The sequence below is a fragment of the Arthrospira sp. PCC 8006 genome, assembly GCF_046480465.1.
Classification (GTDB): Bacteria; Cyanobacteriota; Cyanobacteriia; order Cyanobacteriales; family Microcoleaceae; genus Limnospira; species Limnospira platensis.
The window spans coordinates 1-56,942 of record NZ_PKGG01000006.1 but is presented as its reverse complement, the minus strand read 5'-3'; the positions used below and the strand labels follow the sequence as shown (position 1 = coordinate 56,942).

At 43.4% G+C, this 56,942-nt stretch carries 59 protein-coding genes and 1 pseudogene; 34 read left to right on the top strand and 26 right to left on the bottom strand.

Going from position 1 to position 56,942, the window contains the following annotated elements:
• Positions 1-19: 19 nt before the first annotated feature.
• From B9T16_RS02120 to hypD, 7 genes are all read left to right on the top strand, one after another.
• Positions 20-1,003 (top strand): alpha-ketoacid dehydrogenase subunit beta, encoded by a 984-nt coding sequence (locus B9T16_RS02120; RefSeq protein WP_006616827.1) that lies wholly within the window; start codon positions 20-22, stop codon positions 1,001-1,003.
• A gap of 130 nt (positions 1,004-1,133) precedes the next feature.
• The gene (gene secD / locus B9T16_RS02115; protein WP_006616826.1) at positions 1,134-2,525 is read left to right on the top strand and encodes a protein translocase subunit SecD; all 1,392 of its coding nucleotides are present in this window, start codon (positions 1,134-1,136) and stop codon (positions 2,523-2,525) included.
• Between the two features lie 58 nt (positions 2,526-2,583).
• Positions 2,584-3,576 carry a protein translocase subunit SecF gene (gene secF, locus B9T16_RS02110; RefSeq protein ID WP_410244009.1) on the top strand — a complete coding sequence of 331 codons (993 nt, stop codon included), beginning with the start codon at positions 2,584-2,586 and terminating at the stop codon, positions 3,574-3,576.
• 14 nt (positions 3,577-3,590) lie between these two features.
• Positions 3,591-3,989, top strand: coding sequence for a hypothetical protein (locus tag B9T16_RS02105; protein WP_317268897.1), 399 nt, complete (start codon positions 3,591-3,593; stop codon positions 3,987-3,989).
• Between the two features lie 314 nt (positions 3,990-4,303).
• On the top strand, positions 4,304-4,534 hold the full coding sequence (locus B9T16_RS02100; RefSeq protein ID WP_111893180.1) for a hypothetical protein: 231 nt from the start codon (positions 4,304-4,306) through the stop codon (positions 4,532-4,534).
• Between the two features lie 318 nt (positions 4,535-4,852).
• On the top strand, positions 4,853-5,920 hold the full coding sequence (locus tag B9T16_RS02095; protein ID WP_410244008.1) for an amino acid ABC transporter substrate-binding protein: 1,068 nt from the start codon (positions 4,853-4,855) through the stop codon (positions 5,918-5,920).
• Positions 5,921-6,047: 127 nt separating this feature from the next.
• Positions 6,048-7,151 (top strand): hydrogenase formation protein HypD, encoded by a 1,104-nt coding sequence (gene hypD / locus B9T16_RS02090; protein ID WP_317268899.1) that lies wholly within the window; start codon positions 6,048-6,050, stop codon positions 7,149-7,151.
• Positions 7,152-7,293: 142 nt separating this feature from the next.
• Here the strand turns inward: hypD and B9T16_RS02085 are convergent, their stop codons facing one another.
• Both B9T16_RS02085 and B9T16_RS02080 read right to left on the bottom strand, forming a co-directional pair.
• Complete coding sequence (locus B9T16_RS02085; protein ID WP_410244007.1) at positions 7,294-7,734, bottom strand: hypothetical protein; 441 nt, start codon at positions 7,732-7,734, stop codon at positions 7,294-7,296.
• Position 7,735: 1 nt separating this feature from the next.
• The gene (locus B9T16_RS02080) at positions 7,736-8,218 is read right to left on the bottom strand and encodes a hypothetical protein (protein WP_410244006.1); all 483 of its coding nucleotides are present in this window, start codon (positions 8,216-8,218) and stop codon (positions 7,736-7,738) included.
• Positions 8,219-8,280: 62 nt separating this feature from the next.
• On the opposite strand from B9T16_RS02080, the gene hypE reads away from it, so the two are divergent.
• Positions 8,281-9,327, top strand: coding sequence for a hydrogenase expression/formation protein HypE (gene hypE, locus B9T16_RS02075; RefSeq protein ID WP_410244005.1), 1,047 nt, complete (start codon positions 8,281-8,283; stop codon positions 9,325-9,327).
• Here the strand turns inward: hypE and B9T16_RS02070 are convergent.
• Together B9T16_RS02070 and B9T16_RS02065 are read right to left on the bottom strand one after the other, a co-directional pair.
• A complete protein-coding gene (locus B9T16_RS02070; protein ID WP_006620242.1) occupies positions 9,310-9,771 on the bottom strand; it encodes a nitrate reductase associated protein in 462 nt (153 codons plus the stop codon). The genes hypE and B9T16_RS02070 overlap by 18 nt on opposite strands.
• A 22-nt stretch (positions 9,772-9,793) precedes the next feature.
• Positions 9,794-11,356: a TM0106 family RecB-like putative nuclease gene (locus B9T16_RS02065; RefSeq protein ID WP_410244004.1), complete on the bottom strand. Its 1,563-nt coding sequence runs from the start codon at positions 11,354-11,356 to the stop codon at positions 9,794-9,796.
• Positions 11,357-11,483: 127 nt separating this feature from the next.
• Between B9T16_RS02065 and B9T16_RS02060 the strand changes: the two genes are divergently transcribed.
• Genes B9T16_RS02060 through B9T16_RS02045 form a run of 4 tightly spaced genes read left to right on the top strand, consistent with a single transcriptional unit; the run spans position 11,484 to position 14,702 of the window.
• The gene (locus tag B9T16_RS02060) at positions 11,484-12,659 is read left to right on the top strand and encodes an aminotransferase class V-fold PLP-dependent enzyme (RefSeq protein WP_006620240.1); all 1,176 of its coding nucleotides are present in this window, start codon (positions 11,484-11,486) and stop codon (positions 12,657-12,659) included.
• Between the two features lie 21 nt (positions 12,660-12,680).
• The gene (yhdJ, locus tag B9T16_RS02055; RefSeq protein WP_006620239.1) at positions 12,681-13,568 is read left to right on the top strand and encodes an adenine-specific DNA-methyltransferase; all 888 of its coding nucleotides are present in this window, start codon (positions 12,681-12,683) and stop codon (positions 13,566-13,568) included.
• Positions 13,549-14,151: a hypothetical protein gene (locus B9T16_RS02050; protein ID WP_235181516.1), complete on the top strand. Its 603-nt coding sequence runs from the start codon at positions 13,549-13,551 to the stop codon at positions 14,149-14,151. The genes yhdJ and B9T16_RS02050 overlap by 20 nt, the downstream gene beginning before the upstream one ends.
• On the top strand, positions 14,145-14,702 hold the full coding sequence (locus B9T16_RS02045; protein ID WP_235181517.1) for a type II restriction endonuclease: 558 nt from the start codon (positions 14,145-14,147) through the stop codon (positions 14,700-14,702). Before B9T16_RS02050 ends, B9T16_RS02045 begins: the two co-directional genes overlap by 7 nt.
• Positions 14,703-14,760: 58 nt before the next feature.
• Here the strand turns inward: B9T16_RS02045 and B9T16_RS02040 are convergent, their stop codons facing one another.
• Positions 14,761-15,477, bottom strand: coding sequence for a phosphoribosyltransferase (locus B9T16_RS02040; protein ID WP_006620238.1), 717 nt, complete (start codon positions 15,475-15,477; stop codon positions 14,761-14,763).
• A 57-nt stretch (positions 15,478-15,534) separates the two neighbouring features.
• On the opposite strand from B9T16_RS02040, the gene B9T16_RS02035 reads away from it, so the two are divergent.
• Entirely contained in the window at positions 15,535-16,251 is a 717-nt protein-coding gene (locus tag B9T16_RS02035) for a uracil-DNA glycosylase family protein (RefSeq protein WP_006620237.1), read from the top strand.
• A gap of 406 nt (positions 16,252-16,657) precedes the next feature.
• Here the strand turns inward: B9T16_RS02035 and B9T16_RS02030 are convergent, their stop codons facing one another.
• The 6 genes from B9T16_RS02030 to B9T16_RS02005 all read right to left on the bottom strand — a co-directional run bounded on the left by B9T16_RS02030 (position 16,658) and on the right by B9T16_RS02005 (position 23,958).
• A complete protein-coding gene (locus B9T16_RS02030) occupies positions 16,658-18,229 on the bottom strand; it encodes a flotillin family protein (protein WP_006620236.1) in 1,572 nt (523 codons plus the stop codon).
• Between the two features lie 36 nt (positions 18,230-18,265).
• Positions 18,266-19,645, bottom strand: a complete 1,380-nt coding sequence (locus B9T16_RS02025) for a flotillin family protein (protein WP_006620235.1) — start codon at positions 19,643-19,645, stop codon at positions 18,266-18,268.
• Positions 19,646-19,734: 89 nt separating this feature from the next.
• Positions 19,735-20,343, bottom strand: a complete 609-nt coding sequence (locus B9T16_RS02020) for a hypothetical protein (RefSeq protein WP_006620234.1) — start codon at positions 20,341-20,343, stop codon at positions 19,735-19,737.
• Positions 20,344-20,523: 180 nt separating this feature from the next.
• Positions 20,524-21,381 carry a shikimate dehydrogenase gene (locus B9T16_RS02015; RefSeq protein WP_006620233.1) on the bottom strand — a complete coding sequence of 286 codons (858 nt, stop codon included), beginning with the start codon at positions 21,379-21,381 and terminating at the stop codon, positions 20,524-20,526.
• Positions 21,382-21,449: 68 nt separating this feature from the next.
• A complete protein-coding gene (locus tag B9T16_RS02010; protein WP_006620232.1) occupies positions 21,450-22,796 on the bottom strand; it encodes a P-loop NTPase fold protein in 1,347 nt (448 codons plus the stop codon).
• 88 nt (positions 22,797-22,884) lie between these two features.
• On the bottom strand, positions 22,885-23,958 hold the full coding sequence (locus B9T16_RS02005; RefSeq protein WP_410222881.1) for a J domain-containing protein: 1,074 nt from the start codon (positions 23,956-23,958) through the stop codon (positions 22,885-22,887).
• 197 nt (positions 23,959-24,155) lie between these two features.
• On the opposite strand from B9T16_RS02005, the gene B9T16_RS02000 reads away from it, so the two are divergent.
• From B9T16_RS02000 to B9T16_RS01965, 8 genes are all read left to right on the top strand, one after another.
• Positions 24,156-24,338 carry a hypothetical protein gene (locus tag B9T16_RS02000; RefSeq protein WP_317270568.1) on the top strand — a complete coding sequence of 61 codons (183 nt, stop codon included), beginning with the start codon at positions 24,156-24,158 and terminating at the stop codon, positions 24,336-24,338.
• The gene (locus B9T16_RS01995; RefSeq protein WP_014277412.1) at positions 24,331-24,798 is read left to right on the top strand and encodes a GNAT family N-acetyltransferase; all 468 of its coding nucleotides are present in this window, start codon (positions 24,331-24,333) and stop codon (positions 24,796-24,798) included. The genes B9T16_RS02000 and B9T16_RS01995 overlap by 8 nt, the downstream gene beginning before the upstream one ends.
• Positions 24,799-24,880: 82 nt before the next feature.
• Positions 24,881-25,789 (top strand): sulfotransferase family protein, encoded by a 909-nt coding sequence (locus B9T16_RS01990; protein WP_410244003.1) that lies wholly within the window; start codon positions 24,881-24,883, stop codon positions 25,787-25,789.
• 193 nt (positions 25,790-25,982) lie between these two features.
• On the top strand, positions 25,983-26,726 hold the full coding sequence (locus tag B9T16_RS01985; RefSeq protein ID WP_410244014.1) for a HEAT repeat domain-containing protein: 744 nt from the start codon (positions 25,983-25,985) through the stop codon (positions 26,724-26,726).
• A 10-nt stretch (positions 26,727-26,736) separates the two neighbouring features.
• Positions 26,737-27,345 (top strand): molybdenum cofactor guanylyltransferase, encoded by a 609-nt coding sequence (locus tag B9T16_RS01980; protein WP_006620227.1) that lies wholly within the window; start codon positions 26,737-26,739, stop codon positions 27,343-27,345.
• A 64-nt stretch (positions 27,346-27,409) separates the two neighbouring features.
• Positions 27,410-27,610, top strand: a complete 201-nt coding sequence (locus B9T16_RS01975; RefSeq protein ID WP_006620226.1) for a hypothetical protein — start codon at positions 27,410-27,412, stop codon at positions 27,608-27,610.
• Positions 27,611-27,625: 15 nt separating this feature from the next.
• Complete coding sequence (locus tag B9T16_RS01970) at positions 27,626-28,360, top strand: class I SAM-dependent methyltransferase (protein ID WP_006620225.1); 735 nt, start codon at positions 27,626-27,628, stop codon at positions 28,358-28,360.
• A gap of 91 nt (positions 28,361-28,451) precedes the next feature.
• Positions 28,452-28,583 (top strand): hypothetical protein, encoded by a 132-nt coding sequence (locus B9T16_RS01965; RefSeq protein WP_286131418.1) that lies wholly within the window; start codon positions 28,452-28,454, stop codon positions 28,581-28,583.
• A 51-nt stretch (positions 28,584-28,634) separates the two neighbouring features.
• Here the strand turns inward: B9T16_RS01965 and B9T16_RS01960 are convergent, their stop codons facing one another.
• The gene (locus tag B9T16_RS01960; RefSeq protein ID WP_286131419.1) at positions 28,635-28,766 is read right to left on the bottom strand and encodes a hypothetical protein; all 132 of its coding nucleotides are present in this window, start codon (positions 28,764-28,766) and stop codon (positions 28,635-28,637) included.
• 146 nt (positions 28,767-28,912) lie between these two features.
• Here B9T16_RS01960 and B9T16_RS01955 point away from each other — a divergent pair, with 146 nt between their 5' ends.
• The 6 genes from B9T16_RS01955 to B9T16_RS01930 all read left to right on the top strand — a co-directional run bounded on the left by B9T16_RS01955 (position 28,913) and on the right by B9T16_RS01930 (position 36,661).
• Positions 28,913-30,454: a hypothetical protein gene (locus B9T16_RS01955; RefSeq protein ID WP_410244002.1), complete on the top strand. Its 1,542-nt coding sequence runs from the start codon at positions 28,913-28,915 to the stop codon at positions 30,452-30,454.
• Positions 30,455-30,548: 94 nt separating this feature from the next.
• Positions 30,549-32,762: an Hsp70 family protein gene (locus B9T16_RS01950; RefSeq protein ID WP_410244001.1), complete on the top strand. Its 2,214-nt coding sequence runs from the start codon at positions 30,549-30,551 to the stop codon at positions 32,760-32,762.
• On the top strand, positions 32,759-33,295 hold the full coding sequence (locus B9T16_RS01945; protein ID WP_006620222.1) for a LysM peptidoglycan-binding domain-containing protein: 537 nt from the start codon (positions 32,759-32,761) through the stop codon (positions 33,293-33,295). The genes B9T16_RS01950 and B9T16_RS01945 overlap by 4 nt, the downstream gene beginning before the upstream one ends.
• A complete protein-coding gene (locus B9T16_RS01940) occupies positions 33,292-35,805 on the top strand; it encodes a tetratricopeptide repeat protein (protein WP_410244000.1) in 2,514 nt (837 codons plus the stop codon). Before B9T16_RS01945 ends, B9T16_RS01940 begins: the two co-directional genes overlap by 4 nt.
• Positions 35,806-35,808: 3 nt before the next feature.
• Positions 35,809-36,180, top strand: a complete 372-nt coding sequence (locus B9T16_RS01935; RefSeq protein WP_006620220.1) for a molecular chaperone DnaJ — start codon at positions 35,809-35,811, stop codon at positions 36,178-36,180.
• 1 nt (position 36,181) lies between these two features.
• Entirely contained in the window at positions 36,182-36,661 is a 480-nt protein-coding gene (locus B9T16_RS01930; protein WP_014277418.1) for a nucleotide exchange factor GrpE, read from the top strand.
• A gap of 23 nt (positions 36,662-36,684) precedes the next feature.
• Here B9T16_RS01930 and B9T16_RS01925 read toward each other — a convergent pair whose 3' ends face one another.
• The 3 genes from B9T16_RS01925 to B9T16_RS01915 form a co-directional block, all read right to left on the bottom strand.
• Positions 36,685-38,742 (bottom strand): prolyl oligopeptidase family serine peptidase, encoded by a 2,058-nt coding sequence (locus B9T16_RS01925; RefSeq protein ID WP_410243999.1) that lies wholly within the window; start codon positions 38,740-38,742, stop codon positions 36,685-36,687.
• A gap of 131 nt (positions 38,743-38,873) precedes the next feature.
• The gene (locus B9T16_RS01920) at positions 38,874-39,461 is read right to left on the bottom strand and encodes a type IV pilin-like G/H family protein (protein WP_410243998.1); all 588 of its coding nucleotides are present in this window, start codon (positions 39,459-39,461) and stop codon (positions 38,874-38,876) included.
• Between the two features lie 175 nt (positions 39,462-39,636).
• Positions 39,637-41,097 (bottom strand): RecQ family ATP-dependent DNA helicase, encoded by a 1,461-nt coding sequence (locus tag B9T16_RS01915; protein ID WP_410244013.1) that lies wholly within the window; start codon positions 41,095-41,097, stop codon positions 39,637-39,639.
• Positions 41,098-41,289: 192 nt separating this feature from the next.
• Between B9T16_RS01915 and B9T16_RS01910 the strand changes: the two genes are divergently transcribed.
• Both B9T16_RS01910 and B9T16_RS01905 read left to right on the top strand, forming a co-directional pair.
• Complete coding sequence (locus tag B9T16_RS01910; protein WP_006620215.1) at positions 41,290-42,132, top strand: alpha/beta fold hydrolase; 843 nt, start codon at positions 41,290-41,292, stop codon at positions 42,130-42,132.
• Between the two features lie 17 nt (positions 42,133-42,149).
• Positions 42,150-42,893, top strand: a complete 744-nt coding sequence (locus tag B9T16_RS01905; RefSeq protein ID WP_410243997.1) for a glycerophosphodiester phosphodiesterase — start codon at positions 42,150-42,152, stop codon at positions 42,891-42,893.
• Between the two features lie 275 nt (positions 42,894-43,168).
• Here B9T16_RS01905 and B9T16_RS01900 read toward each other — a convergent pair whose 3' ends face one another.
• The 4 genes from B9T16_RS01900 to B9T16_RS01885 form a co-directional block, all read right to left on the bottom strand.
• Positions 43,169-43,624, bottom strand: coding sequence for a type II toxin-antitoxin system VapC family toxin (locus tag B9T16_RS01900; protein ID WP_410243996.1), 456 nt, complete (start codon positions 43,622-43,624; stop codon positions 43,169-43,171).
• A gap of 8 nt (positions 43,625-43,632) precedes the next feature.
• The gene (locus B9T16_RS01895; protein ID WP_410243995.1) at positions 43,633-43,953 is read right to left on the bottom strand and encodes a hypothetical protein; all 321 of its coding nucleotides are present in this window, start codon (positions 43,951-43,953) and stop codon (positions 43,633-43,635) included.
• A 112-nt stretch (positions 43,954-44,065) separates the two neighbouring features.
• Complete coding sequence (locus tag B9T16_RS01890) at positions 44,066-45,202, bottom strand: ABC transporter ATP-binding protein (protein WP_006620211.1); 1,137 nt, start codon at positions 45,200-45,202, stop codon at positions 44,066-44,068.
• 22 nt (positions 45,203-45,224) lie between these two features.
• Positions 45,225-45,797, bottom strand: a complete 573-nt coding sequence (locus tag B9T16_RS01885; RefSeq protein WP_410243994.1) for an HD domain-containing protein — start codon at positions 45,795-45,797, stop codon at positions 45,225-45,227.
• Between the two features lie 48 nt (positions 45,798-45,845).
• Here B9T16_RS01885 and B9T16_RS01880 point away from each other — a divergent pair, with 48 nt between their 5' ends.
• The 4 genes from B9T16_RS01880 (at position 45,846) to B9T16_RS01865 (ending at position 50,028) form a co-directional block, all read left to right on the top strand.
• Positions 45,846-47,264 carry an FAD-dependent thymidylate synthase gene (locus B9T16_RS01880; RefSeq protein WP_410243993.1) on the top strand — a complete coding sequence of 473 codons (1,419 nt, stop codon included), beginning with the start codon at positions 45,846-45,848 and terminating at the stop codon, positions 47,262-47,264.
• 72 nt (positions 47,265-47,336) lie between these two features.
• Positions 47,337-47,771 (top strand): dUTP diphosphatase, encoded by a 435-nt coding sequence (gene dut, locus B9T16_RS01875; RefSeq protein WP_317270584.1) that lies wholly within the window; start codon positions 47,337-47,339, stop codon positions 47,769-47,771.
• Entirely contained in the window at positions 47,740-48,327 is a 588-nt protein-coding gene (locus B9T16_RS01870; protein WP_317270585.1) for a deoxycytidylate deaminase, read from the top strand. Before dut ends, B9T16_RS01870 begins: the two co-directional genes overlap by 32 nt.
• A 75-nt stretch (positions 48,328-48,402) precedes the next feature.
• Complete coding sequence (locus tag B9T16_RS01865; protein WP_410243992.1) at positions 48,403-50,028, top strand: vWA domain-containing protein; 1,626 nt, start codon at positions 48,403-48,405, stop codon at positions 50,026-50,028.
• A gap of 82 nt (positions 50,029-50,110) precedes the next feature.
• Here B9T16_RS01865 and B9T16_RS01860 read toward each other — a convergent pair whose 3' ends face one another.
• The 6 genes from B9T16_RS01860 to B9T16_RS01835 form a co-directional block, all read right to left on the bottom strand.
• Complete coding sequence (locus B9T16_RS01860; RefSeq protein WP_231852046.1) at positions 50,111-50,674, bottom strand: hypothetical protein; 564 nt, start codon at positions 50,672-50,674, stop codon at positions 50,111-50,113.
• Between the two features lie 100 nt (positions 50,675-50,774).
• Positions 50,775-50,999: a hypothetical protein gene (locus B9T16_RS01855; protein WP_014277423.1), complete on the bottom strand. Its 225-nt coding sequence runs from the start codon at positions 50,997-50,999 to the stop codon at positions 50,775-50,777.
• Between the two features lie 2 nt (positions 51,000-51,001).
• Complete coding sequence (locus B9T16_RS01850) at positions 51,002-52,057, bottom strand: AAA family ATPase (RefSeq protein WP_006620204.1); 1,056 nt, start codon at positions 52,055-52,057, stop codon at positions 51,002-51,004.
• 131 nt (positions 52,058-52,188) lie between these two features.
• Entirely contained in the window at positions 52,189-52,476 is a 288-nt protein-coding gene (locus tag B9T16_RS01845; RefSeq protein WP_006620203.1) for a DUF4090 family protein, read from the bottom strand.
• Positions 52,477-52,556: 80 nt separating this feature from the next.
• Positions 52,557-54,359 (bottom strand): sodium:solute symporter family protein, encoded by a 1,803-nt coding sequence (locus B9T16_RS01840; protein WP_006620202.1) that lies wholly within the window; start codon positions 54,357-54,359, stop codon positions 52,557-52,559.
• A 224-nt stretch (positions 54,360-54,583) separates the two neighbouring features.
• A complete protein-coding gene (locus B9T16_RS01835) occupies positions 54,584-55,435 on the bottom strand; it encodes a PEP-CTERM sorting domain-containing protein (protein ID WP_410243991.1) in 852 nt (283 codons plus the stop codon).
• 336 nt (positions 55,436-55,771) lie between these two features.
• Between B9T16_RS01835 and B9T16_RS01830 the strand changes: the two are divergent.
• Positions 55,772-56,734, top strand: a pseudogene (locus tag B9T16_RS01830) (recombinase); the annotation flags it as partial.
• 99 nt (positions 56,735-56,833) lie between these two features.
• Here the strand turns inward: B9T16_RS01830 and B9T16_RS01825 are convergent.
• The coding region (locus B9T16_RS01825) for an HNH endonuclease (protein ID WP_410244012.1) at positions 56,834-56,942 on the bottom strand (109 nt) is incomplete at its 5' end.

The window sequence follows — 56,942 nt, the reverse complement described above, 5'->3', positions numbered from 1 at the left end:
CTATACTCGGATAATCTCGATGGCACAGACTCTACTTTTTAATGCACTGCGTCAAGCCACTGACGAAGAAATGGCTCGCGATCCTGCTGTATTGGTTCTAGGGGAAGATGTAGGTCACTATGGTGGTTCCTACAAAGTGACCAAAGACTTGCATAAGAAATATGGGGATCTGCGAGTTCTCGATACCCCCATTGCAGAAAATAGTTTTACAGGGATGGCCGTTGGTGCGGCTATGACCGGACTGCGACCCATCATCGAAGGGATGAACATGGGATTCCTGCTGCTGGCTTTCAACCAAATTGCTAATAATGGTGGAATGCTGCGCTACACTTCCGGGGGTAACTTTAAAATGCCTTTGGTAATTCGTGGACCCGGCGGGGTGGGTCGTCAATTGGGAGCGGAACACTCTCAACGCCTAGAGTCCTATTTCCAAGCGGTTCCCGGTCTCAAAATTGTCGCCTGTTCTACTCCCTATAATGCTAAGGGTCTACTCAAATCGGCAATTCGGGATGATAACCCGGTTTTGTTCTTTGAGCACGTGCTGCTGTATAACCTCAAGGAAGATCTACCGGAAGAGGAATATTTGGTTCCTCTTGACCAGGCGGACATTGTGCGATCGGGTAAGGATGTGACGATTCTTACCTACTCTCGGATGCGACATCATGTGATGCAGGCAGTCCCGGCTATGGTGAAACAGGGTTTTGACCCGGAAGTGATTGATTTAATTTCCCTCAAGCCTTTAGACCTGAATACCATTGGCGAGTCGATTCGGAAAACTCACCGCGTGATTATTGTGGAAGAGTGCATGAAAACCGGGGGAATTGGGGCGGAACTGACTGCCTCGATTAATGATAATTTCTTTGATGAACTTGATGCTCCTGTGTTGCGACTTTCCTCCCAGGATATCCCTACGCCCTATAATGGGATGTTGGAAAGGTTGACTATTGTACAGCCGGAACAGATTCTCGAAGCGGTTCAGAATATGTTATCCCATCAGGTGTAGCTCCATGGGTTCCGCGTCTGGACTTCTGGGTTGGGTTGGGTGCAGTTCCATAGCTTTCCTGGTAGTTCGACGTGGGATCAGGTTTTAATGGTAAAATGAGTCGTTAATCTTTCCCGATTTTGAATTCAGTATGCGAAAACAGCGATCGCTCCTTTTCCTGATCTTGCTCCTGGTTATCACTTCCCTGATTATCTTGGTCCGGGTTCCTATTCGCCTGGGACTAGACTTGCGGGGTGGTTCTCAACTCACGATTCAGTTGCAAACCTCCGATGAGGTGCCACGCATTGATGAGCGGGTTTTGGAGGGAGTTCAGAGTGTCATCGAAAACCGTGTCAACGGTTTGGGTGTTTCTGAGGCTGTGGTGCAAACTGTAGGAGATGATCAGATTCTGGTACAACTCCCTGGTGTCAGTGACCCAGAACAAGCTGAACGGGTTCTGGGTGGGACTGCTCAGTTGGATTTCCGGGAACAAAGACCGGGGACGGAGGGAGAGCTGTTTGCAGAAATACAGGTGAATCGTGCATTAGATGCTGAGTTAAGTCAGGCGATCGCCACCGGAGACGATGCTAGACTCGAAGAACTCCTCCAACAACTCAATGAAAGTAATCAGGCGATCGCCTCGTTATATCAAGAACCTATAATTCGCGGTCAGCAGCTACAGGATGCCTTCCCACAACCTACTCAGGGCGGCAATGGTTGGGAAATTGTCCTGCGCTTTAATAATGAAGGTGGCCGAAATTTTGCCGAACTGACCAAAAATTTGGCAGGGACAGGACGCACTATTGGCATCTTTTTAGATGACAGTCTGTTAAGTTCTCCCACCGTTTCCGTGGAATTTGCCGATACCGGAATTACCGGGGGAAGTGCCGTAATTACAGGCAATTTTACCGCCGCCGAAGCTAACGATCTCGCCGTACAACTGCGAGGGGGAGCCCTTCCGGTTCCGGTGGAAATTGTCGAAAACCGCACCGTTGGCGCAACTCTGGGACGTGATAGCATTCAGCGCAGCATTTATGCCGGCAGTGGTGGCCTGATTTTGGTCCTAATTTTTATGGTGGCTTATTATCGCCTACCAGGGGCGATCGCTGATGTCGCTTTGGTGGTTTACGCCTTATTTACCCTAGCCATTTTTGCCCTCTTGGGAGTTACCCTCACCCTACCCGGAATTGCTGGGTTTATCCTTAGTATCGGTATGGCTGTTGATGCTAACGTCCTGATTTTTGAACGCACCCGCGAAGAACTCCGGGCTGGAAAAACTCTCTATCGTTCCGTAGAATCTGGTTTTTATCGGGCTTTTGGCAGTATCCTGGATGGAAATGTTACCACTGGTATTGCTTGTGTGGCTCTGTTCTGGCTGGGAACTGGACTCGTCAAGGGATTTGCTCTGACTCTGGGCTTGGGGGTGGCAGTGAGTATGTTTACCGCTGTTACCTTTAGCCGCACTCTCATGTTTACGGTGATTAGTTTACCTGAGTTCCGCAAGCCTGAATTATTTTGTCCAAATATTCCCAAGACTAATTAGGTTTGATGGTTTTTCTTAACTCTTGTGTTGCTCCTAAATTGTGGCTTGATCTGGAACTATGACTTTTAGTGTGACAAAACGGCGATCGCTTTGGTGGATAATTTCGGCGGCGGTTATCCTCACCGGAATAGTGGGGATGTTACTTTCCTGGACTAATCCTGATATTGGCGCACCAATACGCCCAGGACTCGACTTTGTGGGAGGAACTCGCCTCCAGTTGGAACTTGATTGCACTGTTGCTGGTAATTGTGATGGCCCCATTGAGATTAATCAGGTGCGGGAAGTTTTGCAGGCTCAGGACTTGGGTAGCAGTTCCATTCAACTTTTGGATAAAGACCCCATTCAACGCGATCGCCAAATTGTTTCCGTTCGTACTAAAAACCTCAATGTTGATGAACGAACTCAGCTAGAAGCAGCCTTACGAGAGGCGATCGGAGTTTTTGACCCCCTCGCTACCCAAATCGACACAGTAGGGCCAACTCTCGGCCGTCAAATCTTTATTTCTGGACTCAAAGCCTTACTGGTCGCCTTTGCTGGAATTACCCTCTATCTAACTTTCCGGTTCCAGTTTGACTATGCAGTATTTGCATTTGTCGCCCTATTCCATGATGTTTTTCTGACTATGGGGGTATTCTCCATTTTCGGTCTCGTTTTTGGCTTAGAAGCCGATACCCTCTTTTTAGTAGCCCTCTTGACAATTATCGGGTTTTCTGTTAATGACACCGTGGTAATTTACGATCGCATCCGGGAAATCTTGAAACAAATGCCTGATGCTTCTACCGGGGAAGTGGTGGATAATGCCGTTAATCAGACCTTGGCGCGATCTATCAATACCACAGTTACCACCATACTACCCCTGTTTTGTATTTTCCTGTTTGGCGGGGAAACTCTCAAATATTTCGCCCTCACCCTGATTATAGGCTTTATTGCAGGTTCCTACTCTAGTATTTTTATTGCTAGTACCCTCCTGGGTTGGTGGCGCGATCGCCAAGCCTCTAAATCAACCATTGTCCCTAATGATGAACCTCAGCCAGTGTCCAGGGAAAAATAAATAATTACAGTCCCATGTCCTATCCTGAACCCTCATTAGATGATCCAGTCCTGAAAAATCAAATGAAACGACTCCACGAGTTGATAGTTTGGAGTCGCTGGCTGGTGATTATCCTATTATGGTTAGTTATTGGCTCACTGAGTTTGTGGGGAATGCGATCGGACATTTCCCTACTCATGGAACATTTTACCTGGGCTACAGTCCGCCATGGCCTATTTCATAATCGCCTATCTGCGATCGGTTTAGGTATATGCTTAGGAATGACTACCAGCACCTTACTTTGGCAAAGTCGCAACATTCTCATCGGTTTCCCCCCCAGTTATCGCCAACGCCTAGAAAGACAAGTCCTCAAAATTCGCCAACAGGGTTCAACTCATCCTCTGTGGCGGTGGGTAATTAATAATTATTCATAATTAGCCCCGATAACTCAGTAGATCAACTACCACCACAAGACTATCTGAGAATTATTTGCCATCAGTTTGTATAAATTATTACAATTAACCATTTTTGTCAAGTTATGCTTCAGTTAGTTAAGAGATTTGTAAATCATGTGAAATCTTGTGTAATTTGATGGTTGATAGGGTGAGTTTGAGTTATGGTTAACAGTATAAAGAAAAAATAAAGGCGGCCACCACAAATTTAAAATTAGTGTGAACAGGCTGCATATCTAAGACGCTCACCCACTCCCGGTTTTGGGGAGAAAATGAACAAACCATAAGGAGGTCTTATGACTCCAACAATGCTCCGTCAACTTTGGTCTTTAGTTGAAAATACCCAACCTTCACAGTTAGTAAGTCTGGATGATGATAGCCTGGTTCAGTGCTTGATGGGTCGCCTAAAGAGTCAGTCAAGCATCAATGGTCATGATTGGGATATGTTGGATGAGTATATCAACTCTCGTATATCTCTAATTCGTGACCTAGCCGAGGCTCGTCTGTCTGGAGAATCAATGGCTTAATATTCGATTATGGACGGAGTATGGTGTGCGATCGCCCTGTAATATATGACCCCCCAACTTTCCCCAAAGTAAGCGATCGCATAGCCAATTAATGTCAAACTCCCTTGAAATTGTCCATGAACGACATCGCCAGGTTAAGGTAAGCTTATGAAAATTGTCAACCCTTCTCAGGCTGTCCTATGTAAGGTAGTCCTGTAGTCGGATGGCAAATTAATTGGGCTCTCCCTATTCTCTGAAGTCTCCCTCATAGGTGCAAACCGTGGGTAGTGGGTAGCTTCCTGGTGATATGTAAACCGATTCAAAGACAATTCAAGAACTATGCGTAAATGGAGTTTTGTATTACTGGCGAGTTGCTTGTCAGCCTTATCACTGACAGCTTGTGAACCCGGAGGATCTCCAGGTTCTGACGGACCAGCAGCCGGAGGAACTGGCCAAAGTCGTCTAAATGTTGTCAAAAACCGAGGATTCCTCATTTGTGGGGTAGATGGTGGTATTCCTGGCTTCAGTTTTGTTGATGAGAGTGGCGAATACTCTGGCTTAGATGTAGATGTCTGTAAAGCCGTAGCAGCAGCCTTATTCGATGACCCTAATGCAGTTCAGTATCGGAACTTAGATTCTACAGAACGTTTTGAAGCCATGAGGTCAGGGGAAGTAGATATGCTGTCACGCAATACTACCTGGACTCTCAGCCGCGATACATCTGTAGGGATGGAATTTGCCCCTACCACATTCTATGATGGTCAGGGCATGATGGTTCGCGCAGATAGTGGCATTACCAGCTTAGAAGATTTTCGCGATCGCGCTGTCTGTGTGGAAGCCGGAACTACTACCGAACTTAACCTTACCGATAATATGCGCGAACGGGGTGTTACCTTTGAGACGGTGACATTCCAACAGGCTGACCCCGCCTATGCGGCTTATGCTGAGGGTCGTTGTGAAGGTATGACCTCTGATAAATCTCAACTCCTCGCTCGTCGCAGCACTCTTCCCAACCCCAATGATCACATTATCCTGGATGTTACTATGTCTAAGGAACCCCTCGGACCTGTGACTCTTAATAATGACTCGGCTTGGTTTGATACGGTCAAATGGGTGACATTTGCTTTGTTTGAAGCCGAAGAACTGGGAATTACTCAAGCTAATGTCGAACAAATTGCCCAAACTAGCGAAAATCCGACCATTCGTCGTTTTCTTGGCGTGGAAGGGGATTTAGGTACAGGAATGGGTTTAACTAATGATTTTGCTGCTAGGGTGATTAGGCACGTCGGAAACTATGCGGAAGTTTACGATCGCAATTTAGGTACAGGTTCTCAGTTTAACCTCCCTCGCAATGAAAATGAGCTTTGGACTAATGGGGGTTTGCTCTTTTCTCCACCATTCCGTTAGTGACAACAATTAGGTGAAGGTTGGGATCTTAGTTGAGGAGTTTTTTTTGACTACCAAAACTGATCCACCTTCCATCTATCATGGTCAAGCTGAGTACCATTACAGCAGCTTATGGGGACATATAAAGATGAAATTTGTGGATGAGTATCGGGATTTGGAATTGTCCCAAAAATACGCTCAGGCGATCGCATCTATTACTAGCCAACCCTGGACAATTATGGAAATTTGTGGGGGACAAACCCACTCGATTGTTAAATATGGCATTGACAAGTTATTACCTGAACAAATCACTTTAATTCATGGCCCTGGATGTCCCGTCTGTGTGACTCCCATTCACATCATTGATCGCGCTGTTGAAATAGCCACCCTTCCTAATACTATTCTCTGTTCCTTTGGGGATATGTTACGAGTCCCAGGAACCCAAAACGACTTGCTTTCAGTTAAGGCTATGGGGGGAGATATTCGCATCGTTTATTCCCCTTTAGATAGTTTAAAAATTGCTCAGAATAACCCTGACAAACAGGTGGTATTTTTGGCGGTCGGCTTTGAAACTACAGCACCCGCTACGGCTATGGCGGTTTATCAAGCCAAAGAACTCTCAATTGATAATTTTTCGATGCTGGTTTCTCATGTGCTGGTTCCTCCGGCGATCGCTGCTATTTTATCGAGTCCTAGCTGCCGAGTACAGGGGTTTTTAGCCGCTGGTCATGTTTGCACAGTTATGGGATATACTGAGTATGAGCCGATTGTCAACAAATATAATATCCCCATCGTTGTGACTGGTTTTGAACCTGTCGATATTCTTCAGGGGATTTATCTATGTATTAAACAGTTGGAAGAGGGACAAGCTACCTTAGAAAATCAATACACTCGTTCTGTACAAAGAGATGGAAATATAACGGCGAAATCCATTATATCACAAGTGTTTGAAGTAGTCAATCGTCAATGGCGCGGCATAGGCGAAATTCCCGAAAGTGGTTTAGGGTTGCGATCGCCCTACGCCCAATTTGACGCGGAAAATCGGTTTAATTTGTCACCGCCACAACCAGATAATTATAGCGAATGTATCAGCGGTGAAATTATGCAGGGAATCAAAAAACCCCACCAGTGTCCCGCCTTTGGAACCCGCTGTAAACCAGAATATCCCCTCGGTGCGCCCATGGTTTCTTCAGAAGGCGCTTGTGCGGCATATTATCGTTATCGCCTCCAGGGAGAAACCGAGTTGGTATAGTTTGGTAGGGTGCGTCAGACACCAAAAACCAGGAGAAAAACCGATAATTGATGACTGACGCACCAGACCAATTATATAGTAGGGTGCGTCAGACACCGAAAACCCCCATAAAAGCCGGAAAATTGATGACTGACGCACCAGTTTAATTTATGGGTAAAATGTCTATCAGGTGTTCCCCTGGAAATAAATCAATTCCTAAAGCTGATTTGATTAAATATAGTAGCAGGAATATAATAGCAGTAATCATCAGGTTTAAGCCTATCAGTAGTAAGGAAGCTGCTATGATATTAGCCATTTTATTGGCTTGGGGAAATAAAGGCGATCGCTTTTTTTGTCGGCGTTCTTTACCCACGAAAACCACCACATAAAACCGATCTATAATCAAATCAATAGTAAATCTCAGATCGACAATTTTCGGGGAAGGTTTAGGTATAGCTGCATCTAAAGTTTGGCGAATTTCCTCAAGTTGTTGTGGGTTAAAACTTGCCAAGACTTCGGGGCTCATTTTTTGTAAATAGTCATCAGCATTTGGGGGTTGAAGACGAGATAAATTTCTCGGATATTGTTGAGATTTCCTGTTCATATCAACTCATCCAACCTAAGCGAAAAATTACCGAACCCACTATCATAGCCACCAGGGGGATACCTAGTAGTATAAAACTAAGGCGATCGCTATTTAAACCCACCGGAGATAGGATAGTGCGACCCCATGCTAGAGCTATAATTAACACCATAGAAAAAGCCCATAATCCCATTAAAATCATCGCCCAAAGCGGTGCATTTTGGAATGGTAAATCAGGCAGCCATACCGTTGGCCAAGTCTTGAGAATAGTACCGATAAACATAATCAACACTAGCCAAGCATTCGCCAAAACAATAGCTTCTTCCCCCACCTTAGCCAAATATAGGAGAACCGCGCCAGTGATTAACCACACCAACCAGGGAACCTCAAACGCCGCCAGGAACCACCCAGCCACAGTATAGCCCAAAAATAAAGTGATAGTATAGACCCAAAATCGGGGATAGCTGTAAAATTGATCAGCCACAGTCTCTTTAACAGTTATCAAAGATATTGTATATTATACAAGAACATCTGATAAACGGCAAATTTTAGGCAATTAAGCAGCCAATGGAAAGCAACCCAGACTTTAATTTAACCTGTCCTATTCCCATAGAAAACTATCCCCAAGTTTTATTAGCCCACGGTGGCGGCGGACGATTAATGAATCAATTAATTGAGCAAATGTTTCGTCCCGCCTTCGGCACATCATCAGATATTCCCCATGATGCAACGACCCTGACCTTAACGGGCACAAAAATAGCCATGACCACAGATTCCTATGTGGTTAATCCCCTCTTTTTTCCAGGGGGAGATATAGGTTCAATGGCAATTTATGGAACTGTGAATGATTTAGCTATGGCGGGGGCACGTCCTTTATATCTTAGCGTGGGATTTATCCTCGAAGAAGGACTACCCATGACCACTCTATGGCACATCATTCAAGCTATGCAAATGGCAGCTAAATGGGCGAATATTCAGATTGTTACCGGGGACACCAAAGTAGTAGATCGCGGCAAGGGAGATGGGATATTTATTAATACAGCGGGAATCGGCATTATTGAACATGAATTAAGGATTTCTCCTGAGTCTGTGCAGCCAGGTGATATCATCTTAGTTAGTGGTGATTTAGGCCGTCATGGTATTGCTATTATGGCAGTGCGTGAAGGCTTGGAATTTGAAACAACAATTGAAAGTGATTCGGCTCCAGTGGCTGACCTAGTTTTAGAATTATTAAATGCGGGGGTAGAAGTTCACTGTTTGCGAGATTTAACTAGGGGTGGTTTAGCTAGTGCTTTACATGAAATAGCGACAGCCAGTAACTTACAAATGGAAATAGAGGAGAATAAACTACCCATCCGAGAAGATGTCCAAGGAGCCTGTGAAATTCTGGGTTTTGACCCTATTTATGTGGCGAATGAAGGTCGTTTTGTGGCTTTTATACCTGCTAAGGATGTTGACAAAACTTGCTCAATTTTAACTGCCAAAAATTCCCAAGCGTCTGTGATTGGTAAAGTGCAAGACAAAGCTGGGGGATTGGTAACTATGGTAAGTAAAATCGGATCGAGTCGCATTGTTGACTTACTCAGTGGGGAACAACTACCCCGCATCTGTTAAGTTAAACTCTTTGATGGCTGGAATAAAGTTGGCGTTTTCATGGCTAGAACGACTGAGTTTAATCAATGCAAAACGTTGAATAGGTGTGAGTTTTTGCCACTGTTGTACAGAAATTTCTAAATTGGTTTCGGCTGCTTTATTTTGGACGGCTTCAGGAATTTGACTAGCATCTAACCAAGGTGGCTGTGAATCAACTGGCAAATCTTTTAGGGGTATATCTGTGTATTTACTAGCGAGGTCTTGCAGTAAATTACGATAGGTACTAATATCTTCTGGGGTTTCGGTTGGCTGTTGTACTAATTGTTGACGCACCGACAGGGGAAATTGATTCCAGTGGGCTAGTTTTAATTTAATCCCACAGGTATCGAGTTTATAGCGAACTACCATGGGAATACAGCGCAAGGAAGAGACAAAATCATCCTCGAATTTAAACAAGTAACTCATTATTGACCTACCGAAAGTTGACTTACAAAAAATTGACTTCTGCGCCTACAGATTGACTCTGGACAAAATCCGCCAACCATCGTCTAACGTGATAGGTGGCGCGACAATCATCTTCATTATAACGAACGATCGCATCTAATAAAGTGCGATCGCCTGTTTTTAGCCATTCCTCATACCAACAAACACATTGCGCGCCATTAGCCTTAGCATCTCGCCACTCAAAACCCATCCAGCGTGCGATGGATTTTAAGGCGTAGCTTTCCACGGGTAATGTGACGGTTTCTACAATTTGATAATGGACATCAACTAAGCGTTTAATTAAAGGTCGCCACAAATAAGAGGGAGTCTGATAAAGTTTAGCTAAACGGCTAATAGTTTTAGCTTCATAGTCGCAAAAGTGGAAAATTGGCGCAATGGGATATCGCCACATTAAAGCCAAAAAATCTTGCCAAATCCTAGCTTCATCAGCGGCGGTTTCTGCTAACATCGGATAAAAGGTTTCTATCTGCGATCGCCTATCAACCACTAAGACACCATGAAGATAATCCAAGTTCATATCTGGCTGTGCTTCAATATCAAAATATAGTTCAACAGGTGCTTGTAACCAAAAGGGATCGGGTAGATATTTCTTGCTACCATTTTTCGATGATTTAACATTAGCAATATCATCAATATCTACCTTGAGAATAGCTTGATTTTTCCAAACAGATTCAGCTTGTCTAATTACTTGCACAGCCACACCATTATCAAACTCTGGATAAGTTTGGAGGATTTCGGGTTGAGTTTGTGCGAGAGACTCAACACTTGTCAAATTTAAACTATTAAGGCGAGTTTGACGAATGGGGGTAATTCCTGGTAATAAACAGAGATTTTTTTGGGATTGAGCAATATCATGACAGTGAGTATACCATTGACAGAGGCTGCATTTTTGGCGACTGATAAAAATATCGGGTTCCTGAGAGTTTTGGATCAGAGTCAGATAATCCTGGACAATTTCCCGCATTTGAGGAAGTCGCTGTTTTAGGTCTACGGAATAAGCACCGCGATCGCGTAATAGTAGGATGACTTCTTCTGGCATTACCCCTTGAATAGCCGCCAATATTTCCCCATGAAATACGGCTACAATTTGATAATCAAGTTTGGGACGTTTTCCCAGGCGGATATCTTGGGGAATATACAGCCAATCACCAAACTGAGAAACTCCGGGTTTTTTGACTAATAAATCTGGGCGACTGAGATAAGTTACCTGTTCAGGAAGTTGGTCAAAAAAGGAGCGATCGCCATAATCCGCAGCCGGGGAGGAATGGCTATGATATAACAACACCCCACGGTAAATATAATCTACACCCTGCCGCATCAATTCTAGGGTAGCTTGCATTCCGGCTTCCCAGTCTTGTGGGGGATATTTAGGCTGTGAATAAATGCGATCGGCAATGATAGTTTTTCGATAGGTGACGCTATCAGCTATCAATTTACGGAGAAAATCGCTAATGGGTTCTTTTTGACTCTGATCGCCGTAGACATCCAAAAAGGCCCGTCGATCGCAACGTTGGTAAAATAGAAGCTGTTGATCTTCGATCAGCATTAATATTGGTGAGGATGGGCAAGGTAAATTTATGATTATAGGCTATGGTAGCACCAATTCCGATAGAGATGGGTTAGTTGTTGAAAATTCATGGTAAAAGTGGAACTACAGGCGATATCTGATAGAAATGAACAAGCGATTAGAAACCCACCGACAAAATTTTCGAGCTTTGGAGAATAAGGCATATTTTAACTATGGGGGACAGGGACCCTTGCCGCAAGTCTCGATGGATAAGATTATCAAATCCTATCAGTTTGTCCAGGAGTGTGGTCCTTTTTCCCAAAAGGTAAATAGTTGGGTTCAGCAGGAGTTAGGCTTAACACGGGAGGCGATCGCCTCTGAGTTAGGGGTACAATCTGCCACTATTACCCTGACGGAAGATGTGACCGTAGGCTGTAATATTGCCCTATGGGGGATTGATTGGCAACGGGGAGATCATCTGCTAATCTCGGATTGTGAACATCCTGGGGTAGTGGCGACGGTAGGGGAATTGGTGCGGCGGTTTCAGATAGAGGTGTCTGTGTGTCCGCTGTTGGAGACTTTAAATGAGGGTGATCCGGTAGAGGCGATCGCATCTCGAATCAAATCCAACACTCGCCTGGTAGTAATTAGTCATATCTTATGGAATACAGGACAGGTTTTGCCTCTCACCGCGATTATGCAAGCCTGTAAAGCCGCTTCAGGAGGGGTTAGGGTATTGGTGGATGCGGCGCAGTCTGTGGGGGTTCTGCCGTTAAATTTAGGGGAATCTGGAGTAGATTTTTATGGTTTTACTGGTCATAAATGGTTATGTGGTCCAGAGGGTTTAGGGGGTTTATATGTCAGTCCTGATGCGGTATCAGATCTGAGTCCTACTTTTATCGGCTGGCGGGGTATTGAAGTTGATGAAAGGGGAACACCGACTAATTGGAAATCTGACGGAAGACGCTATGAAATAGCAACCTCAGCTTATCCTTTGATGGTTGGTTTACGAGAGGCGATCGCTATTCATCACCAATGGGGAACCGCCACCGAACGTTATCAACAAATCTGTAATCTTAGTCAATACCTATGGGAATGTTTATCAGAACTTCCCCAAATTGATTGTTTACGCACTTCTCCACCAGAATCGGGTTTAGTATCATTTAAAGTTACCCAAAGTCTCCCCCACCCCCAGATAGTCAAAGCCTTGGAATCGGAAAATATTTTAGTGCGAACTATCCTCGACCCTGACTGTATTCGCGCCTGTGTTCATTATTTCACTCAGCGATCAGAAATTGATGAACTGATTACTTGTCTGGCTAAAATATCGGGTGGCGGCTAATTAGAAAGGCGATAGATCCTCATGTTTCAGCGGTATCAAGATGATAGACATACTCTATTTCATGGAGATGCAATTCAGATTTTATCTAGTCAAATTGCTGCTAATTCTGTGAATCTTATTTTTGTAGATCCTCCCTACAATATAGGGAAGAAATTTTCCAATTTTCATGACCAATGGAATTCTGAAGAAGATTATATCAATTGGTCATATCAATGGCTTGATGAATGTGTCAGGGTCTTGAAACCTAACGGAACATTATATGTAATGACCAGCACTCAATCTATGCCATACTTTGATATTTACTTGCGGCAAAAAATGTCAATTCTTAGTCGTATTGTCTGGCATTATGATAGTTCTGGAGTGCAAGCAAAGAAATATTTTGGGTCTATGTATGAACCGATACTTCATTGCGTGAAAGACCGGAAAAATTATATTTTTAATTCAGCGGATATTAAAGTGGAAGCCAAGACTGGCGCACAACGGAAATTAATTGATTATAGAAAACCAGTACCTACTCAATACAACAGCGAAAAAGTACCGGGTAATGTCTGGTATTTTCCCCGTGTAAGGTATCGCATGGCAGAATATGAAAATCATCCGGCACAGAAACCCGAATCATTGTTAGAAAGAATTATTCTAGCAAGTACGAATAAACATGATTTGGTACTTGATCCCTTTGCTGGCACTTTTACCACTGCGGCTGTAGCTAAACGCTTAGGAAGATTTTCTCTGAGCATAGAATCTCAGGAAGAATATCTTAAAATTGGTCTAAGGCGGGTTTTAGGATGGCAAGAATACCAAGGAGAAAAGCTATTACCACCATCAAAAAATCAGACCAAAAAAAATACAAATTGTCCCCAAAATCAATTCATTCAACCGAGTATTTTTGATGCCGATACTACAGCATGACTTCACCTTAAAGATTATCGAAATTCTCAATTATCATTTTCCCAATCAGGGAGATAAAGTTTTGATAAATAGTGAGTTTTTGCCATATCTAAATATTAAAACAAAAGCGGCTAATCGAGGCTCTAAATCACGGGCTGGATTTGCTAATCACTATGCTATATATGTATTAGTTGAAGACTATCTCAATAATAAATTTCACATTATAGGTGGCTATGATGATTATGAAGGGGCTCAGTTTATTAATCTTTTACAGAGACAAAGACAACTTCCCTTTGGTAATAAACTACAAAATCATGCCCTGAATCATCGACTAAATCAGGAATTTAAAAAATACTTCCCCACTTTATCTTATGTACTGGTAATCAGGGATACAAAAACTAATAGATACTGGATAAATGAAAATCTGCTTCAGGTTGATATAAATGGTAATAAAATCAACATTGCTGAGGCAATTATAGATATTATAGATGCTTTTGTGATAGCCAGAAGACAGGCTTTTAGTCAGTTTATTATCTATTGTAAACAGATGATTGATATTCAGAAGCAAGAACCTTTAAAAGCCATTACATTTATTCTTTGTTAAACAAGGATATAGATGCCAGAGTTTTTGAGATGGTCAGTTATGCGATTTTAAAACAGTATTACGGAGAACAAAAAATCTACTGGGGCTGGTCTCCTCATAGTCTAAATACTGAATATTTAATTTTGTATAAAACTGGTAGGACTAATGCGAATGATGGTGGTATAGATTTTGTGATGAAACCCCTAGGTAGATTCTTCCAAGTTACAGAAACTATTGATGCTGGTAAATATTTCTTAGATATTGATAAAGTACAGAGATACCCTATTACCTTTGTTGTGAAAACTGAACAGCCACCGGAGGAAGTTTTAGATCAAGTTAGGAAACAAGCTACAGCCAAATATAATATAAAAGCTATTGTTCAAAGATATTTAGAGTCTATAGAAGAAGTCATCAATATCCCCGAACTTATGCACCGTTTTGATGAAGTTTTAACACAAGGAAAAGCACCAGATGTAATTGAGGAAATAGCTATACAAAGTCGTATTGAGTTCAACCTGGAAACTGAGGAAAATGATCTGATCGATTCTCAAGATGATGGGAGACTAATTTAATCAAGTGGCTGGGTGCAAACTGTGATCTAATGATGATTATTGCCTCCCATATTAAAATCTAAGATAACCATTCTGTTTGCTGCTGGAGACAGGCGATCGCTATGGTAGTTTCCACCTGGTCAAATTCTTGGTAAAAACGGCTAACACTCAGGAAAACTTCTGGTGTGGCTAGGATAATTAGTCGATCGCATAATCTTTGTAAAGAATTCACCAACTCCACAGGTGCGAGGGGAACACAAATCCAAATAGCGCCTGGTTGTTGCGATCGCAAAGCCTTAATCGCCGCCACCATAGTCATACCCGTAGCAATACCATCATCAACTACTATAATTAAATTATCCTTAACCGAATTATAAGGACAATAGGCGGCGAATTCCTGCCATTGATTATAGGCTTTTTCTTGTGCGTCACGCAGAATAGAATGGCTTTCCCAAAACTGGCTAGGACGACGGTTAGACCAAATCACATAACCATCAGCAGTAACAGCCCCTAATGCTAACTCGGGATTATCTGGCTGGGTGATTTTTTTAGCTACAATTACACTCAGGGGACAAGCCAAACGGCGGGCTATCGGTTCAGCCACGGGTAAACCCCCCCTGGGTAAAGCATACACCAACGGACTCATAGCCCCCAGGGAGTCGGCGGTAATCTGATCGATAACTACCTTAGCTAGTTCCTCCCCGGCATGGGTGCGATCGCGAAATAGTGGGTTAGGGAACATAATCGGTTCATCCTTAGCAGTCCCATTAGATATATAATGACTGGTGTGGCTCATAGTTGCAACTATCCCAGTTCAGCATATACCAGGATTTGAACTTTTACTTAGAAATTCATGTCTAACCAAGACCAACAACTCAGCCTGTTCGATATTCTTAGTGTTAATCAAGACCCATTACAATCCCCTAAGTCCGTAGATTTTGACCTAGAAGAAATTCCCCAAAATGCCAAGACTCCCATACCGCCGGGAACCTATCAAACTCTCGCACAAATTGCCGATCATTGTAATAGGTGCTCGCGCTGTGAACTTGGAAAAAACCGCACTCATGCTGTGATTGGTCGAGGGAACCCCACCGCCCCCATTATGATTATCGGAGAAGCACCAGGACAACATGAAGATGAACAAGGTCTTCCGTTTGTCGGTAGATCTGGAAAACTTCTTGATAATATTTTAGACTCCGTAGGACTTAGTACAGATACCGAAGTTTATATTTCTAATGCTATCCGCTGTCGTCCCCCGGAAAATCGCACCCCAACCGCTTCAGAACTCCAAGCCTGTAAGCCTTATCTATTAGAACAAATCCGCCTAATTAATCCTCAAATTATCCTCCTAACTGGGGCGACTGCAGTTAAGTCTATTTTAGGAGATAAACGCCCGATTACTAAAATTCGCGGTCAGTGGTTTCAGTGGGAAGGTCGTCAATGTATGCCGATTTTTCACCCCGCATACCTACTCAGAAATTCCTCGCGAGATGTTGGTAAACCTAAATGGTTAATGTGGCAGGATATGCAAGTAGTACGTCAGAGGTTAAATGAGATCCAATCACATTAATTTGACTATAAACCCCCCCCACACCCCMCCCCCTCAATCGGGAAATTACATAAATTTTGCTAATTTATACGGCTAGATAGATTTTATTTTTAAAATATTGTTAAGAATTAATACAATTTTATGGCAAATACCTCGCAAAAAGTTGACGAGATTATGGGGGTTATGGTATGCTCAAGGAAATCGCACCCAAGGGCTTACTGTGTCTATTTCCAAAAATAAAGGCTAAAACCCTTATTTTGTCGCGGTTATAATTATTATCTTACCAAAAAATAAAACTGGCGATGCACGAGTTTTGGGGTTAAAAGCGGGGTCCATTTTTCGATCTCTTGACAAAAACGCCATTTTGTGCATATACAGTTACAGAGACAGATCCCCCACCCTAGACGAGAGGGGGGGGGAATACGCTCTAATCCTGTTCTAGCCACATTTGCAGCATAGCGGTAGGGATGTAGAGATTAGGGTGATTAAACATATTTCGGATCGCCTGAGTTCCCTGAGACTTAAAAAGCATCTGTAAACGACGCTTGAGGTTAGGATACTGTCGCAAAGCCTGGGCGATCGCCTCTTCAGCCTCAGCATTATTCTTAGTATTTTGTGCGACATGATCAAGTAGTTGTTTAACCTCGCTCTGTAGGCTTTGTGTAGTATCTTCTGGCTTAGGTGCTGCGCCATTAGTGCGGCGAACAGCTTGACCATTAGTGCGGGAAGATTTGAGACTTTTAGCTGTGGAAGTAGGTTGAGGTTGAGAAGAACCGCCGCCCCAATTTTGAACAGCCGCCGCCACATCAATACCCGTAGTTTGGCGCAACTCTTCCAAAAACGCCGCCATTTTAGAAGCTGTATTCCCTTTATTAGCATCAACAATAGTCACATTATCAACAGTAATTTCAGGAACAGTAGAAGCCATAGTTTTTAGTAAGACTTCCAACTTCTGATAAAGGAAAATTTCCCTAGCATTAGGACCGGCTGCTTTCCAAGACTCAGCCAGTCGTCGTGTCCCTTCAGCTTGTGCTTTCCCATCTTCAATAATTTGGGCAGCATCCCCCCGCGCCCTAGCGATCGCCTTTTTACATTCCGCCTCTGCTGGTGCGACCACATCAGCTTGTAGTTGCTGTTCTACCTGCTTAATCCTTTCTTTTTGAACAGAGACCTCAGCCTGAGTCCTAGCCACCTCAGCCGCTGTTTCCGACTCCGACTCTGCTACCACCGCCGCCCGTTTAGTCATAGCATCAGCCACCCGGCGTTCAGCTTCCGCCTTAGATACCTCTACCTCAGTTTCCAACTTTTTCAACTGAGTCATTTTATGATTTTCCGCAGTACGGATAGCAGCATCAGCCTTAGCTTGTGCTTCAGCGACACGAGAATCTCTAAACAATTCCGCCCGTTGTTGTCGTCCGATGGAGTCAAGATATCCCACGTCATCAGAAATATTTTGAATTTGGAGAGTATCTAAAATCAGCCCCAGTTGTTCTAAGTCATCCTCAGCTTCTTCGAGGAGACTTTTAGCAAAAGCCAATTTATCCCCATTAACCTGTTCAGGAGTAAGGCTGGCTAATACCCCGCGCAGGTTTCCTTCCAGGGTATCTTTAGCAATGCGTTCAATTTCCTGGCGAGTTTTCCCCAACAAACGCTCGATCGCATTATGAATTGTGGGTTCTTCCCCAGCAATTTTAATATTCGCCACCCCATCAACCTGTAAAGGAATGCCTCCTTTCGAGTAAGCATTAGCCACCTTTAACTCAATAATCATATTGGTTAAATCCATGTGAAAGGCTTGTTCTAGCATGGGTGTCCGAATGCTGCTACCACCTTTCACCAGGCGATATCCCACAGTGCGATCATCTTGTGTAGGGCGACGACCTCCGGCAAAAATCAACACTTCGCTAGGCTGACAAATATAGTAGAGATTGCGGATAATAAATACAGTCGCTCCGGTTCCTAAACCCAGGGCTGCTAATAAGGCGATGATAATTTCCATAATTCCTGTACCTGTGTTTGGTTGCCATCAAATTGACTAATTGTTATTTAATTTCTGCTTGTTATGTTCCCCCAAAGTCCTAGATACATTAATACCCAAAGTGCGATCGACACTTTCGAGGAATTGGCGGAAAATTTCGGGATAGGCGCGAACCAATCCGGCGATCGCTTCCCCGTCTCCACTATCAATAACATTGACATATTCCAGACCAACCCGGCGGGGAATTTGGGCAGCTTCCCGCAAGACCATCTCAATTTGTTGTAAGTAAAACAGTTCCGATGCGTCATCGCCCATTTCCTGCCAAACTGCGTTAATCAGGTCGTTTACTTCCGCCGCAGCGCGGGAATTTTCCGCTAAAGCGGCCGCATTACCTCTGGCTTGCAGTTCTCTGGCTTCTCGCTCCGCCTCTGCAGGTAGGACGGTATCAGCTTCGAGTCGCAACCTTTCCAACTCAGCGCGGACAGTTTGCAGGAGTTGTTCAGCCCTGGCGCGGGCTTCTTTACCAGCAGCTATGGTGCGTTCTTCTTCGGACCTAGCTTGTTGTTCAAGTTCGGCGCGAATTTTCCGCAGTTCGTTTTCTTTTTGTTGAACAAAGGTTCTGGCTTGGCTTAGGGCGACTTCCGATTGGCGGCGACAGTCGGCTTCTACCTGTTCAGCTTGAGCCACAGCGTTAGATTCGGCAATTTCGGCATCTCTAGCAATGAGAGCAATTTCGCGGCGACCGATGGAGTTAAGATAATCGACATCATCGGAGACACTCTGAATTTTGAGGGTGTCTAATTGTAATCCTAATCTGGCTAAATCCCTGGAAACATCCTCAGCGATATGTTCAGCGAACCGTAGGCGGTCTTCGTTAAGCTGTTCGGGGGTGAGGGTGCTAACAACTCCCCGCAGGTTTCCTTCTAGGGTTTCGCGAGCAACGCGGGAAATTTCGGAGCGATCGCGGTCTAAAAATCTTTCGATCGCATTTCCGACCACTTCAGGATCGTTGGAGATTTTCACATTGGCGATCGCTTGAATATTTAGGGGTGTTCCCCCTTTGGAATAGGCGTTTTTGACTTCAACGGGAACTGGCATTGTCCGCAAGTCCATAGTTTTGACAGTTTCCAGAATCGGAATACAAATAGCCCGTCCGCCGAAAATCACCCGATAACCTACCTCTCGTCCGTCTTTGGTACGGTGTTTGCGACCAGACAAAATCAGGACTTCGCTGGGTTTGCAAATCTGCATAAAGACGTTGAGAAACCAGATTAAAACCAATACTCCAAAAATTGATAGGGCTATGGGTAGGGCAGTTATAATCTGATCACTTAGCTGATTTGTGTTTCTTCCTGGAATGGGAATTTGTGCCTGGGCTACCTCTACGACTATTTCTTGGTTCTGTTTGTCTAAAGATGCAACAAATTTCTGATTCATAGTTTTTCCCCCAAAAGGGTTTGAGCAAACATTTAAAAGGTGAAATGTCGGATCTCTACTACCGCTTACCCTGACTTGGGACTTGTCGATTATGCTTCTGAGACTCCGAAGGATGCTTCTGAGACCACCAAAACTTTATTTTTCTCCATTCCTACCACAAAAACGCGATCGCCCTGGGAAAATTCCTGATTTTCTTCAGTAATTGCGCTCAAATACAGCACCGACCCTCCGGCGCTGAGGCGTACTTTTCCACGACTGTCTCGATTAAAGGGAATTTCCACGGTGGCCCATAGACCAATTAAATCATGGGATTGAACTAAACTGTTGGCTTGTTGCGATCGCAGAATATCAAAGACCCACACGACAGCGGTTCCGCAGGACACCCCAATAGCGATCGCTGCTGTAGCCACAAAAGCCGGGGTTAAGTCGGGGTTCAAAACTGACATAATTGTTCCGGTCAACCCAAAAAAGCACACCCCAAAAGTCCAGAAGCGCACACTCCCAAAAGGCAGCCTTAACCGCAGATTTTTTCTTTTGGATCTATAGCTGGGCTGGTTTTCAGTCTCACCCCTGCCATGTTCTAATTCTACATCGCTATCAAATTCGCCCTCAAACTCTACACCGTCTAATCCCTCCACAGCCGCTAATATGACACATACTCCACCCACCGTTAGACAGACAATATATAGGGTTATCATAAATTCATCCCCAGGGTATTAATGCTCAATATGTAAATTGTACCTAAAAATACTTGCTAGGGTCTTAGTCTGTCGGTACTACTGCACCATTCCCCAGGGGCAGGTTCAACAAAACATTCCTGGGGAATTGACAATTAACAGCCAAACCCTCCCCCACGATTATAGCTCAATTATGAATGATCAATTATCAATGATTAAAGATTGACGCATGACTGAGATCGGGATGGGTTGTTGTAGCCAAATTTCCAGGGCGGCGGCTCCTTGTTGAATCAGCATTTCTAAGCCATCGATCGCCACAGCACCTTGATTTTTAGCCAGTTGTAAAAAGCGAGTAGGGCGGGGAGTGTAAATTAAATCGTAGGCGATCGCCCCAGATTTTAAACCCTCAAAATTTTCGGCATCTACAGGAGAGCGATCGATATGGGGAGACATTCCCACCGGGGTAGTGTTTACCAATAAATCTGCTTGCTTAATTAAGGGGTTTAATTCCTGCCAATTATGAACATTAACCTTAATGGGAAGGGGCGAATTTAGCCAACTTTGCTTAAATTCTTCCAACTTTTGGGGGTTTCTACCGACTATATGAATTTCTGCCATTCCCAATTCAGCACAACCAGCGACTACCGCCCTAGACGCGCCGCCATTACCTAAAATTACGGCTATTTTTTCATGCCAATTGGGGCGGTTTAACGCCTTGAGGGGAGCCAAAAAACCGGCAACATCTGTATTAGTACCACTCCAGCCTTTATCACTGTACCAAACCGTATTAACTGCCCCTACAGCCGTGGCTAATTTTGAGACATTATCTAGTAGGGGAATAATTGCTTGTTTGTGGGGAATAGTGAGATTAAATCCCTGAATACCGATTGCTTGAAAGCCTCGATAAGCTGATGCTAACTGGTCAGGAGCCACTGGAAAGGGTACATAGACATAATCAACGCCGAGATGAGCGATCGCGGCGTTGTGCATAATTGGGGACATAGAATGTTCGACGGGATAGCCAACAATTCCTAACAGTTTAGTTGTGCCTTTAATCATCAAAGTTTACCAGTATTGACATCAGTAACATTTTACGATAAAATCGGTAGATTAATACTAACTAACTATTAACGGTCAACCATTTTAAATTGATGGGCTTCGGCGATAACTGGATTAATATCAAACCAATATTCATCCTCATGGCGATATTCAAAGACCCATAAACTGCGTAATAGGGTTTGATATTCCCTGAGACCCATAATTTTTTTGGTTTGGGCGACCTGACGTAAAAGTTGCCATTCTTCTGATGATATAGCCAACAGTAACTGATGACAACGTTGGCGGATCACATTTTCCAAGATACCCCTGACAATGGGTGGATCTTCTTGTTGTAAACAACTATACAGGAGGGCGAGTAAAGTGCGGACGTGACCACCACTCATAATACAAAGGCGATCGAGAGTTTCTGGACTATCAAAAACCTTAGTAATTAAATGAGTATAATTATCGAGGTCAATACCGGGAAAAGCTCGGACCATGACCATTTTTCGGAGATGTTCAATGCCTTCTGGGTAGGGTGTACCATCAGGAAATTTAACCGGAACCATGGGTAGTGTTTTAGGTTCACTAGCAAATCGGCTGGTTAGTCGTCCCAAGTCACTGGAGAAAATTAACCCGATGGGAATAGTATAAACGACATGGCACTGAAGTTGATTGAGTTGGTCGCCGCGATCGATAAATAAATATTCTGGTTGGGGTCGTCCGGTGGCGCTTTTGGAATTCATGATCCGGTCGAGGTTATCAATAATGACTACTAAGCCGGCTTTTCCCTGTTGTTTGAGTTGTTGAATGGCTGGAAGTAGTAATTCTTTATTGATGGCTTCTAGGATATTGTTGGTGCGGGGTTCGAGGTATTGTCGTAAGAGCGATCGCAGGTCGCGGGAGTCTTTGGCTTTAGCGGTGAGTTTCCCAATTCCTAGAGTGAGGGAAAATTCCCCCGGTTCCGAGAGTCCAGGGATGCCTAATTCTGCTTTGACATTAATTTGGGTGTTGATGACATCAAGTAAACCCTGAATCAGGTTTTTAAAGCCTGTGGGGTTAAGTTTGATGTTCATTGATTCGACACTTTCGCTGACCTGACGTGCGATCGCCAAGAGGATATCAGTAATATCGACATCAGCCATATCTAAGTCTTTGGAGGACTCGAAATAGACTACATGAAATTCTTGCTGTTCTAATTCGGCTTTCAGGCGCAATAATTCTGTGGATTTTCCCGAACCGATATGTCCGGTAAATAGTTGACAGGTGGGGCTATCGGGGGAGAGGCGAGAAATGGTGCGAGCAATTTGTTCGATGAGTGTACCTCCGCGAACCCGGGAAAAATTGATGTAATATTTTCGCTCTTCCGGGTTCCCTACGTCTATGGTTTTGGCGGGGTTACACGCCCGAAAAAATTGGCGTAAATCTAGTTTCATTGTTGTCCACTCAATTTAAAGATTTTGACCCTAGTTTTCTTTTCGGGTGGTGATTGTACTAATCCGTAGGTTATGGGGAAAATTGACGTTAATTTGATAGAAGTTTACCTAATGTCAATCCTAAGCCAGAAATAGAAACTAATATCAAGGCGGTATAAAATTTGTTGAAGGAAACTAATAATTTTTCCCCGGCTACCATTTGCGCGACTACGCCAAAAATAATGGCAATGGCTCCCCAAGCGCCGACGATCGCATCAAGTCCGGTGTTGGCGATCGCCTCTCTGACCGCCCCAGACCCGGCTCCTGACCAAGCTCCTAACCACGCTCCTAATTGAAATCCGAACCAACTACCAACACCGCCACGTTTTTTGACTTGAAACATAGCATCAGAAATAATGCCAATTATCCACCCAGTCGAAGAACCAATTATTCCCCCAATTAACGATCCTAAACCATTCCCGGTTTCAGCCCCAGCTACCCAACCAGCGATCGCTAAAATTCCGGTGAAGCTAAACCCCCAAATAATCGTGCGTGAGTTACTATCGGAACCGATAATTGACCCTAAAGCAGTTCCGGCTATAGCCCAGGCGATCGCAGTAATTAGCCCCCCCGCTTGACTTCCGGCTATTCCTCCCGCTATTCCTCCGGCTATCATCAGAGAAATTAACCAAGGATACTGGGTTTGCGAGCCATAACTGGCTTCTAGGGATAGTCCTACCCAAACCAAGGCGACTAATAACCATGTTCCTGGGTAAATTTCTAAATATCCTAAAATCCAACCTACTAGGGTATAGCTGAAAAATGCCCCGGTTAACCAACCCCAGGGGATGAGTTCGTCACTGGTCTCGGTTTCCCTAGGATTGACTTTCGGCGGTCTTGGTGGGCGCTGAATAGGTGTGGCGGTTACTGGTGGGGTTGGTGGCGGCGGGGAGATGACTGGGTAAGGGGAAAAGTTGGGATCGCTTAATAGGGTCTGTAGGCGATCATAAGCATAGTTGATCTCTTTGAATTTTTCTGTGGCTTGATACTGAATATGGGAGTCGGCGGGATAGCGATCGGGATGCCATAATAATGCTAGAGTCCGGTAAGCCTGTTTGATTTCCTGTAGGGAAGCACCAGGTTTGACGTTCAGAAGTTGGTAGTAGCGATCGATATCGTCCACAATTAGGGATTTTAGGGCTTCGGTAGTGTATGGAATTCTGAGAATATATTAGGACATTCCACTAATTTAGCACCACCACAGCCAGACACCCGCACAATGTTAAGTTCATGGCTGTAAGTTTGGCATTTCAGGTCAATCAGGGTTACAATTGACTATGGATTTTTTCCCTTTGATAACTAACTGTTAGAGTCCCGGTTATGGCTTTTTTTCGTCAATATATCGCGCCACTGTTGGTGGTTATGATTTTTCTGTTGGCTTTGGTGGCGGTGAGTGCGCGTATTTTCCTACCGGGTGATATGCAAGCACCAGCACCTATGGGAGTCGTTAACTATTCAGGGGAGATGGCCCCCATTGTTCATCAATTAATGATCCGTGTCTGAAATTTTGGTCTCTGGTTATACTATCCGTTCTGGATCTACTCGCGATCGCTCTTTGTTGGTTAAGTTCATGAATCGCACCTATCGGGAATTGTACCCCGATCAGGATTTCTCTCACCTGGCGAACACTGTAGAACAGTATTTTTCACCCCTAACCCCTCTGTGGTGGGTGGAAATCTCCGGCGGTAAAAACATCACCCCGATCGCCTGTTTATGGATGGGAAATGCTATTAATCAAGTCACGGGCGATCGCATTTCTCATGTCTTTCTGGTTTATGTTCACCCAGAACATCGACTACAGGGAATTGGGGCGGCTTTGATGAATTACGGGGAAAAATGGACTAAAACTAGGGGCGATCGCCAAATCAGTTTACAGGTTTTTACTAACAATAAACCCGCTCTGAGTTTGTATGAAAAATTGGGCTATCAACCTCAATCTTTGGGTTTAGTTAAGCAGCTCTAAATCCGATAAATGATATCCTCTACATCGAGGTTATCAAAACTTAGTGATATCGTCCTATAATAGGGAGTTAAATTAATCAGTTATGAACCCAGGCAAATTACCCAATTTCTTGATTATTGGTGTCGAAAAGTCGGGCACTACATCCATTTACAATTATCTGAATCAACACCCGGAAGTTTATATGAGTCCGGTTAAGGAAACCAATTTTTTAGAAAGAGAATGGAGTTTAGAGGAAAGCCGTAAACCATCGCGAATTGACACCCTAGAAAAATATACGGACTTGTTTAAAAGTGTCACTAATGAAAAGGCGATCGGCGAAGTTTCCCCCAATTATTTATTTAACTATAAAACATCAATCCCTAAGATTGATAAAATATTGCCGAATGCTAAGTTAATTGCTATTCTTAGAAATCCGGTTGACCGAGCTTACTCAGACTATTTAATGCACATTCGAGACGTTATTGGTGGTAAGAATGTGCCCAGTTTGTCTGCCCAAGCCACTAAAAATCCGATTACATCTTTCACCATCAGAAAAGGTTTCTATGCCGAACCTCTGATGGCTTTTTTCGAGAAATTTGCCAGAGAAAATATCAAGGTTTATTGGTATGATGATTTGCAAGAGTCTCCGGTGGCTTTCATGCAGGATATTTATGAGTTTATTGGGGTTGATAATACATTTATTCCCGATACTTCCAGGCGGGCACAACAAGCGGCAGTTCCCAAAAACCAGACCGTTAATAGTGTTTTGAGAACTCAGAATCCGGTGAGAAAGACAGTGGCATCTATACTGCGTTTATTTCTGCCAGAAGCTACCAGACAAAAAATCCGCGATCGCTTACTCGCTGCTAATTATAAAGACAAAAGTGCCTTGCCTTTAGCTGAGGAAGAAAGGCAGTTACTACAAAACTTGTATCGAGAAGATATTCTCAAACTTCAAGAACTACTAGATAAAGATTTATCTCATTGGTTAAAGCCTACCATGAAAGCCTGACGCTGTGAGCTATTATCAATTGTCCATGAGGGGATGAGGATTAAGGCGGCGCTAACCTGAACCCAGAGAGAATGGGCCAATGTTCATCAAAGGGCAGGGCCACTGTATAATAAACCCCCACCCCGATCGCCAGACTAATTATCAATTTAGTATGGGGATTATAGAAAACCCATTTTTTGGTAAAATCGAAATTATGGAGGATCAAGATCTGAGTGTAGTTAATTTTGAGCAAACCGCTGAGAGTCCCCTGGACCATTGGCAAGAGGAGGAAGCCCCTAAGCCAGATCCAGAGGAAATGTTGCCGTTGCTTGAGTCCCCGGAACCGCAACACCGGATGATTGCGGCGCGGGCTTTTTGTGAACTTCAAGACCAACGGGCGATCGCACCTTTGATAGGTTTATTAGAGGACTCGTGCCCCCTCGTGCGGGTAAGTGTCGCCTATGCTTTGGGGCGTAATCCTAGCCCGGATGCCGTGGAACCGCTCATTAAACAATATAATTGCGATTGGAATGGTTATGTCCGCAAGGGGTTGGTTTGGGCTCTGGGAAATTGTCGCGATCCGAGGGCTTTAGATACTCTGCTAGAAGCCATTAAAACTGATATTCCCGCCGTGAGACTCTGGGCGGCGAGTTCCTTGGGTCAAATGGGGAAGGTGGGATATGATGGGGTGGTGAAAGCTATTCCCCCGGTGATTGAGGCTTTGCGTGGGGATGAGGTGGCCGCAGTTCGCAGTAATTGCGCTTGGTCTTTGGGACAGTTAAGCCGGGAATTACCTTCTAATGTGGTCTATGCTGGGGCGATCGATGCCTTAATTGAAGCCCTAGAGGAGGATGAGGATTTGAGTGTCCGCGATGATGCTAAGTCTTCTCTGCTACGGGTTGGTGATCCGCGCGGGTTACAGATTATTGAAGAGTTACAGATGGATGGGCTGATTTAGGTCTTTGGAGATGGCTGATGATTTCCTGGTGGCTTTAATTCTGGCGGGGGGACGTAGTTCTCGCATGGGTCGCGATAAGGCTTTAATTCCGGTGGCGGGGGTTCCCCTACTGCGCCGGGTGGTTGAGGCGGCGGGGAATTGTTGTCAGCAGGTCTATGTATTAACACCTTGGCCAGAACGTTACCAGGCTGTGGGGGGTAGTTATAATCTGCTGATGGAAACTAACCCCGGTCAGGGTCCGATGGTGGCTTTGGCTACTGGGTTGAGTCAAATTGACTGTGTTTGGCTATTGTTGCTGGCTTGCGATTTACCTCAACTTCAACCCGATATTTTGCGAGGCTGGAAGGAGCAGTTGACTTTGGTGCCGCCATCCCATTTGGCTATGATTCCCCGTCATGGGTCGCGGTGGGAACCTCTCTGTGGATTCTACCGCCACCAGGCTTTAGAGTCTTTACAGGAATTTATGGCAACGGTCGAGCGATCGCTACAACGGTGGCTAGATCAGGTTCCCGTAACACCTATATCAGTCGGAACTGTGGAATCTCAGATGCTCCTCAATTGTAACACGCCGGAAGATTTGAGGGCGATCGCATCTGAGGGAACATCTGCAAACCTTTGATAATTTCTGATAAGATTATACATAACCGCTAATATCACTTAAATTAGGCAAGCAGAGTCATATTATGAATGTCCTAATTCCGATCGCACTATTAATCGTCTATGTTGGTGGAGTCTGGAAGTTTTGGTCTGGGTTTGGGCGCACCAACTTTGAAAAGAGTTTTGGAAATCGTGTCTCCTTATCATTATTATGGCCGATTTTGTTGATCTCTAATCGTTCCTATCGCCAAAACTTTTCTAAAGCCCTAAAAGGATCGAAGCGCTAATTTCTATCAGCTATAATGTCTAAAAAACCAGACTCTAACCCTTCCTTGGGATTTTTCGGATTATCAACTGGCGGGACTGCTGACCAGTGGCAGTCCCCAATTACTTCCGTAGCCAGCCGTTTTAACCAGGAATATCAAGGAGAACCTTTTGAACTCCCCGAAGAAGTGGAAAATATGCCGATTTTTCGCGATCGCATTTCGGGAACTCTTCAACTAAAACTCACTTCTCCATTTTGGGAGTTAGCCCAACCTAAGAAAAATCAATATTGTTTAGATATTGGTTGCGGAGTAAGTTTTTTAATTTATCCCTGGCGAGAATGGAATGCTTTATTTCATGGTCAAGAAATTAGTTCCGTGGCTAGAGATGCTTTAAATTCCCGAGGTCCTCAGTTAAATTCTAAGTTATTTAAGGGGGTTGAACTAGCCCCCGCTCATCAGTTACAATATGAAACCGGAAAGTTTGATTTAGCTATAGCCACTGGGTTTAGTTGTTACTATCCCCTGGAATATTGGCTAGAAGTTATGGCGGAAGTTAAACGAGTCTTAAAACCACAGGGAATTTTGGTATTTGATGTTCTCAATGGGGAAGTGCCCCTAGCAGAAGATTGGGCGATTTTAGAGACTTATTTGGGAACAGAAGTTTATTTAGAATCTATGGAAAATTGGGAAAGTTTGATTAAAAAAGCTGGGGCTAAGATTGTTAAAAAACAGTCGGGGGAATTGTGGGAAATGTATAAGGTCAGATTTTAATTATTCGGTGAGTTGGTTGCTGCTATACCATCACTAAGTTAACAGATGTGCCCAAATTTGGAGATAAAACTTCTCCCTAATCACCTCCAAATTGAGTAACTGTCAATTATTAAACCTGGGTTCCTGTGATTCTGGGGGTTTTGGGGTGGCTGACCTCTGCGGCGATCGCCTACTTTGTCAAGAAATATTACGATTGCGTAAAAGCTGCGAAATTTGCCGATAACTCGATAGAACATTCGAGCAGAGGTGAGCAATGGCCTATTCCAGTTTGCGATCACGACCACATCTCCCAGGTCACAACGAGATGAAAACCATCAGCCACAGGACGATTTTGGGTATGATACTGTCGGCGATCGTCACAAGCTGCGAAGATATCCTCTATCAAAATTCCCCCGCTTCTAATCATTCACCTCCCCTAGGTCAGTTGTGTGATCAATTCACCAAACTTGGCGATCTAATCGGGGAGGTTTTTCTATGCAGCCCAACGCGACGACACCACAGCTTTTTAGATTCGCAGGACACAGGAAACAATTATTTTATTTGAGGGTTTGAATGGTGTTTAAAGAGCAATATGCACTACAACCAGGGGGACCCGAAAGATTGGTTGTTTCCTGGGAGAAGGGATGGCAAAATTTTACCATTTATTTAGATGGACGGGAACTCGGTAAATTTGTCAATCCTCAAGCTATCAAAGACGGACAATGCTTTGATTTGAAAGACGGCACGCAAATTAAAGTTAAGCTGATTCGTGACTTTATTTTTTGGTATTTACAAATTCTGTGGCGCGATCGGCCGGTTCCCGGTTCCGAAACCGATCCTGAAACTCAACTCAGAAAGGCTTATAACATCTTTGCGATCATCTGTAAAATTGGGGGCGCTTGTGTTGGCTTAGTATTCCTTCTGTCTTTATTAGCCATCAGTGAGGCAGGTGCTGGGGTAATTCTTCTGCCTGTCTTTTTACTATTGCCAATATCACCATATTTTCTAATTGCTTATTTTTTGAAACGGAAAGCAAAACTGGCAGCTTATTTCGCCATCTGGTTATTTTTCTTCTTATATATTTATACTTGGTTAATATTTTGGAGTTCAGTATTGATGAGCATTTTCCTAGTGTTAGCGAGTTTAATGGATGGCTTCTTTAGTTTTGTAGCCATGACAATATCAGTTGTAATATTTAATAGAGTGTCACGTTTTTTATTGCATTTATTTTATGCGGGTTTCAAAAGGGTATGGGCTGCGCCGATCGCCATTTATCAACTCGATCCGAAAACGCTATTAAATTCTGAGTTTTATCCTAATTACCAATATCAAGATAATGTCAATAATCCCATTCCCATTCAATCAAATTCGGCTATTTTGACCAATCTTTCCAATCTCACAAATAGACCACCTGCACCACCACCTGCACCACCAACACCAAAACCACCAAAACCACCAAAACCGATGACTCCCCCTATACCGAGGAGGGCAAATAATGCAGCGATCGCCAAAATGCAAACTTTGCATCCAGAGGGTTATAAAGTTTATCAACAAGCCGAACAATCCCAAGATCCTAACATCTTTTTTCAAGCCGGAGAAATGTACGATCGCAGCTATAGTTCATTCTGGGGAGATGGCATTTTTTCGGGCAAATATGATCGCCATTTTATCAGGATGTTGGGGATATCAATTGATGTGGTGGGAATGGAAACAGCCAAACAGGAAGCCACAACGATTATCAAAAATTCCCGCGATTCTTTAGTGATTAGTTGCTTGTGTTATCGGAAAGCGATAAAACTCGATTCTAGTCACTACTGGGCAACCTTAAAATTAGCAACAGCCCTCACCGCAGCATTACAAATTGAGGCATCACTAACCTATTGGCGACAAGCCTTAAATCTTAATCAACGGGACACTTTATCAGCCCTAACTGCGGACTCAATGGGATTTGATAATCGTTCGACTGCCGCCAAAGAAGTCATGTATAAGTTAGGACTCGGCAGCAACCCGCAGCAGTTTGACTCTAATTTTATCAAACAGCAGGCGATCGCCAAAAAACTGCTCTGTGATAACCCTTACTTGAGCGACAATATTCCTAAATTAAGAACTGGATAAATTATGAGGGTTAAGATTTGTTAAAATTTTCGGATAAAACTTGCCAAAATAGCGGAAGACAATTAAAGTATAAATAATCAAGGTTAAATTAATCATGGGAAATATAGTTGGGATCGATTTGGGAACTACCAACTCAGTGGCTGGCTTCAAGTTAGCTGAGGTACAAGTAGTTACGGCGGCGGATAACTCCCCACCTGATCGCAAATTAACCCGGTCAGTGGTAGCGGCTGATCGCAATGGTTTAATCGTGGGAGAACAAGCCTATCGGCAACTGGGAGATGGAGACACGGAAAATGTGATAATTTCCATCAAGCGATTAATCGGACGAGGCTTTAATGATCCGGTGGTGCAAGAACAATTATCTCGCTTCAATTATAAGATTACTCAATCGAGCCAAGGGACGGAAAATAGCCTATCGGTTTGGTTAGGTGGACGGGAATATCTACCGGAAGATATCTCCGCCGAAATCGTTAAAAAAGTAGTGGTAAATGCCCAAAATTATCAGCAGCGATCGGGGCAAACTAGCCAGATTACGGAAGCTGTAATTACGGTTCCCGCCTATTTCAATGATAAGCAGCGATACGCCACGGAAATCGCCGCCCAAAAAGCCGGATTAAAACTGCGGGAACTCCTCCCAGAACCAACAGCAGCAGCTATTTCTTACGGTTATCGTCCGGGGTCGGATGAGGTGAGTACGATCTTGGTTTATGACTTTGGTGGGGGGACTTTAGACTGTTCGATTATTACTTCGGTTGGCAATCAATTTATTGAGTCGGCAAAAGCGGGGGATTTGTGGTTAGGTGGGGACGATTTTGATAACTGTATTGTGGAATTTGTTAAACAGGAAATCGCCCGGATTGAAAAGCTGGATAATGTCGATCGCTTAATTCAAAAAATGCCGCATTATCAACGAGTGCGGCTACTGGCGGAATTGAAAATAAAGACGGAACAGGCGAAAATTCAACTCAGCACCCAAGGAGCCGCGGAAATCATTACGGCGACACCTTTAATTGATGACATGGGAATGGCAATTCCGATTCAAGTTACCATGACTCGCCAAGAGTTTGAAAAACGCATCGAACCGTTAATCGATCGCTCAGTAAAAATTGCTCAGGATGCGATTAAATATTCAGATTATCCCCTCGATCAAATCGATGCCATTCTGTTGGTGGGCGGTTCGGCTCAGGTGCCGATCGTCCAACAAAAAATCCGCCAAGCCTTCCCTCAACATCAAGTTGTAGTTCACGATCGCCCCATGTATGCGGTGGCGGAAGGGGCGGCGATCGTGGCGGCGGGACTGACGGAAAAAGTCACGACTGTTTCCCGTGATTATTGCATCGAATTGGTGGATGAGCCGCGATTTGTAATCATTAGCCAGGGCGATATTCTTCCGGTGCAAAAGTTCCATACTTTTAAAACTGAAGCGGACGGACAATCCCTAATTCACTTTAAATTTTTTAGCCCGGATCGCGTCCGCCAAGAACTCGATCGCCGATCTCAAGATGAGCGGATCGGGGATATGTGGTTAGCCCTGGATCGCCCCTATCCAAAAGGTACGGAAATTTTAGTGACGGTGGAACTTGACGAGGAAAATAACTCGCTCCAAATGACGGCCGCCCTGAAAAATAATCCCCAGGTTAAAGTTAGTTGTTCATTCTCGCGGGGGGGAGTTAATGAGGAGATTTCTCGCCAGGTTGAGGAACGAATTAAACAACTGAATGCGGCGGGTAACTTAACGGAAATTGGGGTAAAACGTGCTAATGAAATCGCGGGGGAAGTGGTGCGATCGGCTAACCAAATTTATTATAATGGTCAAGTCCAGCGCGATCGCCTTAACCAAGCTGAAACTAAACTCAAGGAATTAGAAGAATTTGCTAATGATGAGTTAGATATTGCCAAGATTTTCATACTGCGATTTGAATTGGCGCTGGAAGTTTGCGATCAGCTAATCCATGAAGATCAAAAATATCGGTTGCGGAATTTAGTTGCTCAACTGCAACAAGCCCTAAATACGAAGAATATTTCCAGCTTGCAAAAATTAATAGAAGATAGCAAACGAGAGTTTGATAACCTTCCTGATAGCGTTAAACTGGTCCTGGCAATTCGGGAGGAAATCGCCCGCATTCACCATATTAACCCCAGTCACGCGGGAGGTATGGATGTCAAATTTAATCAATTGTTGAACGCATTACAGCAAGGAAATGGCAGCCAAGCTAATAGCCTGCTGCAAGAACTTCAGGCTGAGATTATTCCCTATTTAGATCGGGAATTACCCACAGGAACTATTGCTACAGGATTGACACGATGACGATTAAACTCACCTGTCCGGTGTGCGATCGCCCGGAAATTGAGGGTAATATTTGCCCCAACTGTGAAACGGATCTCACCCTAATTCGCCAACTGCAAGAACTCCCCCAAGTGGCGGTTGAGGCTGCGGTTATTGCTGCCCCTAAATCCCCTCAAAATATCCGACAGTTATTGTTGTTAATGGGCGTGATGATTTTACTGTTGGGAATTGCTTTGGGAGGATTTATCAGCCGTCAATTGCCGGTGGAAACCGCCTCGATAGCGACCACAGAATTGGTCGAAACAGCGGGATTTATGCCCTGGCTGAATAAACAGAAAATCGATAAAAATAGCCGAGAATCGTCATCCTGTGGGGGATTTTATTACTCGGTTCAACGGGGGGATTCCCTGTCGAGAATTGCGCGCAAGTTTTATGGGGAGGGGTCGCGCTGGCCTGAATTAATCGAAATGAACCCGAATTTAAAAGGTAGAGAAAATAAGATCGAAGTTGGGGAAGTTATTTTTATCCAAAACTTACCAGAATACTGCCTATGAATGCAATTATTAATTGGGTTGATACTCTGACATACGCACTGTTTAAGGTAGAAATTGTTGATTTCTGTCAGAAGGTTTCTGTGACTAAGCAGGAAATCAAAACCGCCCAAAAACTTGCTGCCAAAAATAAGCTAATTGAAGCTACCAAAAAGGGTCAATCTACTATTAGCAAATGGTCAAATTCGCCGGCTTTCGTTGAGAAAAAACTGCGACAGCTATTGATGGGCGATTTGTTAACTGATTTTAAGTTGGAGATGAATAGGTGGAAAAGGAATATAAAATTTGCTAAAAGCATGATAGTTTCAGCTCAGAATTTAGAAAAATCTGATGCTGGCGATCCGCTGGATACGACGAATTTATCAAAGGCTTTGTTAACATATAAAAAATGTCGAACAATTCTTGAACTAGATATTGTCAATAAAGCGATCGCTCGCTGTGAACACAAAATGATGAAATACAATCAATTTAGGAGTTTATTTAAAGAAGGTCAAAAATATTGCCAACAAAAAGATTATAAAAGAGGGAAACTGAGTTTTGAGCGAGCCCAAACATTATTTAAAATTCCACTGCTGGAAGAGGCGATCGCCGATTGTTCAGGATATCTTCAGGGACAAATTCAGTATGAATCAGCTTTGGAAAAAGCGGTAAATTTAGGGAAAAATGGTGAATTTCAGTCCGCCCTAAATGTGATTAATTTAGCCTTAAATAAGTTCGAGCGCGACGATGGTAAAACATTGCGGGCGACACTAAACCGGGTGATGCAAGGAAAAGAATATTATGGTCAGGGACTTTGGGCGGAACAGTCGGGAAATTTAGGACAGGCTATATCATTTTACCAAAAATCATATCAGTTACTCCCGGAATTAACAGAAGCCCCAATTCGCTTGGCAATTGTTTCCCTAAAAACAGGGAATTGGCAACAGGCGATCGCATATTTGCAGGGACATTCAGGAGAAAAAATTAAATATCTGCGTGGTTTTGCTTACGTCCAACAGGGTGATTTTCAACAGGCTGAAGTGGAATGGCGATCGCTATCCCATCCCCAAGTTAAAAATCAATTGGAAATTGTCCGCACATTAAGGGGGCGCGATCGCTTAAAATTGATGTGGTCTATTCAACAGTTGATTGATAATAATAACCTAGACAATGCTGGTGCTATGAGCCGTCAATTTTTACATACTTACGGCTCAGATTCGGTGGTTGAGGCTAATCTCCATAACCATATTTTACCGCGCCTAGAAGCTCAAATTTGGGAGGGTCAAGATTGGCAAAAAATTGCCCAAATTACGGAACAAGCTTGGTTAAAAAACCCAGATTTTAAATCTCTGCATAATTGGGCGATCGCTACCTATTATAATGCTCAAATTAACAGCAACACGCGCCGGGATTGGGTGGTTTCTGCTACAACGGCTTTAGCGAATTTGGCGGGCGATCCAGCTTTACACAATATTCCTTGGCTGCCGAAAAGTTCCATTAATATTGAGGAAATTTTTAGTCATTTGATGGCTACCCTAGAACGGGAAATTGATAGTTTAAAAGATGAGAACTTAGCGGAGTATATGAAACTGCGAGATCAATTTCGTCTGGATGCGATCGCCCTGAAATTAGTTAAAAAATTCCCCCATCAAGCCGCCCAAATTAATCACCTAATTTTATTACCGGGATGTTACCATCGCTACCAGCATCAATGGGGCAGTATTAATATTCCTCAAACCTCGAATTCTGTATCGACAGAAAGCAATATTTTACCGGCTCTTTATACGTCCTGGGGTGCGGCTGTGGCGGCGGCATTTGACGGAGATGGAGAACGGGCTATGCAACTTAAACCGTCTCGGAGTTACCAATTTAATTATTCTCAACCAAGGGAATATTTTGCCCAAAAATTTCTAGCCTACTCGGAAGGACGGCACTATCTGCAAAAGCAACGGTGGCGAGAGTCAGTGTCGGCTTTAAATGCTCTCAAAAATGAATGGCGATCGCACCCAGAATGGCATCAAGAACTTGAGCGCTTATGTGAGTCTCAGCGTCAGGAGTTAAACAGTTTATCAGAGCATCTGGCTTTTAGTGATTTTTGGTATCAACTATTGGGAACTGAAGCATCTTGTAGCTATTGGGTTGAATCTCGTATTCAAGAAATTGTCGAAAATATGCAGCATAATAAAATTGATAAAAGTCGCGCTTTATCTCAACTTCGAGAACTGCAAAAAACCGATAGTAGAAATCCCCGTTTAATTTATGTCATTGAAGCCTTAGAATTTGAGATTGAGGTTAATGAGATTCTTGGTTTGATGCCATCTCATTTAAATGATGCGGTACGTCGCGCCAAAAACTGCCATAATCAGAAAGTGAAGCGACATATTGCTGCTATGTTAATAGAAATTTTAATTGCGGGAGTTAATGAAGGTCAAATGAACGGGGAAACTGCCGTACAATTTGCCCGTTGGGCGCATCAAATTTGCCCCAATGACCCCGAATTTGTGGATATTTATCGTCAATGTGGAATTTATTAAATTATGTCAAATCAACTATCGAATCCTAACCCTTATCAGGTTTTAGAGGTTTCTCCTTCGGCATCAAAAGCCGAAATTACTAAGGCTTTTGCGATGGCAATGAAGCGGAAAAAATACTCCCCAGATTTAATCGCTAGGGCTAGAAAAGCCTTGATGGATGAAAAAGAACGTTTAATTGCTGATTATTTGCATCCGGTTTTACCACCCATTCAGCGGTTGAAGCGACAGGATTTCTCGGAACTTGAAAAACCGATTCCGGTTTTCGAGATGATTTCCGAATTTGATGATCTCTCGTCAGCTATTGGCGCGGACAAATCGGGCGAGGTGGCTCAACAGTTGGGGCAAAAAATGTTTATTGAATTTTTAAGTATTTAAGATGATGAATGATTCAAACAAACTGGAAATTACTGCCAAATTTCGTGACGAACTCCAAACAATTATCGGTCAGCTTTTTAAAGAAAAAACTTTAATGCAACAGGAATTAATGGAGAAAGAACAGGAGGAAAATGCACGGCTAGAAACGCTATTTTTGGAATTTTTAGAAGTGGTCGATTCTCTGGATTTTTTGATTGAATATTTGCACAATAACCCAGAACCAGATCCAAAAGCGATCGCCCGTTTACCCCAGTTAATCGCTACCATTCAGAAGAAACTACTCAATACCCTAGAAAAACGAGAGGTTATAACTATTGATTTTCAGGGGAAAAAACCGGATTTTGAGGTGTGTAAAATTATCGATCGCGAAGTTAATGGCGACCTAGAAAATGAAACGATCACCAAAATTGTCCGGCGGGGATTTCAATATGGCGATCGCCTTTTGCGTCCGGTGGAAGTGATTGTTTCCAAGTCCGAATAATACTGGCTGGTTGAGTGGGAATTTTAATTAATGTCTAAAACTCGCACTAAAAAAGCAAACTGATCAGCAATTTCTTCGATGATTTTAGCCATCGGTTTTCCCGCCCCATGTCCGGCTTTAGTTTCAATCCGAATTAACACGGGGTTGTCGCCACTGTGGGCGGCTTGTAAGGCTGAGATAAACTTAAAACTGTGGGCGGGAACTACGCGATCGTCATGGTCTCCCGTGGTGATTAAAGTAGCAGGATAGGCTGTTCCTGGCTGTAAATTATGCAGGGGAGAATAACTATAAAGCACTTGGAATTCTTCCTGATTTTCAGGGGAACCATATTCAGAAGTCCAAGCCCAGCCAATGGTAAACTTATGGAAGCGTAACATATCCATTACCGCCACTGCTGGTAGTGCCGCCCCAAACAATTCTGGGCGTTGGGTAATACAAGCACCCACTAATAAACCGCCATTACTACCACCGGATATAGCTAGTTTATTTACCTGGGTATAATTGTGGTGAATTAACCATTCAGCCGCTGCTATAAAGTCATCAAAAACATTTTGTTTTTTCAGTTTCATCCCGGCTTGATGCCATTGTTGACCATACTCGCCACCCCCCCGCAGGTTAGCCACAGCATACACACCTCCCATTTCCATCCAAACTAAACGACTTACCGAAAAATTAGGGGTTAAGGAGATGCCAAAACCACCATATCCATACAGCATTGTGGGATTATTCCCGTCGAGTTTTAAGCCCTTTTTATGGGTGATAAACATGGGAACCATTGTACCATCAGGACTGCTATAAAAAACCTGATTTGTCTGGTAATCTTCGGGGTTAAAATCGACAGTTGGCTGTCGATAAAGTTGACTTTCTCCTGTGACTATATTATACTTATAAATGGTGGGAGGAGTCGTAAAACTGGTAAAGGAATAAAAGGTTTCTGTGTCGTCTCGTTTACCATCAAATCCCCCCACTGAACCAATACCCGGCAACTCTACTTCCCGGACTACAGTTCCATCTAGGTTAAAAATATTCACCTGGGAATGGGCATCTTTGAGGTACAGGGCAACAAACTGATTATTTAGGGTGCTGACTCCTTCCAGGGTTTCTATGGCTTCTGGGATGATTTGATGGCTATTTCCGGTGTTAATATCAATGGCTATAACTCGACCCATTGGGGCATCTAAATCTGTCCTAAACCAAAATATTTCTCCTTGGTTATCAATGAAGCTATATTCTGCTTCAAATTCGGATATTAATTCGACTACGGGGCTATCAGGTTTAGTTAAATCGCGATAAAAGACGAGGTTTTTGGGGTCGGTTCCTTGCCATACCGAAATAATCAGATATTGACCATCTTCGGTGACAAATCCATTGAAACCCCATTCTTTTTGGTCAGGACGTTGGTAAATTAAAACATCTTCTGATTGAGGGGTTCCTAGGCGATGATAAAACAGTTTTTGGTAATAGTTAATATCCTCGAATTGAGTTTCTTCGTTGGGTTCATCATAGCGACTATAAAAGAATCCTTGATGGTCGTGAGTCCAAGATGCACCGGAAAATTTAATCCACTTGAGATGATCTTGGAGTGGTTTTCCGGTGTTAATATCCATCACTTTCCATTCTTGCCAGTCGGAACCTGATGCGGAAAGACCATAGGCGATTAAATTGCCATCTTCACTAATGGAAATTCCTGATAAGGCAACGGTTCCATCTTCTGATAGTTGGTTAGGGTCTAATAAAAGTCTGGGTTCGCCTTCCCATGAGTCAATTACATAGAGAACACTTTGGTTTTGTAAGCCGTCGTTTTTAAAGTAAAAATAGCGTTTCCCTTGTCGAAAGGGGATGCTATATCTTTCATAATTCCATAATTTGGTCAAGCGATCGCTTAATTTTTGGCGGCTGGGAATGGTGGAGAGGTAATCAAATGTTACCTGATTTTGGGCTGTTACCCAAGCCTTGGTTTCGTCAGAGTCCAGATCTTCTAACCACCGATAGGGGTCAGTGACTTGGATGCCATGATATTCGTCTACTTGATCACTTTGGCGGGTATGAGGATAAATCAGGGGTTGATTGAGAGCAGACATAATTAATGAATTTGACAACAATATTCTAGTTTAACCTATCATTTCTCTTTTCGGTATAGGCAACTTTTGGGCACAACAATATGTGAGATGCTGGAGCCATCATCTACTGCATAAGATACTGAGTTACTGGGCTATTGACTAACGGGAATCACCCAAGATTTTTTGAGAGAAGAACCGGCCGGACATTGGATTCTGTTTTCCCCGGTTTTGGGAGGGGCGATCGCATCTGCTCTGGGCGGTTTACGCAACTGATTAGATGAATGATCTACTAGACAAACTCCTCCGAAATTTTGAGTAACATTTTCATCAGTAACTGCCAATAAAGCACTAGCCAAAGAAATGATTAACTCGGAATCATCAGGACATTCAACCACGGGAGAGTTACCCCGTGATAATTGAATCGGCGCTGATAATTTATCCTGACTTTTACACATTCCCGCCACTGTTTGTATGAGGTTATCTCCAGGAATAATAAATACAGCACCAGCAAAATTAGGCAGACGTGAATTGGTAGGTATAGCATCAATTAAAACCAGGTTTTCATTAACATTAATCGCAAAGTTATACCCAGGTCTACCCTCAGATGTTGTGCGATATAAAGCATCTAAATTGTCGGTGAATCGATTGTAATGAAAAAGCTGTTGGCTTTGGTTTTGCAGTAAGTCGGTTAAGACTTCTCTGGCGACTTTTTCATTTTTTCTATCTCGTCTCTCGATCAATGAGGACCATATCGCAGCTATTATTCCCAAACAACTAATTAGGAAGACCAAGGCAAAAAATGAAAAATAGATGCGCTTAGGATGCCGTTTAATCCAACTTTTAATCATGGCATAAAATTGGGGTAACAGTGTCAACTTCAATTATAGCATTAATAGATTGACGATCGCCACTAATTTAAGACCCATGGCGATCGCAGTTGTCACAATGACCACAGCGAAATGATTGTGCTTCTGTCCCAAAGCCAAACGCCTCTAGTATAAATTTCCAGCGACAGTCACGGGTAGCAAAATAGCGAGTCATTTGGCGAATCGCAACTGTGTTAGAATTTTCAGTTAAAGATAGTGATGTATCTTTAATTTGATAATTAAACAAATCAACCCACTCTAATTTTCCCTGAGAATGCAAAAGAGACAAGGCGATCGCACTGTCGGGAAAACGACTGATCACTGTTTCTAAATTTCCTTTTTGGGGAAGTTTTTGAATCAAGGGTTTAGCGGTCATCATTTGTTGGCGAAAATTATCTTGTAAAAACGACAGCCTTTGTCTATCTTCAGGATACAGCCAGCCCGTCGGTTCACAGAGAATAGTCAAGGCTTCTGCTGGTTTTCCGTCTCGTCCAGCCCTTCCTACTTCTTGGATATATTCTGATAGTAATAGGGGTGGTTGAAACTGAACCACCCACCGGACATTGGGCTTGTTAATTCCCATCCCAAAAGCAGAAGTACACACCACAAATTGCAGCTTGCCTTCTAACCATTGAGATTCAATTTTGCGCCGTTTTTCCGCCGATAGTCCCCCATGATAAGGGGCTGTTTGATAGCCTAAATTCTCCAGCCACGCTGTCAATTCTTGGCTATCTCGACGGGTGCGAACATAAATTAAACCGGTTTGGTTCTGATGTTTTTTTATAAAACTTAGCAGGCATTTTCGCCTACCAAGGGGAGTAAACACTCGGCGAGTTTGTAGGTGTAAATTATCCCGATATGGACTAAGTAAAAATTCTTGAGGCTGTTGTAACTGTAACACCGTTTTAATAGTGTTTTGGGCCGTGGGATCAGCGGTAGCGGTAAAGGCAGCGATCGCTATTTTGCTACCTGGTGGTTTATGTTTTAATAAAGTGGGACGCACCGCCCCTAAACGGCGATAATCAGGTCTAAATGTATCGCCCCATTGAACTAAACAGTGACATTCATCTAAAATCAAACCATTAATAGAAACCTGGGGTTTATTGATTAAATTCCACACCGGCTTACTTAATAAAGTTTCCGGTGATAAATAGAGCAATCGCAGGCTGTTTGTTTCCAATTGATGCAAAGTGTGCCGCCGTTGCCTGGGGGACATTTGACTATGAATAATACCGGCACTTAAATGGCGATCGTGTAATTCTTTTACCTGATTTTCCATCAAGGCTACCAGCGGCGAAACTATTATGGTTAAGCCATTTTTTAATAACGCTGGCAGTTGAAAACATATAGATTTACCGCCTCCAGTGGGCAGAACAATCAAGGCATCTTGACCCCTGATAATAGCCTCAACAATTTCCTGCTGAGGGGGGCGAAAATCATCATAACCCCAAAAACGTTTTAGGGCGTTTTTTACTTGTTCAGTTGTGGTGGGTTCAGAAGGTGGAATCATGGCTGTGATTAGGGGTAAAGCGCGAAAATATAACCAAACTGTCGTCAATTTTAGATCATCGACAAATTATCAGTCCCAGATTAGGCAGTCAGCCTAGTTGCCAAAATTGATGATTTCATTTAAGATTACCATTAATCTTGTTCACCAGTAGGGGCAATTCCCAATCCTTAATCAAAATTTGTGATTTCTGCTATGTCACCGACTCGCCAAACCCTAGAATTAAAAACCCTGAAACTTTCCTATTTAGAGTGGAACCCTAACGGTCAACAGCCGTTGTTGCTTCTACATGGACTAGCCGATCATGCCCTAGTTTGGACAAGTTTAGCAGAATATCTGGGCGATCGCTATCATATTATCGCCCCCGACATGAGAGGTCACGGAGACAGCGACAAACCCGATCACGGTTATACATTCGATGAGGCGATCGCCGACCTAGAAGAGTTAATGGATCACCATCACTGGTCAAACGCCCACATTTTAGGTCATTCTTGGACGGGTAAATTACTACCTATTTGGGCCAAAAAACACCCAGAACGTTTCCGCTGTATGATTTTAGTCGATCCTATTTTCATCACTAAAATGCCTGGGTTTCTCAAATTAACCCTTCCCATAGTTTATCGTAAATTAGACTCGTTAAAATGTCTAGGACCTTTTGAGAGTTTCACCGCCGCTGAAAACCAGGCTAAACAACTCAGACAGTTTTCGGGTTGGAGTCCTCAGCAACAACAAGTTTTTGCCGCCGCCATGGAAGCAAAACCTGATGGCAAATGGGGGAGTAAGTTTAGCATTACCGCCCGTAATGAAATCTTTTTAGAAGTGATGAAAATTCCAGGATTAACAGAAGCGATCGCCATACCGACCCTGCTAGTCCAACCGGAAAAGGGAGTTAATCGTATGGAATGGCAATTAAAACCCTATCAAAAGTATCTCACCAATCTAACTATTCAACAAGTGCCGGGGAATCACTGGCCGTTTTTAGTCGCATCAGAATCTTTCAATCAAACCATTTCCGAATTTTTAAACCAGCACAATTAGACCATGAGGATATCACCTTGAGTGTAGAAATAATTGCCCATCGAGGATTTTCTAGTATCGCCCCGGAAAATACCTTAAACGCCTTACTTGCCGCCATTTACAACCAAGCAAATTCCATAGAATTTGATGTACAGATTACCGCCGATAGTGTCCCTGTGGTTTTTCATGACAAAAGCCTAAATCGGATTACTGGAACCGCCGGAACTATCCGCGAAAAAACAATTTCCGAACTGAAAGAATTAGACGCTGGGGCGTGGTTTGGGGAGTCTTATAGGGGAGAACGTATCCCCACCTTAGAGGAGGCCTTAGCAGCCCTAAAATTGATTAAGGGATGGCTGTATTTTGATATTAAACCCCATGCTATATGGTCGGATATAGAAATCAAAACCCTTCTGGGTCTCATCCGGGAAGCTAATTTAGGCGATCGCACTATTTTAACATCCTTTGACGAAGATTTACTATGGCAATGTCGCCAGTCAGAACCCCAAATAAAACTGGGATATTTTGTAGTAAATGAGTCCCAACTACCGCAGCAAATTAGCAAAGCCCAAGCCGCTGGTAATGCAATTTTGAGTAGTCAATATCAAGTGATATTAGACCAACCTAGTATCATCAAGGAAACTCGCGATAAAGGAGTTGATATAGTAGTCTGGACGGTAGACAATATTAACGACTTTGAGAGATTAGTAGATGTAGGAATTGACCGGATAATCACTAACTCTTTGATTGGTGATTATCTCATCAAAAATATCACGAATTAGTTAGGTTTTCACTGTGGATAATCTGTGCTGGCTACGCCTACTTATTCCATCAGATATAAGCCAAGTTGGGATGAGGTTATTTTGACTAAGTAGCCTCACCAAAAAAGGGCATCAGGTTAAGTTCTAGCTTGGTCATTCCCCCATCATCATTTGGGCAGTTTTTGAGGTAAATATACTGGTCATAATTCCCTATTTACAGCGTCTTATTTTAGCCGCCTAATGGTCGATTTTAGTAGGGTTAAGCCGACCACATAGAGCAGGCGATCGCCTGAAGTTTAGTTAGTTGGTCTGTACCAACTTTCCACAGTCAAATCTCGCACCCTTTGGATTCGTTGAAAGTCACTATCTGCTGAAACTAAAATCAGATTGTGTTGCCATGCAATTGAAGCAATCCATAGGTCATGTTGACTGACTCCAATATCAATCAGTCGAGTTTTACGGCGTTTATTTTTCTCTTTTGGTCCCCAATTTTTCATCAAATCAGCCTGAAATGATCCATAAATTTCGGCAGTCTTTGAATCAATTTCGTAAATCAAAATATTTTGCAAAAACTCCCTTACCCGATTCAGGTTATTCTCTCGCTGTCGAGAATTCTCCGCCATATAAATTAACTCGGCTTGTACAATCACACAAGTACAAATTTGGGACTGATCAAGTTCTGCTAACCTAGCCATAATATCCGGTTGATGATTCATGGCTAAACTACAGTGATTGGTATCTAATAAATACATATAATCTGTTAGTCTGCTTTCAATGCTTGAGTATCTGTGTCATCAGTGGAAATATATAATTGACCACGAGATGTATGGACTAACTCTAAACATTCCTCCAAGTCATCCCCTTCCCATTGACCAATTTTTTCCAGAGTTTTAAGGATGGATGCGGCAGTCGATCGCGATGAATCCGAGGCGCGAGACTTCAGAAATAGTAGAAATTCTAAAGCGATCGCTAAGATTTCATCGGGGGTTTGTTCAATTTCTTGATGGAATTGTTGTTGAATCGAAACCTGATGAGCTTCCCGATTCGATTCAGGATTGTTGATAATTTTCTGAGTATCCATAAAAAATTTCTCCGTTGGTTTGAGTATGGTCGATATTTAACCATTATAGCAACGGCAATTTGAGGTCGATCGCCTCTAGTGGTCGCTGAACCCACAGTTAATTGAGCATTGATTATAAAACTTTCCCAGTAGCCGGGTCAAAAATCATTAAATAGTTTAAATCTAGGGTAACTGGAATGCGATCGCCAGGACGCACACGCACACTGGGGGAAGCCATCAATTGCAATATGTTTCCCTGCACAGTTTTCTGATCATCCGATGGCCAGGTAGCCCTAACTAAAGTTTCCCGTCCTAGGGGTTCAACCACACTAACTTCTAATTCCAGAGGGACTTTATCCAAAGCCCAAACATCTTGTTCAACCGGATCAGTTTCCGACTCGCTGAGGTTCAATTGCAAATGTTCCGGTCTAATTCCTAACTCAAATCTCTGTCCTTCTTCGGGGTGTATTTTCTCCCGAATAACCATCGGACAAGCCACCGATTGACTCCCCACCCAAAATAAACTATTACCATAGGTAGCCGGGATAATATTCATGGGGGGATTACCCAAAAAAGTGGCAACCATCCTATTAGCAGGCTTACTGTAAACCTGTTGAGGAGTCCCGACCTGTTGAATACGACCTTGTTCTAAAATCACAATGCGATCGGCTAAGGTCATAGCCTCGACCTGATCATGAGTCACATAAATTGTGGTAATTCCTAGGCGCTGGTGAAGTTGCTTAAGTTCCGCGCGCGTATCGTCTCGTAATTGTGCGTCTAAATTAGATAAAGGTTCATCTAAAAGAAACACATCAGGTTCCCTAGCGATCGCCCTACCTAAAGCCACCCGTTGCTGTTGACCCCCCGACAATTGTTTAGGTTTGCGGCTTAACAGATGTTCAATAGATAGCGATCGCGCTACTTCCTGAATCCGTTGGTCTATCTTAGCCCTATCAGTCCCCCGCATTTTTAAACCAAAAGCCAGGTTTTCTGCAACCGTCAAATGAGGATAAAGGGCGTAATTCTGAAATACCATAGCCACATTGCGATCGCGTGCCATAATGTCATTAACTAAGCGATCGCCTATATAAATATCGCCACTGGTAGCTTTTTCTAACCCCGCAATTGTCCGCAAAATCGTTGATTTACCGCAGCCCGAAGGTCCCACCAACACCCAAAACTGACCATCAGGAATATTTAGGCTAATCCCCTCAATCGCCGTAGCGCTATCATAACTACGGGTAATATTTTCTAAACGAACAGTTGCCATTAGCTTTCCAGTAAATTAGGGTTTAATTTGCTTTAACTAGCCGTTCAAGTTCTGAAACCACCCGATCTAATTCATCTACCAAGGGCGTTAGTCCCCCAGTACCAAAAGCAGTTATTAAAGATCGATAATACCACAGCGTGCCGTCCCGCTTCCCACTAAAGCGATCCCATAACTTATCTCCAATTTCTCGATAATCCTTTAAAATCGAACGGGCGTTGTAAAGTTTGTCGCAAGCAGACACTAACTGCACAGAAGCCGAAGCCGTGGGAATATGTGCAATATAAGCCTGTTTACGTTCCCGCCAAGGTGGTGATGGAGTCTGATGGTTATCTGTACAGCCTTTGACAATTTCTGTGACCCGATCGCCAAATTTGCGCCGGATTTCTTTTTCCGTCTCCACTCCCCCTTGGTCTTCGATCGCATCATGAAGTAAGGCGGCGATCGCTTCATCCTCATCAGCCCCATATTCTAAAGCCAAACTCGCCACCCCCAACAAATGCGCCACATAGGGAACCCCAGACCCCTTGCGAACCTGATTAGCGTGTAATTCTGTCGCGTAGGTCACAGCCTGGGTAAATCGTTTTGATAACTGCATAGTTGCCATTCTAGGGTTTAATAGATAGAGGCGTTTTTTTTAATCATAATGGATCGGTTCCGAGTTGAAGTCATCGCTAAAACCCACAACCCGCAACAGGTAATTTATGCAGCGATGCACCAGGACTATACAGACAAGTTTGTTTTTGATGGTAGAAGCCATTGGCCGTCAGAATTGGAAGCGGGGGAGATAATTGTTAAGCGTCTACTAGCAGGGGAGCGTGGACACTACGGCCCCTTAGAACATCCTAGCATCACATTTAACTGTGGCTATTTTCCCCATAGTGTGATGCAGCAAGCACGTACTCATCGCGTGGGAATTTCCTTCGATGTCCAATGTTTAGCCGGTGATACAGAAGTCACCTTTATTCAAGCCAGTGGGAGTTTGAGAAAAATAAAAATTGCCGATTTATATGATGTTTGGGAAAATGGAGAAAAAGCGATTCGGACTCGCAAAATTATCGATCGCCACAACCAACCACCCGGAGAATACCGCCGCCATGGGAAGAAACGGATTCAGAAAATGTCCCTGCGAGTTCTGAATGAGGAAACCGGAACTTTCCAAATCGGTCATGTCAATAATGTGATGTGTAGTGGTTTGCAACCCGTCTATCGGCTGACCCTTGCCGATGGAAAAACCCTAGATTGTACCGTAAATCACCGTCTCTTAACCAGTGCAGGTTGGCAGACCATGGGCGATGCTTTGGGTTTGATAGTTGACGAAAATCACCAAGTTTTGGCGACCACCCAAAATTGTCAGTTGATGTGTAATGGAGTTTGGAGAAATGATGCTATTTATACCCCTAAAAGTTTCTGGGTAAATCCTCGGCTGGGGGGAGTGGCACACTTGAATCAGCCCAATCAAAATCCTGAATTGGCTAAGTTTTACCAACCCAAAGGAGAAGTTAAAAGTTTAAAAGCACATCCGGTCAAAGTCACTCAAATCGAATATATTGGAAAACAAATGACTTATGATCTGGAGGTTGATGGACCCTGGCATAATTTCGTGGCTAATGGGATTGTGGTTCACAATTCTTATCGGTACACAGGAAATCAGATCCTCGAACTTGCCGAAAACAAAAAAGACTTGGAAGATATCTTTTATTTGCGTCCGGTCGGATACTATAGCGATCGCCAAGGGAAAAAATACTATTATTCCCCTCAACAGCGACAAGCCGATTTGGACTGGTGTTTAGAAGCAGCAAAACGCTATAAAGCCGATTTAGATAATGGTTTGTCAGAAGAACACGCCAGGGGAAAAATTCCCTTTGACTACCGACAGCATTTTGTGGTTAGTTTCAATCTGCGATCGCTTCTACATTTTCTGGATTTGCGCTATAAAAAAGACGCTCAACTCGAAATCCAAAAACTCTGTGATTTGATGTGGCCCCATGTCCAAGAATGGACTCCAGCTATTGCCCAATGGTATCAAAAAAATCGCCTCGGTAAAAGCCGACTCGCCCCCTAATTAATCCGGTAAAATCAACACCCCCAAGACTTGGGGAAAAAATCACTTAAACTCTCGGAAAATATAGCCATCATGAAACTCCAAGTTCAGCAACTAAAACCATCAGCAATTTTGCCTCAATATGCCCATGAAGATGATGCCGGGCTGGATTTATTCTCAGTTGAAAATATAGAAATTCCCCCCGGTAAAAGTCATTTAGTCCGCACCGGAATTGCGATCGCTCTTCCCCCCAACACCGAAGCCCAAGTCCGTCCTCGCAGCGGTTTAGCCCTCAAACACCAAATCACAGTCTTAAATAGTCCCGGAACTATTGACGGCGGATATCGGGGAGAAATTGGCGTGATCTTGATTAATCATGGCAATACCTCATTCCAAGTACAAATAGGCATGAAAATCGCCCAGATGGTGATCTCGCCAATTGTACGGGTTGAAGTTGAAGCCGTAGAACAACTCAATTCAACCTTTAGGGGTTATAATGGATTTGGATCGACAGGTTTCGGGGTTTAATGTTATGGAAGATATCGCACCTAATTACCAACCCCCCATCAGACCTAGCTGGGATGAGTATTTTTTGATGTTTGCTAAACTAGCAGCCACCCGATCAACCTGTTTGGCTTTCCCAGTGGGGGCGGTAATTGTCAAAGATAGGCAAATTCTCGCAACTGGTTATAATGGTTCCCCCTCCGGTTCGGTTCACTGTACTACCCAGGGTTTTTGTTATCCTGGACTTAGTAGTTGTGATGCTAGTCAAACCCTACCTTCGCGGGCGGTTCATGCTGAAGCTAATGCGATCGCTCAAGCCGCCAAACATGGTATTTGCTGCGCTGGTGCCAGTATTTATGTCACCCTAGAACCCTGTATTTATTGCCTGAAATTGATTATTTCCACAGGGATTAAGGAAGTCTACTATGAGAAGGTTTTTAATAGTGGGGAAAAAGCTATGCTGCGGGATATGTTCGTTCAGGAAGGTTTAGTCAGCATTAAACAAATTCATCTATCTGAGGAAATTGCTAAACAAGGAGCCATGTTTCTCCTAAATCCCACTTCTGTTCCTCGTCCTTGACTGGTGAAATTCCCTAGGTAATGCTGGTTTAAGCCTGATTATCAACCTCTAATAATTAGTGAGGATGACAGCAAAATGATTACTCGCAAATCTTCACCTTGGCTAGTCGGAATTAGCTTGATACCAGTATTGCTAATTGCCTGCTGTGATGATGCCTATAATAGATCCTTACAGTCTCCTCCACGGGAGTTAGCTACCCCTCCCGTAGGGGAAACCCATTTAGATGCAGGCTTAACACCAGCGGCACCGCCACCAATAGCCTTAGAATTTGAGGCCGAAATTCCCAACACAGAAACCTATGATTTAATTGCCGAAAATAACTTTCAATTAGTAGCAGCTAATCCTCTGTCTACTTTCTCGATTGATGTTGATACAGCATCCTATAGTAATATACGCCGCTTTATTAACCAGCGTCAACGTCCGCCCATTGATGCAGTCCGAATTGAGGAATTGATTAATTATTTTTCCTACGATTATCCTCAACCCCAAGGCGAAGAACCCTTTTCAGTTACCACAGAAGTATCCTCAGCCCCTTGGAACCCGCAACATCAATTAGTTCATATTGGGTTACAGGGTAAAACTTTAGCGATCGAAGAATTACCCCCTAGTAATTTGGTATTTTTATTGGATGTATCTGGTTCGATGAATCAGCCCAATAGACTACCCCTATTGAAGGAAGGATTTAAGTTATTAGTTGACCAACTCAGCGAACAGGATACTGTGGCGATCGCTGTTTATGCGGGGGCGGCTGGTGTAGTTTTACCTCCTACCCCTGGTAATGAAAAACAGAAAATTATCGCCGCCATAGATGGCTTACAAGCCCAAGGTTCAACCGCTGGCGGTGAAGGTATTAAATTAGCCTATGAGTTAGCAACCAGGATGCTAAGTGAAGGCAAAAATAATCGGGTAATTCTGGCTACTGATGGCGATTTTAATGTGGGTGTATCCAGTGATGCGGAATTGGTGCGGTTGATTGAATCTTATCGCGATCGCGGTATTTATTTAACCGTGTTAGGCTTCGGTATGGGGAACTATAAAGACTCCAAAATGGAGAAACTATCGAATCATGGCAATGGTAACTATGCCTATATAGACAACCTAATGGAAGCCAAAAAAGTGATGTCTACCGAATTAACCGGAACACTATTTACCATCGCTCAAGATGTGAAAATTCAAGTAGAGTTTAACCCCGCCCAAGTCCAAGCCTATCGGTTAATTGGCTATGAAAATCGCCGCCTGGAAAATCAGGACTTTCATGATGACACCAAAGATGCGGGAGAAATTGGGGCGGGACATTCCGTAACAGCCCTTTATGAAATTATCCCCGTTGGTGTAGAATCAGATGTAAATTTACCGGCGGTGGATCAGTTAACTTATCAGCAAAATGTCGTCAGTTCAGAAGCCTATAATAGCAATGAATTAATGAGGTTGAAACTACGTTATAAACCCCCAACAGAGACGGCATCCCGGTTAATTGAACAACCCATAATTAACCGTAGTCTTCCCCTGAATCAAACCTCGGATAATTTCAGATTTGCGGCGGCTGTGGCTGAGTTTGGGATGCTGTTAAGAAACTCCCAATATCGTGGAAATTCCAGTTTTCAACAAGTCTTACAATTAGCAGAATCATCCAAAGGAGTTGATTTACACGGCTATCGATCCGAATTTATCCAGTTAGTTAAAATGACTCCCCAACGTTAATTGTAAGTAGTTTAACCGGGAGTTTCCATAACCTCGCAGCAGTTTAGGCGATTGTCAATTAAAAGGCGATCGCCACTTCCAACTAAAGGGACTCAATTTTATTTTTCAACTCCAATAGATCAGGATATTGATTAATATTTATTCTAGTAATTCCCCAATCTAAAAATTGTTTTAAAGGAGGGTATCTATTCTCCTGTCTCTGCATTTGTTTGATCAGATCTTTTCCGTGAAACCAAATTAAGTATTGCTGGCGATTCCAAAATTCTTCATCACTAAATTTTTCTTGATAATTTGTCAGATATATTTCCAAATGCTCCGATGTCACTGTATCAACAGCTTGTCGAAATTTGTTAATCATTTCTAAGGCACTAATTTTACACTCCTGTAAAACTAATGAATTCGGAAGAGTGCCACTGCCTCCTGTCCAGGTTGTTTTCAGTGTTTCGCGGGCGCTACTACCAGCTAATAACTCACCTAAAGACCATCGCACAGCTTGATAATCTTGTATATTTCTAGCACTGGTTTCAATCCATTCGGAAATGTTATCTATTCCCGGTGAGTTATTATAACTCCATTTTGAGGAAGGATTTTCTATTTTTTCCTGATACTTTTCCTGCCAATATTTATCAATTAAATCTGCATTCAATAGATAATTTTCCAGACAAGATCTGTAAGTCAAGTATGCCGATACTTTACCCCTTTTATGGCGCAGTGAAAGCAGTTGGGTCTGGGGAGTCGGTTGCTGATCAAAATCCCGATCGCGAAAGACAATATATATATGGTGGATTTGTGGTTTGATTTTGTCCGAAGTAAGCCTGTGCAAAGATGGAAAATCCAAACTTTCCACCCGTGGGTACAATCGTGGGGCGATCGCCTGATATATCCTCAACTAATCGATTGAGGAAACGATAATCTAAGCTGCTTTCCTTCCCCTCGCAAAAAATAGTTTTTCCACCACTAATTACACTCATAACTATATCTCGACTCTGATAATATGTGCATCGGGGACTAGCTGCTCTATATAATCAGAATGAGTAGTAATTATAAATTGATTGTTTTTCCCAAGTTTCGGCAAAGATCTCAGTAATGCTTGTTGCATAGGCGGATGTAAATGCAGTTCAATTTCATCAATTAAAATCACTGAATTATGAATATTCCAACTAGCAAAATCTACCAACATGGGAAAAGTCGATCGCTCTCCTCCCGACATTTCCGAAATTTCGTACTGATTCTTACCATCATACAGGTAAAACCAAGGCTCACTTAAAATGTCATCTACTCCCTCTCGTAGCACAGGACCCTCAAAACTCCGTTCGGGAAAAATAGCTTGATAAGCACGTTCGAGATCTCCATATAAATCTCTTTGTCCTGGTCGTAAATTTTTGATTTTACCCGATTCAATATCTTGATGAAACTGTCGCCACTTAGATAAACGATCACGCAGAATATCATCGGTAATTTCAACTGTTTTATCTGGATCTTCAGTAGTCAAGCTAGTTGAAGTTCTTTGTTCTGTGTACCACAGCACTGTACCCACTCGCTCGAAGACATTAAATCCGTGGGAACGTACCAATTTTCTGGCATATTCTCTACCCTTAAATTGAAAAAGTTCAGCCGCTGTCTCAGCCTGAACTCGTCCATCTCGCCATTTAATAGTTACCACATTTTCTTGAGCCGGAGCATGAGAATAACCAGAGCCTTCCAGATTTTGATAAAACTCTTGAATCGCCTTAATTTCCTGAGATGAAAATTGTACTTTCACGGCAACCCCTGGCTCAAACTTTCCCCAATTACTCCCTAATAATTCATAGTTAAATCCCAGCCATTTTAAGTCATGAAAGTGATTGATCCGACCCGTTGCCATCCCTAAAGTTGCTGCTAGAGCTTGTAAAATGCTGGTTTTGCCAGCACCATTTATTCCGATCAAAACAATCAAATCTTTTGCTAATCCGGTTTCCGAGTCCGTAAAATCTAACACCAGGTTCCGAAATTTTTTAAAATACTGCAAGTTAATCGATTGAATTTTCATCGGTTTGACCCATTCACAAAAGTTCTGGAATATGGCATAATTAAAGATTCAGTTAATATCGCCATAGCCCAACCGGATATTTAATGGTCAAGCCATGGCGATTAGAAATGAGCCGCCAACAAATCCGAGGGTTATTTGTTATAATAAAACTCGATTTCTTTATCTTTTAGGGGTGCAAAACCTGCCGCTTCTAGCATCTGGTTTAGTTCCGACTGGGCGATATGTTTGGCTCCAATGCGGACGATACGCGATCGCATAGTATTACTAACCCCACTGCGTTGGCGCTGTCCTTCCAAAGCCATCACTTTATGATATAGTTCCAGCTTTTCCGGGGGAATGGGACTCCCATCAAAATCGGTTCCTTGGGCGATCGCCACATCAATAGCATCGGCTCCGGTATTGGTAGAATTTGCACTCATGAGAATTATAACTGCCATATTTGATCAGCATTATTATAGCAGTCATTTATAGGCGTATAACACCATTACTAGCCCTGAGTTTAAATTTGATCATCTAATCCCGGTCTAGGTGTCGGTTGAATTTTCAGCTTTGATAAATGTCGTAACCAGACACCACCGACAACCGCCACAATTAGTGATATCCAAGCGATCGCCTGTTGTAGGAGTAGAAATCCTCCCGTCGCCAATAGTAACCCCAGCAATAAAAATATAGAGGCTAAAACCCGTTGTAAATCTAAGCCTAAATCCTGGGCAGGAAATAAACCAGTTTTCATCCTTTCCCGACTCCAACCTGGTCCGCCTGGTCGCACTTTTTGATAAAATGTTTCTAGGGTAGTTTCCGACTCTGGGGGGGTGAATAATAACACAATTACCCATAAACAAGTGACGCTAATGGTAATAAAAATAATCCGCCAACCAAAGTCTTCAATTTTGAACCAAGGGGAAAGACTCGTGACCATTCCCACCAAGAAACTACCCACGATCGCACTTAATTCCGCYGCCGCATTTACCCGCCACCAAAACCACCGCAATATCAACACTAAACCCGACCCGGTACCAATGGCAATCACCAGGCGAAAAACTGTGGCTACATCGGTGGCTAAAAAGGCAGCTATCGCCCCTAAAACGGTCACTAAAACGGATGATAACCTCCCCACCAATACCAACTCAGTTTGAGTGGCTGTGGGCTTGACAAAGCGCAAATAGAGGTCATTGGTAATAAACGATGCACCCCAATTAATCGAGGTGGAAACCGTACTCATAAACGCCGCCAATAARGAAGCAACCACCATCCCCAAAATTCCCACGGGGAGGAAGTCTAACATTAACTTAGGATAGCCTAATTCCTTATCAGCCAAATCAGGATAAAGCACCACAGAAGCCAAAGCCACCAAAATCCAAGGCCAGGTTCTGATTACATAGTGCATAATATTAAAAGTCCAAGCCGCCTTTTCTGCGTCGGCCTCATTTTTGGCGGCTGCAAATCGTTGGACAAATTCCCCGCCGCCGTCACTGCGTCGCCAAGACCACCACTGAAGAAAGATATAAGCAAAAAATGTACTGGCGGTAATTCCCGCCGTTTTACTAAAACTAATCCAACCCTCGCCGCCACCAAAATTAACGGGAAGTAGAGACAAAATATCTTGGTCAGGATAAGCGATCGGCACCTGTTCAACTAGGGAATGAATCCCCCCGACACTTCCCAGGGCAAAATATGCGACAATTATCGCCCCGAATAATGCCAGAAAAAACTGGAAAAAGTCCGTGGCTACCACTCCCCAAAGTCCAGCCAAACCGGCATAAATCAATACAAAAATACTGACCCCAACCACACTAAAAAGTTTAAGGTTATTGTCTCCCGCCTCAATGCCCAAACTTTGCCAAATTTCCAAAGCATCAACTACTTTAACCATGGCTAACATGGCATAACCGATCGCAATACAATTCATGGGGATGGCAAAAATAAACGCCTTCACGCCCCGCAAAATTGCGCCCATATCACCGCCATAGCGTAATTCTGTCAATTCCGCATCCGTGAGAACTTCCGATCGCCGCCACATTTTGGCAAAAATGTAGATCATAATCACGTGGGAGATGCCAAAAGTCCACCATTCCCAGTTTCCGGCAATTCCCCGGTTAGCGACAACTCCGGTAATATAGAGGGGGGTATCGATGGAAAAGGTAGTAGCAGCCATACTGATACCAGCTAACCACCAAGGAAGCGATCGGCCAGAAACAAAGAAATCCGCCAAACTTTTGGACCCTTTCCGCGACAGGTAGAGTCCCATCGCCATGGTCAAGATTAGGTAAACTAGGACAATTAGCCAATCAACGTGGTGCATTAATTTTCAGTTAATCTCAGTGAACAAGGCAAAATATCGGTTAGCCATCGCTGAGTTACTGGAGAAAGCGATCGCCCAGTTACAAACCTTACCTGAAAATGAACCCGATGCGATCGACTAAATCTGATCTGAGACTTCTCACGTCAAACCCCTCTCCCAAAAAGGGCGAGGGGCTTCAATGGCGATCGCACTCGATTTCGCACTCCATTTAATTTTGACATTGATTAGGCTTTTTGACCCTTGCGGACTTTGCTACCCATGAAAGTCACACCCAGCAAAGCTAAACCAGCAAGAGTACCGGGTTCAGGGACAGAGGCCCCCGCCAAGGCTACACCATCATTACCACATTCTAGGAATAGGCTGGCTAAATAGTCACCACTACCAATCAAAGACTTATCGAAGCTGAAACCAAAGGTATGGGTTCCCGCTTGGTTAAAGTGACCAAAATCTAAGCCAGCATTTAACAACTCCTGTTGGGAGTGCATATTAATACCACCAACCCACTTACCAGAGGCGATCACGTTATCGATAGAAGTTCTTTGACCGAAATAGTCGTAAGCCTCCTGTCTGGTGGCGATGTCAGTACCCATGGTGTTCTCGCGATAATACCCAGAGTTGTAGTAGTGTTGCAGGCTGTTGTATCCGTTATTAATGCTAGTCACACTTTGAGCGCGAACATCACTATAGACACCTAACTGGGATGCGCCAGAATCATTAGTTTCGGCAAAACGCACACCAAAGAGAGCGTTATTTTGGCTGGCGGTGAGGAAATCATCTCCGGTGAAATTGAAGAACAAGTCACCCCAACCAATTACACCACTTCTGGCATCTCTAGTGTTAACTCCCGCCAATGGTGTACCACCAGTTAAGGCAACCCATATAGTATCGGAGGTTTCCATGGTTGCCATACCGTAGATATCATATTGGGCACCACCGGAACCGTCGCCAATGGCATCAATTGCATAGTTCCAGCCATTGTGAAACTGTCCAGCAGTGGCGGTGGTGGCAGTGGCGGCAATCATGCAGGTGGCAGCGATCGCACTTCCGACTAATGTTTTGGTATAATTAAATTTCATAACCCAAACCCCGCTAACTTTTTTTTCATCCTTTGCATTCTCAACATAACTGGGTTTATGTAAAGGTTGCTACCGCAGTGAGTGGAATTACGGTAAAGTTTCTGTAAAGAGGGAACATTTTTATTAGTGAAATTACTGGCTGATTTAATTGCGTGAAAATACAGATGATTTATATATTGATTCTCACTACCCAACTGTGAATATATGGAGATGGTAGCCTCCCCAACGCCCAAGTCCACCACCACGGAGAGTTTCCTAACCCATAAGCTGTAACCCCTATTCTACCGTTACTTAGGTGTTACTCAAAACCATAGCAGGATAACAAGTGAGTAAAAAATGAGTAACGATATCAATACCCCTACAGTAGGGGGAAAGGGTAACTATGAGGGGGGCTATGCTAGATTCTTGAAAGCCTATCAGGAGTTTAAGGGGGAATGTCCCAAAGGAGTGACACTCAAGTTACAAAAGTCCGGGACTAAGTATAATTTGCTATTGCAGTTTAAGCAGCCACCTACCGGAAAACGACTACCCAAAACGGCTAACCTTGAGTGTACTCCAGAAGGGGTGATAGACTGCGTTAAGAAAGCTAAGTTGGTATCTGAAGCCCTGGGAACTATCAGCAGCGCTAGTGAGTTCTGGGATTGGTACGATGCGACTATCTTAGGAAAGAACCAGATTGAGGATAATCTGATAACTTACCGGGACATCTTTAAACAAATTGAGGATGAGTATTTTGCGGGTTACAACCGCAACACAGGAAGACCGCGTTCCCGCGATATCGCTAGCGACTTAGCGTCTTACGAGTCTACTAAAGGAGTATATTTCAGGTTGTTCCCTAACTGGGATGAATATCCTAGCTGGGAGAGTTTCAAGGCTATGCTATATATTCCCTTGCAGAATGGAGAGCGATTAATAGGCTCCAAAACTTTCAAGGAACGTTACTACATCTTAAAAGCCATAGCTAAGAAATCACCTAACAAAGAACACTGGCTTAAACAGCTTGAACCTATTAACCCCAAACAAACGCAATTCATAAAGAAACAACGGATAGCTGTTGATGTATTTAAGGATTGGTGGTTTAACACCAAACAAGAAGCCTATACCATTAAAAACCCTCAACATCAATCAACAAGGCATAGCTGGTTATGGGTGACGGGTATGGCAGTAATCTACGGACTGAGGCCAACTCAAATAGCTGCGGCCGTTAATCTAACTAAACCATTTGTAACCGAAGACGGTATCACTATCAAAGCACTGTCAGACCCTGATAATCAAGATAATTATCTTGTATTAGGAGATTAATTAGGGGTCGAGATAGACCTCACGGTCTACCCCTCCCATTCAAAACCGTACTTGAGACTTTCACCTCATACGGCTCCTAGTTTGACCGTCTCCTTGTTAAGAGTACAGCATCATCTCTTCATCAAGAGCTGTTTTATCGTCGTGACAATGGCGATGTAATAATTGAANRTTCTTNTATTCATCCTTTNCGCCTTGGCTTCTNGGT

What these genes read in the sequence shown, in the direction of transcription:
- B9T16_RS02120 (WP_006616827.1), top strand. Translation starts at nt 20, where the DNA reads ATGGCACAGACTCTACTTTTTAATGCACTGCGTCAAGCCACTGACGAA.
- secD (WP_006616826.1), top strand. Translation starts at nt 1,134, where the DNA reads ATGCGAAAACAGCGATCGCTCCTTTTCCTGATCTTGCTCCTGGTTATC.
- secF (WP_410244009.1), top strand. Translation starts at nt 2,584, where the DNA reads ATGACTTTTAGTGTGACAAAACGGCGATCGCTTTGGTGGATAATTTCG.
- B9T16_RS02105 (WP_317268897.1), top strand. Translation starts at nt 3,591, where the DNA reads ATGTCCTATCCTGAACCCTCATTAGATGATCCAGTCCTGAAAAATCAA.
- B9T16_RS02100 (WP_111893180.1), top strand. Translation starts at nt 4,304, where the DNA reads ATGACTCCAACAATGCTCCGTCAACTTTGGTCTTTAGTTGAAAATACC.
- B9T16_RS02095 (WP_410244008.1), top strand. Translation starts at nt 4,853, where the DNA reads ATGCGTAAATGGAGTTTTGTATTACTGGCGAGTTGCTTGTCAGCCTTA.
- hypD (WP_317268899.1), top strand. Translation starts at nt 6,048, where the DNA reads ATGAAATTTGTGGATGAGTATCGGGATTTGGAATTGTCCCAAAAATAC.
- B9T16_RS02085 (WP_410244007.1), bottom strand. Translation starts at nt 7,734, where the DNA reads ATGAACAGGAAATCTCAACAATATCCGAGAAATTTATCTCGTCTTCAA.
- hypE (WP_410244005.1), top strand. Translation starts at nt 8,281, where the DNA reads ATGGAAAGCAACCCAGACTTTAATTTAACCTGTCCTATTCCCATAGAA.
- B9T16_RS02070 (WP_006620242.1), bottom strand. Translation starts at nt 9,771, where the DNA reads ATGAGTTACTTGTTTAAATTCGAGGATGATTTTGTCTCTTCCTTGCGC.
- B9T16_RS02065 (WP_410244004.1), bottom strand. Translation starts at nt 11,356, where the DNA reads ATGCTGATCGAAGATCAACAGCTTCTATTTTACCAACGTTGCGATCGA.
- B9T16_RS02060 (WP_006620240.1), top strand. Translation starts at nt 11,484, where the DNA reads ATGAACAAGCGATTAGAAACCCACCGACAAAATTTTCGAGCTTTGGAG.
- yhdJ (WP_006620239.1), top strand. Translation starts at nt 12,681, where the DNA reads ATGTTTCAGCGGTATCAAGATGATAGACATACTCTATTTCATGGAGAT.
- B9T16_RS02050 (WP_235181516.1), top strand. Translation starts at nt 13,549, where the DNA reads ATGCCGATACTACAGCATGACTTCACCTTAAAGATTATCGAAATTCTC.
- B9T16_RS02040 (WP_006620238.1), bottom strand. Translation starts at nt 15,477, where the DNA reads ATGAGCCACACCAGTCATTATATATCTAATGGGACTGCTAAGGATGAA.
- B9T16_RS02035 (WP_006620237.1), top strand. Translation starts at nt 15,535, where the DNA reads ATGTCTAACCAAGACCAACAACTCAGCCTGTTCGATATTCTTAGTGTT.
- B9T16_RS02030 (WP_006620236.1), bottom strand. Translation starts at nt 18,229, where the DNA reads ATGGAAATTATCATCGCCTTATTAGCAGCCCTGGGTTTAGGAACCGGA.
- B9T16_RS02025 (WP_006620235.1), bottom strand. Translation starts at nt 19,645, where the DNA reads ATGAATCAGAAATTTGTTGCATCTTTAGACAAACAGAACCAAGAAATA.
- B9T16_RS02020 (WP_006620234.1), bottom strand. Translation starts at nt 20,343, where the DNA reads ATGATAACCCTATATATTGTCTGTCTAACGGTGGGTGGAGTATGTGTC.
- B9T16_RS02015 (WP_006620233.1), bottom strand. Translation starts at nt 21,381, where the DNA reads ATGATTAAAGGCACAACTAAACTGTTAGGAATTGTTGGCTATCCCGTC.
- B9T16_RS02010 (WP_006620232.1), bottom strand. Translation starts at nt 22,796, where the DNA reads ATGAAACTAGATTTACGCCAATTTTTTCGGGCGTGTAACCCCGCCAAA.
- B9T16_RS02000 (WP_317270568.1), top strand. Translation starts at nt 24,156, where the DNA reads ATGGCTTTTTTTCGTCAATATATCGCGCCACTGTTGGTGGTTATGATT.
- B9T16_RS01990 (WP_410244003.1), top strand. Translation starts at nt 24,881, where the DNA reads ATGAACCCAGGCAAATTACCCAATTTCTTGATTATTGGTGTCGAAAAG.
- B9T16_RS01985 (WP_410244014.1), top strand. Translation starts at nt 25,983, where the DNA reads ATGGAGGATCAAGATCTGAGTGTAGTTAATTTTGAGCAAACCGCTGAG.
- B9T16_RS01980 (WP_006620227.1), top strand. Translation starts at nt 26,737, where the DNA reads ATGGCTGATGATTTCCTGGTGGCTTTAATTCTGGCGGGGGGACGTAGT.
- B9T16_RS01975 (WP_006620226.1), top strand. Translation starts at nt 27,410, where the DNA reads ATGAATGTCCTAATTCCGATCGCACTATTAATCGTCTATGTTGGTGGA.
- B9T16_RS01970 (WP_006620225.1), top strand. Translation starts at nt 27,626, where the DNA reads ATGTCTAAAAAACCAGACTCTAACCCTTCCTTGGGATTTTTCGGATTA.
- B9T16_RS01960 (WP_286131419.1), bottom strand. Translation starts at nt 28,766, where the DNA reads ATGATTAGAAGCGGGGGAATTTTGATAGAGGATATCTTCGCAGCTTGT.
- B9T16_RS01955 (WP_410244002.1), top strand. Translation starts at nt 28,913, where the DNA reads ATGGTGTTTAAAGAGCAATATGCACTACAACCAGGGGGACCCGAAAGA.
- B9T16_RS01950 (WP_410244001.1), top strand. Translation starts at nt 30,549, where the DNA reads ATGGGAAATATAGTTGGGATCGATTTGGGAACTACCAACTCAGTGGCT.
- B9T16_RS01945 (WP_006620222.1), top strand. Translation starts at nt 32,759, where the DNA reads ATGACGATTAAACTCACCTGTCCGGTGTGCGATCGCCCGGAAATTGAG.
- B9T16_RS01940 (WP_410244000.1), top strand. Translation starts at nt 33,292, where the DNA reads ATGAATGCAATTATTAATTGGGTTGATACTCTGACATACGCACTGTTT.
- B9T16_RS01935 (WP_006620220.1), top strand. Translation starts at nt 35,809, where the DNA reads ATGTCAAATCAACTATCGAATCCTAACCCTTATCAGGTTTTAGAGGTT.
- B9T16_RS01930 (WP_014277418.1), top strand. Translation starts at nt 36,182, where the DNA reads ATGATGAATGATTCAAACAAACTGGAAATTACTGCCAAATTTCGTGAC.
- B9T16_RS01925 (WP_410243999.1), bottom strand. Translation starts at nt 38,742, where the DNA reads ATGTCTGCTCTCAATCAACCCCTGATTTATCCTCATACCCGCCAAAGT.
- B9T16_RS01915 (WP_410244013.1), bottom strand. Translation starts at nt 41,097, where the DNA reads ATGATTCCACCTTCTGAACCCACCACAACTGAACAAGTAAAAAACGCC.
- B9T16_RS01910 (WP_006620215.1), top strand. Translation starts at nt 41,290, where the DNA reads ATGTCACCGACTCGCCAAACCCTAGAATTAAAAACCCTGAAACTTTCC.
- B9T16_RS01900 (WP_410243996.1), bottom strand. Translation starts at nt 43,624, where the DNA reads ATGTATTTATTAGATACCAATCACTGTAGTTTAGCCATGAATCATCAA.
- B9T16_RS01895 (WP_410243995.1), bottom strand. Translation starts at nt 43,953, where the DNA reads ATGGATACTCAGAAAATTATCAACAATCCTGAATCGAATCGGGAAGCT.
- B9T16_RS01890 (WP_006620211.1), bottom strand. Translation starts at nt 45,202, where the DNA reads ATGGCAACTGTTCGTTTAGAAAATATTACCCGTAGTTATGATAGCGCT.
- B9T16_RS01885 (WP_410243994.1), bottom strand. Translation starts at nt 45,797, where the DNA reads ATGCAGTTATCAAAACGATTTACCCAGGCTGTGACCTACGCGACAGAA.
- B9T16_RS01880 (WP_410243993.1), top strand. Translation starts at nt 45,846, where the DNA reads ATGGATCGGTTCCGAGTTGAAGTCATCGCTAAAACCCACAACCCGCAA.
- dut (WP_317270584.1), top strand. Translation starts at nt 47,337, where the DNA reads ATGAAACTCCAAGTTCAGCAACTAAAACCATCAGCAATTTTGCCTCAA.
- B9T16_RS01870 (WP_317270585.1), top strand. Translation starts at nt 47,740, where the DNA reads ATGGATTTGGATCGACAGGTTTCGGGGTTTAATGTTATGGAAGATATC.
- B9T16_RS01865 (WP_410243992.1), top strand. Translation starts at nt 48,403, where the DNA reads ATGATTACTCGCAAATCTTCACCTTGGCTAGTCGGAATTAGCTTGATA.
- B9T16_RS01855 (WP_014277423.1), bottom strand. Translation starts at nt 50,999, where the DNA reads ATGAGTGTAATTAGTGGTGGAAAAACTATTTTTTGCGAGGGGAAGGAA.
- B9T16_RS01850 (WP_006620204.1), bottom strand. Translation starts at nt 52,057, where the DNA reads ATGAAAATTCAATCGATTAACTTGCAGTATTTTAAAAAATTTCGGAAC.
- B9T16_RS01845 (WP_006620203.1), bottom strand. Translation starts at nt 52,476, where the DNA reads ATGAGTGCAAATTCTACCAATACCGGAGCCGATGCTATTGATGTGGCG.
- B9T16_RS01835 (WP_410243991.1), bottom strand. Translation starts at nt 55,435, where the DNA reads ATGAAATTTAATTATACCAAAACATTAGTCGGAAGTGCGATCGCTGCC.